Here is a 56,984-nt window from a genome sequence, read left to right on the forward strand (position 1 = left end):
CGGGGTGGGCGGTGCCGGGTTTGGGGCGCCCCTTCACGTTTTGGGGCGCCGGGTACCAGGATTTCCCGGTCGGACGCGCGGGGACGCGCCCCAAACCCAGGGGCGGTGCCGGGAACCTGGTCTGGCCCGGATCTGGGCTGCCCCGGGTGAGCGAGCCCCGGTTTGGGGCGTGCTGTCTCGTTTTGGGGCGCACGGTGCCGGGATTTCGTGGCGAGGGGCGCCCCAAAACGAAGGGGTGCGCCCCAAAACAGGGTGGGTGCCCGGAAGAGGGCCGGATCAGGCGTTCACCGTCACGCCGACGGTGTGCCAGCCGGTTGCGCCGTCCGGGGCCGGGGGAGCCGTCTGCTCCGTCTGCACCGTGCCGTCGGCGCCGATCGCCCGGCAGCGGACCACGCGCTGACCTGCGGCGGCGCTCCAGGGGAGCCGCCACTGCACCCAGGTGTCGGCGGAGATCGCCGGGGCGAGCTCGGCCCGCTGCCACGGGCCGTCGTCGACCTGCACCTCGACCCCGGAGATCCCTTCGTGCGGCTGCCAGGCCACTCCGGCGATCACGGTGTCGCCCGCAGAGATCGCGCGGTTCGGGCGCGGCACGTCGATGCGAGAGGAGAGCTTGATCGGACCGCGGGGGGACCAGCCCCGGTCCGTCCAGTACGCGGTCGCGCGGTCGAAGCGGGTGACCTCCAGATCCGTGACCCACTTCGTCGCGGAGACGTATCCGTACAGGCCTGGCACGACCATCCGCACCGGGAAGCCGTGCTCGAACGGGAGCGGCTGGCCGTTCATGCCGATCGCGAGCAGTGCGTTGCGGTCGTCGGTCAGCGTCTCGAGCGGCGTACCGGCGGTGAAGCCGTCGACCGAAGTGGAGAGCACCATGTCGGCGTCGGCGGAGGGCTGCGCCTTCGCCAGCAGCTCGCGGATCGGGTAGCCGAGCCACAGCGCGTTGCCGACGAGGTCGCCGCCGACATCGTTCGACACGCAGGACAGGGTCGCCGCCGACTCCACGAGCGGCAGGGCGAGCAGTTCTTCCCAGGTGAGCGTGACCTCGTGCGCGACGAGGCCGTGGATGCGCAGCTTCCACTGCGCCGGATCCACCTGGGGGACGATCAGCGCTGTGTCGATGCGATAGAAATCGGCGTTCGGGGTGAGCAGCGGGGTGATCCCGTCGACCTTCAGTGCCGCGCCCGCGGGGACCGGCGGGGCCGGTTTCGCAGGCTTCGGCAGGTGCAGCGCCGAGCGCACGGCGCCGACGGCGACGGATCCCGCCCGGCCCGCGGTCGCGGCGACGGCAGCGAGTATGCCGATCGCCGCGGTGCCGATGGTCCAGGCGAGGAAGCGGCGACGGGAGGTGCCGTCGCCGACCGCGGTCGCGGCGTGCTGCGCCGAGCCCGAGCCCGCCGCCGACCCCGAAACCGCACCCGCCTCCGCGTTCGGCACAGAAGCAGGCTCCGGCAACCGTCGAACGAGCATCCGCAGCACGATGGCCGCGACGATTCCGGCCAGCAGCGCGGGCAGCCACGACAGAGGCGCGGCGTCGGCGCGCATCGGCGCGATCACGGCGACGACGACGCCCAGCACGACGAACCCGGCGACTCCCACGCCGCGCCAGCGTCGTTCGCCGAGTCCGAGCGCTGCGGCTGCGGCGAGCAGCACGATCGCGATCCCGGTGAGCAGGGCCGCCTTGTCCCCGGTTCCGAACCACGCGATCGCCGTGTCCTTCGCCCAGGAGGGGGCCGCGTCGATGAGAACGCCTCCGACGACCGCGAAGGGGCTCGACGACGGCGCGAGCAGCGTCGCCACGAGCTCACCGGCGCCGATGCCGAGCAGGGCAGCCGCGACGCCGGCCGCGGCGGCCAGTGCCCTGTCGCGCGACGCGGATCCGGTCATGTTCTCAGCGTAGGAACCTGAGCGGCACCGGGCGCGTCGAGATCACGGATTCGTAAGAAGTTCCCGGCATCAGTCCCTGGGGCGGGTGACGCGTCCGGTCGCGGCGAGCAGCGTCAGCGCGGCAGCGAACGCGATCAGCATCGTCGCGCCCATCAGGGTCGCCGAGACTCCGGCGTGCGACAGCAGCGGCGGCAGGAGCGCACCCAGCAGGGCGGCCATGGTGCCCAGCACGGCGGAGGCGGATCCGGCTCCGCGCGTGATGCGGGACAGAGCGAGCGCAGTCAGGGTCGGGTTGTTCACACCGTGCAGGCCGACCAGCACGAACAGGGGCGCGAGCAGCCAGGGCAGTGGGCTGTGCAGCAGTGCGCTCAGCAGGACCGCCGCGGCTGCCGCGGTCCCGATCATGAGCGAGGTCAGCACGATGCGGCGTCCGTCGATGCGGCGCTCGCCGGTGCGGCGGGCGAGGCGGCGGCTGATCCACGCGCCGAGCACGATGCCTCCGGAGTTCAGCGCGAAGATCAGTGCGAAGCCCTGCGCGTCGACGCCGAACTGGTTCTGCAGCACGAACGACGACATCTGCAGGTAGGCGAAGAATCCGGCGGAGGCCAGGCCGAGGGCGAGGGCGAACACCATGAACGGCCCGTTGCCGAGGGCCGCCCCGATGCCGCGCAGGTCGTTGCCGAGCCCGCCCGTGGTCCGCTCGGCGTGGGGGTGCGTCTCCGGCACGTACAGCGCCGCCGTCAGCAGCAGCAGTGCGCCGATCACGCCCAGCGCGACGAACAGGCCGCGCCAGTCCGTGAAGGTCAGCAGCGCGCCGCCCAGGAGCGGCGCGAGCACCGGCGCCGCGCCCGAGATCGCGGTCAGCGTGGCGAACCCGGCGGTCGCCTCGGAGCCCTTGTACACGTCGTGCACCACGGCGCGGGCGATCGCCATCCCCGCCGCACCGCAGAGCCCCTGCAGCAGGCGCACCAGGATCAGCAGCTCGATCGACGGCGAGACCGCGCACACGAACGAGGCGACCGCGAACCCCGCCACGGCCCACAGCAGCGGGCGGCGGCGGCCGTAGCGGTCGCTGATCGGCCCCCACAGCAGCTGGCCGAGGGCGAGCCCGATGAGGCACGCGCTCATCGTGACCTGCGCGAGGGCCTCGGTGGTGTGCAGGTCGCGGCCCAGCTGCGGGAGCGCCGGGATGTACAGATCCATCGAGAGCGGCCCGAACGCCGAGAGCGCGCCGAGCGCGGGAAGCAGCGAACGGCGGGCGCGCGCGTCGCCGGCCGTGACGGCGCCGCTCACGCGCCGTCGCCCGATCCGTCGCGCTTCGTCGCGTCGGCGCGGCGGGTGTCGAGGTCGGCGTCACCGGATCCGGCGCGGTCGAAACCGGTCCCGTCGGATCCGGTCCCGTCGGATCCGGTCCCGTCGAGGCGCTCGGTCCCCGGCGCGGTGCCGGTGCGCGGCTCGACCCGGATCGGCGTGGTCGCGCTCGTGATCGGCGGGACGAAGGCGCGCTGCATCGCCTCGACCACCCGCACAGGGCGGGTCTCGTCGAGGGTGAGCAGGAAGCGGGCGTCCTCCCGGCGATGCAGCCGCCCGGAGTGGAGCATCCAGCCGGCGCCGATCGCGAAGGACACGAGACCCGCGGCGCCGCCCACCATGATCGCGGCGCGCGGTCCGAAGGCGTCCGCCACCCAGCCCGCGATCGGGGCGCCGATCGGGGTCGCGCCCATCACGACCGCCATGTAGAGCGCGAGCACCCGGCCGCGGAGGGCCGGATCCGTCGTCGTCTGCACGTAGCCGTTCGCCGTCGTGAGCATGGTCACCGTGGAGAACCCCACGAAGACGAGCGTGATCGCGTAGGACACGTAGGTCGGCATCTGCGCGGAGACGATCGATGCGACGCCGAACCCTCCGGCGGCGATCATGAGCACCCGCACCCTGGCGCGATCGCGTCGGGCTGCCAGCAGCGCCCCGGTGAGGGACCCGATCGCGAGCACCGAGCTGAGCACGCCGTAGCCGTCGGCCTGCTTGTGGAACTCGAGCGCCATGGTCGAGGCGAAGATCGGGAAGTTCATGCCGAACGCGCCGATGAGGAACACCATCGCGAACACGACCAGGAGATCCGGGCGGCTGCCGACGTACCGCATGCCCACCATGAGCCCGCCCGCGCGACGGTTCTTCGGGCGGGGCATGAGCTCGCGGGTGCGGATCATGAGCAGCGCCACGATCATCGCGAGGAACGTGGCCGCGTTCGCGACGAAGACCCAGCCGGAGCCGAGGGCGACGATCGAGAGGCCGCCGACGGCGGGGCCGATCAGGCGTGCCATGTTGAAGGACGCGGAGTTCAGCGCGACGGCGTTCGACGCATTCTCCATCGCCACCATGTCGGATACGAACGCCTGCCGGGCCGGAGCGTCGAACGCGTTCGCGATGCCGAAGCAGGCGGCGAACACGAGCATCAGGGGCAGCGTCATCACGTGCGTGAGCAGCAGTGCTGCGACGCCGAGGGCGAGGAGCATCAGCGTGGTCTGGGTGACGAGCAGGATCCGGCGCCGGTCGAAGCGGTCGGCGACCCGGCCGGTGAGACCGACCAGCACCAGGGGCGGCCCGAACTGCAGAGCCATCGTCGCGCCCATCGCGCTGGCGTCGTTGTGCGTGAGCTCGGTGAGCACGACCCAGTCCTGCGCGGTCGACTGCATCCAGCCGCCGATGTTCGAGATGATCGCGCCGAAGAACCAGACCCGGTAGTTGAACACTCCGAAGGAGCGGAACATCTGGCTCACAGCTCGGCCAGCTTCCGCATCAGGATGCTCGCCTCATGCAGGATCCGCAGCTCGTCCTCGGTCAGGTCCAGCTCGGCGATCTCGGTCATCAGCAGCTGCGTGCGCCGCTCGAACGTCTCCACCACGATGGATTCACCCGCCGGGGTGATGTCCACATGGACGCGGCGGCGATCCTGGTCGTCGGGGATCCGGATCGCGTAGCCCTGCTCCTCGAGACCCGTCACGAGCGCGCTCATGGTCGGGGCGGTCACGCGTTCGCGGTCGGCGAGCGCGGTGAGGGAGTGGCGGCCGTGCGCGCGGAGCGCGGCGAGCACGCCGAGCTGGGCGTCGCTCATCGCGGTGTTGCGGCTGTCCACGGCGCGGACGGAGCGCAGACGGCGGGCGAGCCGGAACGTGGCGAGGCGCAGTTCGGTGGCGGTCTCGTGCAGGTTCTCAGAAGTCATTGCTTAGATAGCCTAACTAAGTATTCGACCTCGTGGGCGCGATCCGCGTCGCTCGTCGGCGGATCGGGCCCTGGCGTGCGGCGATCCGGAACAGCGACGCCGGTTATGCAAGCGGCTGAACAAATAACCAGCGCGTCCGTTCCGCTCGAGACGCCGACCGGTGAGAATGGACGAATGCCGCTCGCGCTCGAAGTCGCCGTCCAGGATGCCGCCGGGGTGCGCATCGCCCGCGAGATCGGCGCACGCCGCGTCGAGCTGACGCAGGCCCTCGCGCTCGGCGGGCTTACGCCCTCGCCGGCGACGCTCGAGCTCGCGGTCGAGGCCGCGGGGACGGGCGCGGGCCCGGAGGTGCACGTCCTGGTGCGTCCGAGGGCGGGCAGTTTCCACTACGACGCGGCCGAGATCGCGACCGCGGTGCGCGACGTGCGGTGGATGCTCGCGCACGGCGCCACGGGCGTCGTGATCGGCGCGCAGACCGCCGGCGGCGAGCTCGATGCGGACTCCCTCGCGCGACTGCGGGATGCGGCCCGCGAGGCGCGCGCCGACGCCCAGGTGACGCTGCACCGCGCGATCGATGCGACGCCGGATCCGCGGGCGGGGCTCGACGTCGCCCTCGCGCTGGGGCTCACCCGCGTGCTGACCTCGGGCGGAGCATCGGCCGCGCGCGACGGGCTCGGCGTGCTGCGCGCCCTCGTCTCCGCCGCCGAGGGGCGGATCGAGGTGATGGCGGGCAGCGGGGTCACTGCGGCGAACGCGGCCGAGATCGCCGCGACCGGTGTGGACGCGCTGCACTTCTCCGCCAAGCGCACGGTCGCCGCAGCCGGATCCGTGCGGATGGGATCCGCCGCGGACGACGGCGGCGGCCACGAGGTCACCGACCTCGCCGAGGCCCTCGCCGTGCGCGCCGCGGTCGGGCTCTGATCGCGTCATCTGCGGACCCGATCCGCGCGCGCCGGTCCGGATCCGTAGACTCGGGGCATGGCTGAGCCCCGCACCGCCGAGTTCACCGACGCACACGGCATCGCGATCGTCTACGACGTCCACCCCGCCGCCGACGGCGTCGCCCCCCGCGGCGTGGTCCAGCTGCTGCACGGCGTCGGCGAGCATGCCGGCCGCTACGGCGCGCTGATCGCCGCGCTCACCGCCGCCGGCTTCGCGGTCTACGCCGACGACCATCGCGGCCACGGACGCACGGGCATGAAGCAGCACGGCGACGCGGCGAAGCTGGGCCGGCTCGGCCCCGGCGGCATGCGCGCCGTCGTCGCGGACGAGTGGCAGCTGACCGAGCTCATCCGCGGCGAGAACCCCGGGCTCCCGCTCGTGCTGCTCGGCCACTCCTGGGGATCCTTCCTCGCGCAGATGGTCCTGAACGCGCACCCGGACGGCTACGACGCCGTGATCCTGACCGGATCGGCCCACCGCACTCCGACCGACCTCAACTCGATGCCGCTGAACGCGCGGTGGAAGGGTCCGGACGCGCACGGCCTGGAGTGGCTCACGCGCGACCCCGCGGTGTGGGACGCGTTCCGTGCCGATCCGCTGACGACCGAGGTGCCGCTGCTCAAGCTGTTCGGGCCGATCGAGGCCGCGCGACTCTACGGGCGCCCGGGCAAGGACTTCCCGAACGACGTGCCGGTGCTGCTCATGGTCGGCCGGGACGACCCGGTCGGCGGACCGCGCAGCGTGCACCGCCTCGCCGACGACTACCGCAACCGTTCCGGCCTCAGCGACGTGACCACGCTCGTCTACCCCGACGCGCGCCACGAGATCTTCAACGAGCTGCAGCAGGACGAGGTGCGGGCGGATCTGCTCGCCTGGCTCGACAAGCACATCCCGCGCCGCGACTGAGCCGCGGATCCGCGCCCGCACGCCGCCGCGTAGGCTGGAGCGGTGCACGGTGAGTACAAGGTTCCTGGCGGCAAGCTGGTCGTCGTCGACTTCGAGGTGACGGACGGCGTGATCGCCGACTTCCGTCTGGCGGGCGACTTCTTCCTCGAACCGGACGACGCCCTCGACGACATCAACGCCGCGGTCACGGGGCTGCCCGTCGAGACGGACGCCTCCGCGATCGCCGCGGCCGTGCGCGCCGCGCTCCCCGAAGGCGCTCAGCTGCTCGGGCTCACGCCCGAGGCGGTCGGCACCGCGGTGCGCCGCGCGCTCGTGACGGCCCCGGGCTGGGGCGACTTCGACTGGGAGATCCTGCACGACAAGGCGGTCTCGCCGCGCATGAACCTCGCCCTCGACGAGGTGCTCACCACGCGCGTCGGCGAGGGCCGGCGCCGTCCGACGCTCCGGATCTGGGAGTGGGACGAGTCCGCGGTCGTGATCGGATCCTTCCAGTCCTATCGCAACGAGGTGGATCCGGAAGGGGCCGCGAAGCACGGCTTCGACGTCGTCCGCCGGATCTCCGGCGGCGGCGCGATGATGATGGCCGCGGGCCAGATCATCACCTATTCGCTGTACGTGCCGGCGTCGCTCGTGCAGGGCATGACGTTCGCCGACTCCTATGCGTTCCTCGACGACTGGGTGCTGCAGGCGCTGCGCTCGCTCGGCATCGACGCGATCTATCAGCCGCTCAACGACATCGCCGGCCCGAGCGGCAAGATCGGCGGCGCCGCGCAGAAGCGCCTCGCGAACGGCGGGGTGCTGCACCACGCGACGCTCTCGTACGACATCGACGGCCAGATGATGACCGAAGTGCTGCGCATCGGACGCGAGAAGCTCAGCGACAAGGGCACGGCGTCGGCGGCCAAGCGGGTGGATCCGCTGCGCAGCCAGACCGGCCTCAGCCGTGCCGAGATCATCGAGCGGTTCAAGGACACGTTCCGCAGCATCACCCGCGCCGAGGACGGCGCGATCGCCGCCGACGAGTATGAGGCCGCGGAGGAGCTCGTGCGCACGAAGTTCGCCACCGAGGCCTGGCTGCACCGGGTTCCGTGAGCCCTCAGGCGAAGGCGAAGGCGGACCCGGTCGCCGAGCCCGTCGGACCTCCCGCCGCACCCGAGGTCCGTGCCGGATCCGTCGAGATCGTGCACGGCGAGGCGCTCGATGTGGCGAGGACCCTGCCGGACGGATCCTTCACGCTCGTCTACCTGGATCCGCCGTTCAACACCGGGCGCACGCAGGAGCGGCACGCGGTCTCGACCCGCCGGGCCGATCGTCCGGCGTCTGGAACTCAGTCAGATCCGGACCCGCATGCGGATGGATCCGCGGAATTCCGAGGATCCGCTGACGTGCCTGCGCAGAATCGACTGAGTTCCGAACGCGGCATCGCCGAGACACGCGCCCGCGAGGTGAATCACGGCTTCCACGGCCACCGGTACGAACGGGTCCGCGAGCTGCTGCACGCCTACGACGACCGCTTCGACGACTACGGCGACTTCCTCATGCCGCGCCTCGAGGAGGCCTGGCGGCTGCTCGCCGACGACGGCACGCTCTACCTGCACCTCGACTACCGCGAGGCGCACTATGCCAAGGTCATGCTCGACGCGGTGTTCGGCCGCGACTGCTTCCTGAACGAGCTCATCTGGGCCTACGACTACGGCGCCAAGCCGCGCACCCGCTGGCCCACGAAGCACGACACGATCCTGGTCTACGTGAAGACCCCCGGCGGGCACGTTTTCAACGTCGACGACATCGAGCGCGAGCCGTACATGGCGCCGAGCCTGGTCAGTGCCGCCAAGCGAGAGCGCGGCAAGCTCCCCACCGATGTGTGGTGGCACACGATCGTGCCGACCACGGGGCGCGAGAAGACCGGCTACCCCACGCAGAAGCCGGAGGGGATCCTGCGCCGCATCGTGCAGGCGTCGAGCCGACCGGGCGACCGGGTGCTCGACCTCTTCGCCGGATCCGGCACCACGGGCGCCGTCGCCTCCGCGCTCGGCCGGGACGCCCTGCTCGTCGACGTGAGTCCGGAGGCCGTGCGGGTGATGCGCCAGCGGATCCCGCACGCGAGCGTGCGCTGACTCTTCCCCGGGGTCGTTGAGCGAGGTTCGACAGGCTCAGGGACCGGCCGAAGGCGACCGAGACGCCCTTCGTCTCGTCGCTGCGCTCCTCGCTCAGGGACCGGCTCATGGATCGGTCCCTGAGCGCGCGAAGCGAGACGAAGGGCGCTCACTGGCGTCGGGGCCGACGGTGCTGCGCGAACGCCTCCGCCAGGGCGGCCCGGACGGCGCCGATCGCCTCCGAGGCGCGGGCCGATTCGCGCACCGCGGTGAACACCTCGCGCACGGGGGATCCGGGCAGCTCCGACAGCGTGACGTGCGCGGGGGCGTCGCCCCAGATGAGATCGGGCAGCATCCCGACCGCGTGGCCGGACTCGATGAGCCGCACGTGCGCCGTCAGATCCGCCGCCTCGAAGCGCACGTCGGGTTCGAACCCTGCGGCGCGGCACTGCTGCACGGCCCACTGCCGCGCGGCGGATCCGATCGGCTCCATCACCCAGGCGCGCTCCCGCAGTCGGGGGAGCGAGACCGCGTCCTCGCCGGGAGGCAGGACGAGGCGGATCGGGTCCTCGCCGATCAGCTCGTGGACGTTGCCCGCGTGCCGCTCGCGGGTGTGGCCCGGATACTGCTCGGCGATCACGAGGTCGAAGCGGCGCGCGGTCAGCTCGAACAGCCCCTCCTCGGGCGGCGCCTCAGTCATCTCGACGCGCAGGTGCGGGTGCGACCCGGCGACGGCGGTGAGCGCTGCGGGGACGATGGTCTCGGCGGCGGTCGGCATCGCGCTGATCCGCACGGCCTCGGCGGGCGCCTGGCTCAGCTCCTGCCTGGCCTGCTCGTCGAGCTCGAGGGCACGGGCGGCGTGCGCGGCGAGCACCCGTCCCTCGGCCGTCAGCCGGATCCGCCGCCCGTCCGGTTCGAGCAGGGCGACGCCCGCCTCGCGCTCCAGCAGCGCCAGTTGCTGCGACACCGTGGACGGGCTGTACGCGAGGGAGTGCGCGACCTCCGCGATCGTCCCGCGCAGCGCGAACTCGTGCAGCAGCCGCAGTCTCCGCAACTCGAACATGCTCTCTCCTTGCCTCGTGCTGACCGCGAGACTCCAACTCCGCGACGAGACTGCACTCCGTGCGCGCAGTCTCGTCGCCCAGATGGAGTCTCGCGGTCAGAGAACGGGTCCACAAACCATCGGATATACCGAAGATTATCCGTCATGAATGATCGCTTTTCCTGCAGGGAGATCGGATCCATGCTGGGAGCATCCCCGCGCGCGTGCGCGATCCCAGCGCGCGTGTGCGAACCCAGCACACGGCACCGAACCCACGAGGAACCATGACCGCCAACGAAAGCCCTGTCGGCACCGCAGCCGGCATCGACGATCTCTCCGCCCTCGCCGACGACGCCGTCGCCCTCGTCAAGAAGTGGCTCGTGGAGAGCCGCGAGGTCCCCGTCGACGCCGCGGGCGAGCGTCTCGCCGGCGTGCTGCGCGACCCCCACGGCCTCGACTTCACGGTCGGCTTCGTGGACGGCGTCGTGCGCCCGGAGGACCTCAAGGTCGCCGCCGCCAAGCTCAAGGAGCTCGTGCCGCTCACCCCGGGGTTCCTCCCCGCCCCGATGCGCGCCGCGATCGGCCTCGGCGGCGCGACCGCGGGCATGGTCCCCGGCATCGTCGTGCCCGCGGCCCGCACCGTGCTGCGCCAGATGGTGCGCCACCTCATCGTGGACGCCCGCGACGAGAAGCTCGGCAAGTCGATCGCGCACATCCGCGAGACCCAGGGCGTGAAGCTCAACATCAACCTGCTCGGCGAGGCCATCCTCGGCCGCGAGGAGGCCGCGCGTCGCCTGGAGGGCACCCGCCGCCTGCTCGAGCGCGACGACGTCGACTACGTCTCGATCAAGGTCTCGTCGACGGTCGCCCCGCACAGCCCGTGGGCGTTCGACGCCGCCGTCGAGGACGCCGCGGAGGCGCTGCTGCCGCTCTACCGGATCGCTCTCAAGGGCATGCCGGACGGATCCGCGAAGTTCATCAACCTCGACATGGAGGAGTACAAGGACCTCGACCTGACGATCGCGGTCTTCACCTCGATCCTCGACCGGCCCGAGTTCAAGACCCTCGAGGCCGGCATCGTGCTGCAGGCCTACCTGCCCGACGCCCTCGGCGCCATGATCCGCCTGCAGGAGTGGGCCGCGAAGCGCGTGGCCGACGGCGGTGCGCCGATCAAGGTGCGCGTCGTGAAGGGCGCGAACCTGCCCATGGAGACCGTCGACGCCGAGTCGCACGGCTGGCCGCTCGCGACCTGGTCGACCAAGCAGCAGTCCGACGCGTCGTACAAGGCCGTGCTCGAGTACGCGCTGCGCCCCGAGCACGTGACCAACCTGCGGATCGGCGTCGCCGGTCACAACCTCTTCGACATCGCCATGGCGTGGCTGCTCGCCTCCAAGCGCGGCGTGACCGAGGGCATCGAGTTCGAGATGCTGCTCGGCATGGCCTCGGCCCAGGCGCAGGTCGTCAAGCGCACGGTCGGATCCCTGCTGCTCTACACGCCGGTGGTGCACCCGGACGAGTTCGACGTCGCGATCGCGTACCTCATCCGCCGACTCGAGGAGGGCGCGTCGCAGGAGAACTTCATGTCCGCGGTCTTCGACCTCGACGCGGACCCGAAGCTCTTCGAGCGCGAGAAGGAGCGCTTCCTCGCCTCCGTGCGCAGCATGCCCACCGAGGTGCCGGGCACCAACCGGGTGCAGGACCGCACCGCTCCCGTGGCCCCCGGTCTCACGGACGGCTTCTTGAACGCCCCCGACACCGACCCGTCGCTCGCGGCGAACCGCACCTGGGGCGACGCGATCCGCGCCCGCATGAAGGGCTCCGAACTCGGCAACGCGACCGTCGCGGCGAACACCCTCGCAACTCCCGAGCAGGTCGACGCCGCGATCTCGACCGCCGTCGCCGCGGGCGAGGCCTGGCGGGCGCTCGGCGCCGAGGGCCGCGCCGCGATCCTGCACAGGGCCGGCGACGTGCTCGAGGCGCGTCGCGCCGAGCTGCTCGAGGTCATGGGATCCGAGGCCGGCAAGGTCATCGAGCAGGGCGACCCCGAGGTCTCCGAGGCGATCGACTTCGCGCACTACTACGCGGAGAGCGCCAAGGACCTCGCCGACGTGGATGGCGCGATCATGCAGCCGGTGGGGCTGACGGTCGTCACCCCGCCGTGGAACTTCCCTGTCGCGATCCCGGCCGGATCCACCCTCTCGGCACTCGCGACCGGATCCCCGGTCATCATCAAGCCCGCCCGTCAGGCCCGTCGCTCCGGCGCGGTCATGGTCGAGGCGCTGTGGGAGGCCGGCGTGCCGCGCGAGGTGCTGCAGTACGTGCAGCTCGACGGCCGCGACCTGGGCACGAAGCTCGTGAGCGACCCGGCCGTGGGCCGTGTCATCCTCACCGGCGGTTACGAGACGGCCGAGCTGTTCCGCGGCTTCCGCCAGGATCTGCCGCTGCTCGCGGAGACGAGCGGCAAGAACGCGATCATCGTCACGCCGTCCGCCGACCTCGACCTCGCCGCGAAGGACGTCGCGTACGCCGCGTTCGGCCACGCCGGCCAGAAGTGCTCCGCGGCGTCGCTCGTCGTGCTCGTCGGATCCGCCGCGAAGTCCGAGCGGTTCCGTCGTCAGCTTGTCGACGCCGTCCGCGCCTACGACGTGGGCGAGCCCAGCAACGGCTCCAACCGCATCGGCCCGCTGATCGGCCCGGCCGAGGGGAAGCTGCTCGGCGCCCTCACCACCCTGCACGCGGGTGAGAGCTGGCTGCTGCAGCCGGAGAAGCTCGACGACGCAGGACAGCTGTGGCGTCCGGGCATCCGCGACGGCGTCAAGCGCGGATCCGAGTTCCACCGCGTCGAGTACTTCGGCCCGGTTCTCGGCATCATGACCGCCGACTCCCTGACCGAGGCGATCGACGTCGTCAACGACATCGACTACGGCCTCACCTCGGGTCTGCACTCGCTCGACGAGGACGAGATCCAGACGTGGCTGGCCGCCATCCAGGCGGGCAACGTCTACGTCAACCGCGGCACCACGGGCGCGATCGTGCAGCGTCAGCCGTTCGGCGGCTGGAAGAAGGCCGCCGTCGGCGCCGGATCCAAGGCGGGCGGCCCGAACTACCTCGTGGGCCTCTCCGAGTGGACCGATGCTCCCGTCTCCTCGACGCGCGAGCTCGACGCGCTCGCGACCGGCGCGGTGGGTGCGCTGGCCGCCGCGGGCGACGCGGACGCCGACATCGCCTGGCTGCGTTCCGCGCTCGCCACCGACATCGACGCGTGGGCCGACGAGTTCGGCGTCGTGCGCGACGCGACCGGCCTCACCACCGAGCAGAACGCGCTGCGCTACCAGGCCGTGCCGGTCACGGTGCGCTCCGAGGGCGCCCGCGTCGCCGAGCTCGTCCGCGTCGTTGCTGCCGGTCGCCGCGCCCGTGCGCGGGTCACGGTCAGCACGGCGACCGCGCTGCCGGCCGCCGTCGCGACCTGGCTCGGAACGCAGGACGTCACGGTCGCGACCGAGGACGCCGCCGCCTGGGCCGCGCACGCGCAGCGCCTCGCGGCGCGCGATGGACGGGTGCGTCTCATCGGCGCCGCCGCGGCCGAGACGGCCGCTGCCGTGAACGGCTCGCCGAGCCTCGCGCTGTACGCGAACCCGGTGGTCGCCGCCGGCCGCGTGGAGATCCTGACGTTCCTGCGCGAGCAGGCGGTCTCGGTCACCGCGCACCGCTTCGGCACTCCGCACCGCTACGAGATCCCGCTGCTCGATCCGATCGCCTGATCGGATCCGGGGCACAGGCCCCGCATCGACCCGAACCCGCCGTCCCGCTCCCTGGGGCGGCGGGTTCGTCCTGTCTTCCCGGGGTCGTTGAGCGAGCACGGCCGAAGGCCGAGTGAGACGAAACGCGGCGCGCTCGCGAGATGCGCCGTTTCGTCTCGGTCGCCTGCGGCGTCCTCGGTCAACGAACGAGGCAGGCCTATGCCAGGGGCAGTGCTCCGTCGTAGGCGGTCGCCGACAGGGCGGGCTCGGCGGGGCCGGCGCCGAAGACGCGGGAGAGGCCCGGATCCGTGCGCCACTGCGGCCAGCCGGGATCGCCGTCCTCGACGAACCGGACGGCGGTGGTGTGCATTTCCGTCGCGAGGTGCTGCGGCGGGGTGGGCCCGGCCAGGCCCTCCACGAACGGATCGTCGAGCACGTCGAACCAGAACGGCACGTCGAGGCAGTGGCAGGACCAGCCCTTCGCCGGGGAGACCCAGGCGAAGCGATAGGCCCAGGTGGGCGCGTCACCCCGCGCCTGCGCGGCGCGCACCACGAGTGCGCGGAAGACCCGGTCCGTCACGAATCGTCCGAGCATAGCCGGGGTGCCGAGGCGGCGCTGCGGCCCGTTCGCGGCGAGGTAGGCGCGACGCGCGCCCCGATCCCGGCAGAGCAGGGTCAGCGCCAGTGCGGCGGGGATGAACCGCAGCACGCCGGGAGCCTGGTCCATGGTCATGGTGAACTCGTCGTCGGTCGCGCCGAGCAGAAGCGGCTTTTCGGCCCCGATCCCCGCCTGCAGCGCCGTGACGGCCGGGCGCGGTACGACCTCGCCGTCGACGACGGGTCCCCAGGGCAGCCCGTCCGCGAGCGGGGCGAGCAGTGCCTTCAACCGCGTCGCGCCGAGCAGTGCGGCCTTCGGCTGCGCGCGCTGCAGGGTGCGCTCCGGCACCGTGCGGAAGCCCGCGGCATCGGGCGCGCAGCCGAGCAGCACTCCGAGAGCTCGCGTGCGGCGCGCTGCCAGTGCCGGGTCGATGTCGGCCAGAGCCGGAGAGAAGGCCATCGCCGCGTGGAACAGGTGCTGCGCGCGCTCGAGGCCCAGCAGCGTCAGCACCGCGCCTGCCCCGGCGGACTGCCCCGCGATCGTCACGCGCGACGGATCCCCGCCGAACGCCGCGATGTTCCGCTGCACCCACTCGAGTCCCGCGATCCAGTCCAGCACCCCGCGGTTCGCGGGGGCGCCGGGCATCAGGCCGAAGCCGTCGAAACCGAGCCGGTACGACACGGTCACGGTCACCACGTCGTCGCGGTTGAACGCGGCGCCGTCGTACCAGGGGCTCGCGGGCGAGCCGTCGACGTAGCCGCCGCCGTGGATCCACACCATCACGGGACGGGATCCCCCGAGTGCCGGGCTGAAGACGTTCACGTTCAGCGTCGCGGCGCCGGGGATGCTGGGCTCGGGGATGAGCGTCTCGCCCTTGTCGCCGCGCTGCGCGGTGGGACCGAACGCGGTCGCATCGCGCACCTCCGTCCACGGCTCGGGCGGCTCCGGAGCGGCGAAGCGCCGTTCGCCCACGGGCGCCGCGGCGAACGGGATCCCGAGGAACGCTGCGGAGGCGTCCGGCGTGCCGGGCTCGCCCCGCCAGAATCCCCGGACGGGGCCGGAGTCGGTCCGGGCGAGAGGGGCGTCGACGGTCACCCGATCAGAGTATCGGCGGTCTCCTGTGTCGAACTCAGTCGAAACCGGTGCGTTCGGCGGGATTCTCGACGCGAGCGGCCGAGATCGACTGAGTTCGGAACGGACTGCGCGGCCGACTCGGCCCGACCTGCCTCTCTCAGGGCTTGAGCAGCACGAAGAACCGGTCGATGTCGGCGGCCATGTCGATGGTCGGATCCAGGATCCAGGCGTTCTGCAGGCCGTCGGCGAGGGCGTGGCCGGCGCGGATGATCCACTCGACGTCGAGATCGGCGCGGATGCGGCCTTCCCGCTGGTCCGCGAGGAGCGCCTCGCGGGCGACCGCGTGCACGGCCGAGGTGCGGTCGAGGAAGAATCCGCGGGCCGGGTGCTCGGGGTCTGCGGCCTCGGCGGCGAGGCGCGTGTAGAGCTCGACGAGTCCCGGCACGTCGGCGTTGTGCCGCACCACCTCGAGGAAAGACTCCGTGAACTCGAGGTCGTCGAACCGCTCGGTGTCGTGGGCGTCGCGGGCGCGGAGGATCTCGACGAAGAGCTCCTCCTTGGTGCCGAAGTAGTGCAGGAGACCTGCGGGGCTGAGGCCCACGGCGTCGGCGATCTCGCGCACCGAGGCGTTGCGGTAGCCGCGCCGGCCGACGATCTCGAGCGCCGCTTCGAGGATCTCCTCGCGCTTGACGACGCCCTTCGCGTACGCACCCCGTTTGGCCATGGGCCCAGAATATCCGGCCGTCACGAAACATGAACAATCTGTGGCTTTCGAGTCTCAAAAGCCTTGCACCGTTCGTGTTTCAGTGCGACAATCGTCCCGGATACAGAAACCAAACAAGATTTGGTATTCATGTCCGCACCCGACCTGCTCGATGAGGAGCCCTCATGACCATCACCCCTCCCGATCCCGCCGCCGGGATCGCGCCGACCGGACTCATCCGCGCCGAGGCCCCTGTCGCGGGAGATCCCGCAGCGAGCCCGCCCGCCACGAAGCGGCTGCTGCCCGGCCTGCTGGCTGCTTCGCTGACGCTGTTCGCGACCTATGGCGGACTCATCGCGATCCTGCTGCCGTCGCAGATCGCGGTCCTGGATCCCGCGCACAAGGTGCAGAACCTGGCGATCGTCACGACGACGTCGTTCGTCTTCACGCTCTTCGCGCAGCCTCTCGCCGGCGCGTTCAGCGACCGCACCCGGTCGCGGTTCGGCCGCCGTGCGCCGTGGATGGTCATGGGCGCGCTGGTCGGCGGCATCCTGCTGTTCGGCATGGGATCCCTCCAGGACGTCTTCTGGATCACGGTGTTCTGGGTGGCAATCCAGGTGGCCCTGAACTTCCTGCAGGCGCCGCTCACCACGATCACGGCCGACCGCTTCCCGCGCGCCAAGCGCGGCGGTGCGAGCGCCATGATCGGTCTCGGCACCCAGCTCGGCATGACCGTCGGCGTCATGATCGCCGCCGCGCTCGGCGCGCAGATCGGCATCGGCTACTCCGTCTTCGGCATCGCCGTGATCGTGGTCACCGTGCTCTTCGTCGTGCTCAACAAGGACTGGTCCTCGAAGAACGCCGCAGTCGCGCCGTTCCGCTGGGGCGCGTTCTTCCGCGGATTCTGGATCAACCCCCGCAAGCACCCCGACTTCGCCTGGGCGTTCGCGGCCCGCTTCCTGCTGATCCTCGGCTACTTCGCCGTCACCGCCTACCAGCTGTACCTGCTGACCGACTACATCGGGATGTCACTGGCCGAGGCTCAGGGCGCCACCCTCACCCTGACCTTGATCCCCCTGGTCCCTACGATGGCGGCGATCGCCCTCTCCGGCTGGTGGAGCGACAAGGTGGGACGCCGAAAGGTGTTCATCTACGCGGCGACCGTCGTGATGGTCATCGGGCTGTCGTTCCCGCTGATGATGCCGAACATGACCGGCATGATCATCATGAGCGTCGTGAACGGCATCGGCTTCGGCCTGTACATGTCGGTGGATGCGGCCCTCATGACCGAGGTGCTTCCCAGCGAGGGCACCGACGCCGGCAAGGACCTCGGCATCCTCAACGTCGCCACCAACATCCCGCAGGCGCTCAGCGCTCCGATCGCCGCCGTGATCATCGGATCCTTCGGCGGATACCCCATGCTGTTCGTGTTCGCGATGGTGTTCGCCGTGCTCGCGGCGATCGTCACCGCCCCGATCAGGAGCGTCAAGTAGCACCCGCCCCGGCGGGCGTGATCAGCCCCGCCCCGGCGCCACCCTCCACGAAAGGACTCCCAATGGAGAACACCCAGACCACCGCCGACGCGGGCGCCGCCGAGGCCGCTGCCGCGGATCACCCCGAGGTGCAGACCAGTGCGGGCCGCGTGCGCGGACGCTGGCGCGACACCACAGCCCCCGCATCGGGCCCGCGCGGGAACCTCCGTTCCGCGGCGTTCCTCGGCATCCCGTTCGCCGAGGCGCCGGTGGGCGAGCTGCGCTTCGCGGCGCCCGTGCCGAAGGCCCCGTGGCAGGGCGTGTTCGACGCCGCCGCGTTCGGTCCCACCGCGCAGCGGGGCGATCCCGGCGTGACGCTCATCCCCGAGCCGAGCGTGCCGGGGGAGTCGACGCTCAACGTGAACGTCTACACGCCGAGCCCTGAGTCGGCGACCGGTGCCGGACTGCCCGTGCTCGTGTATATCCACGGCGGCGGGTACTTCGCCGGGTCTCCGGCGAGCCCCTGGTACGACGGGCGCAACTTCACCCGCGACGGCGTGGTGACCGTGACGCTCTCGTACCGGCTCGGATTCGACGGCTTCGGATGGATCCAGGACGCACCGTCGAACCGCGGCGTGCGCGACTGGCTGCTGGCCCTGGAATGGGTGCAGCAGAACATCGCGGCTTTCGGCGGGGATCCGGCCAGGGTCACGATCTCCGGGCAGTCGGCCGGCGGTGGAGCGGTCATGACCCTGCTCGGCATGGAGAAGGCGCAGCATCTGTTCCACGGCGTCTACGCGATCTCCGGCGCCCTGGCCGACGTCTCGGCGGCCCGCTCGGAGGAGTTCGGCCGCCGCCTCGCCGCCGAGCTCGGCGTCGCGCCGACGCGTGCGGGTCTGGGCGCGCTGAGCGAGGAGCGCATCCTCGAGGTCCAGAAGAAGCTCACCGCCTTCGACGGCGGCGACATGGGCGACATCGTCGAGAACGGGCTACCGCTCGGTCCGTCCGTCGATGGCGATCTCATCCTGCGGCCCACGCCGGAGTCGTTCCGCGAGGGCGTCGGATCCGACAAGCCGCTCGTGCTCGGCGCCACCGACGACGAGTTCACGATGGCCACGGCCGATGCCGGCAAGGCCATGGCGCTCGTGCCGAAGGGGATGCTGCTCGGCAAGCTCGGCGTGCCGAAGGAGGCGCGCGCTCCCTACCTCGCGGCCAATGCCGATGTGGTGGCGAAGGGCAAGGCGCGCTTGGCGGGCCGCGTGCTGACCGACCGGATGTTCCGCGTCGCGATCCTGCGGATCGTCGCGGATCGGGGCGCTGCCCCCACCTGGGTGTACCGGTTCTCCTGGCCGTCGGGGCACTTCGGCTTCGCCGAGCACTGCCTCGACGTGCCGTTCTTCTTCGACTGCCTGGACGGCCCCGCGATGGAGCCGCTCGCCGGCCCGAACCCGCCGCAGACCCTCGCCGATGAGGTGCACGCCGCCGCCGTCGCGTTCATCGTGGACGGCGATCCCGGCTGGGCGCGGTACGGCGCGGCGAAGATCGCGCGCGTGTACGACACCCCGTCCCGGGAGGAGGCGGATGCGTACGCCTCGGTGCGCCCGCTGCTCTAGCCCCGGTCGTTGAATGCGCCTTCGTCTCGCTGCGCTCGCTCAGGAACCGTTCTTCGAACCGGTCCCTGAGCGCCCTTCGTCTCGCTGCGCTCGCTCAGGGACCGATCCGCTGGCCGGGTTGGCGGTCAGCGCCGATCGGGCGACCGCATGAGGTTGAACAGTGTCTCGATGAGCACGACCATGTCGAGCTCAGGCTCGACGAGCAGCTGCATCTGGGCGCCGTCGGACACGGCCTGCAGGAGCCTCGCGGCGAGCATCGGGTCGATGTCGTCGCGGATTTTGCCCTCGCCCTGCGCGTCGGCGATGGTCCCCGCCCAGCGCTCGCGGAGGCCGGCGCTGCGCTCGGCGAAGAACGCGCGGGACGGGTGCTCGGGGTTCGCGGCGTCGGCCGCGAGGCGGGTGAACAGTTCGACGAGCCCCGGCACGCGCGCGTTGTGCCGCACGATGTCGAGATAGCCGTCGCGCATCTCCTCGAGCGTCGCGGCATCCACGGCGCCGGAGTGACCCGCCATGTCGACCTCGTCGCGCGTGCGCAGGATCTCGACGAACAGCTCGTCCTTGCTGTCGAAGTAGTGCAGCAGGCCCGCCTGGCTGAGTCCGACCTCGTCGGCGAGCTCCTTCACGGAGGCGCCGTGATAGCCCTCGCGGGCGACCACCGCAAGAGCTGCGCGCAGGATCTCCTCGCGCTTCGCGATCCCCTTCGCGTACGAACCTCGTCGTGCCATGACCCGAGACTATCCCGGCGTTGTGCCCTTTCCTCCAAAAACCGAGTAACGCTTGCTTTCTGTTCCAGAACCTGATCGACTGGCCCTGCCCGTCACCCGTGAGTCGTCCACGAAGGAGTCGACAATGACATCGCCCCGCGATCACCTGCCCGAGCTCAGCACCGAGGAGAAGGCCTCGCTCACGAGCGGCGCCGACTTCTGGACCCTGAAGTCCATCGACCGCATCGGCGTGCCGTCGATCATGGTCACCGATGGCCCGCACGGCCTGCGCAAGCAGGCCGCGGACAGCGATCACCTCGGCCTCAGCGAGAGCGTTCCGGCCACCTGCTTCCCGCCGGCATCCGGGCTCGGAGCCGCCTTCGATCCCGAGCTCGCCGAGCGGGTCGGCGTCGCGCTCGGCGTCGAGTCCGCGATCGAGGACGTCGCCGTCATCCTCGGCCCCGGCATCAACATCAAGCGCTCGCCGCTCTGCGGGCGCAACTTCGAGTACGTGTCGGAGGATCCGATCGTCTCCGGCGTCATCGGCGCGGGGCTCGTGAAGGGCATCCAGTCGCAGGGCGTGGGCTCGTCGCTCAAGCACTTCGCGGCCAACAACCAGGAGTTCGAGCGGATGACCGCGTCGAGCGACGTCGACCCGCGGCCGCTGCGCGAGATCTACCTGCGCGGGTTCGAGCGCGTCGTCAAGGACGCGCAGCCGTGGACCGTGATGTGCTCGTACAACAAGATCAACGGCGTCTACGCCTCGCAGGATCCCTGGCTGCTCACGCAGGTGCTGCGCGACGAGTGGGGCTTCGAAGGACTCGTCGTCTCCGACTGGGGTGCGGTGAACGACCGCGTCGCGGCGCTCGTCGCGGGTCTCGACCTGGAGATGCCCGGCAGCGACGGCGGTCCGGACCGCGCCGTGGCCACGGCCGCGGGATCCGACCCTGCCGTCGCTGCTGCGCTGGACGCCTCGGCCGGCCGCGTGCTCGACCTCGTCGGCCGCGCTCAGGCCCGCCCTGCCGTCGCCGGCCCGCTCGACGTCGATGCGCACCACGCCCTGGCCCGTGAGGTCGCAGGACGCTCGATCGTGCTGCTCAAGAACGATGCGGTCGACGGTGCGCCGCTGCTCCCGCTCGCCGACGGCGCTTCGATCGCGCTGATCGGCGAGTTCGCCCGCACCCCGCGCTTCCAGGGCGGCGGCTCCTCGCACATCAACCCGACCCGCGTGGACTCTGCGCTCGACGCCCTGACGGAGGCCGCCGGAGACCGGGTCGCGTTCGCGCCCGGCTTCGCGTTCGACGCCGCGGCCGAGGGGCAGGACGCCCTCCGCGACGAGGCCGTGGCGCTCGCCGCCGCGCGCGACGTCGCCGTGGTCTTCCTCGGACTCACCGATGCCGAGGAGTCCGAGGGCTTCGACCGCGACCACATCGACCTCGCTGCGCACCAGCTCGCCCTGCTCGACGCGGTCGTCTCGGCGAACCCGCGCACGGTCGTCGTGCTGTCGAACGGCTCGGTCGTGGCACTGCCCTTCGCCGACCGGGTGCCCGCGATCCTCGAGGCGTGGCTGCTCGGTCAGGCCGGCGGATCCGCGACCGTCGACGTGCTGCTCGGCGCGGTGAACCCGTCGGGCCGCCTCGCCGAGACGATCCCGCAGCGCATCGAGGACACCCCGGCGTTCGGCAACTTCCCCGGCTCGAACGGGCACGTGCGCTACGGCGAGGGCATCTTCGTGGGCTACCGCTGGTACGACGCCCGCGACATGGCGGTGACCTACCCGTTCGGACACGGCCTGTCGTACACGTCCTTCGCGTACGGCGCGGTCTCCGCCGAGGTCACGCCCTCGGGCGACATCACGGTGACCGTCCCCGTGACTAACACCGGATCCCGCGACGGCCGCGAGGTCGTGCAGGTCTACGTCGCGCCCGTCGCCTCCGTCGTGGAGCGCGCCCCCCGCGAGCTCAAGGCGTTCGCGTCGGTCGAGATCGCCGCGGGAGCCACGGCCGACGTGGTGCTGACCGTGCGCCGCGAGGATCTCGCGTACTGGGACATCCGGGTCGACCGCTTCGTCGTCGAGGGAGGCGCCTACCGCGTCGAGGCCGCGGCGTCGAGCCGCGACCTGCGCGGATCCGCCACGGTCGAGGTCGCGGGCGACGCGGTCCTGGTGCCCCTCACCCCCGAGTCCACGCTGGCCGCAGTGTTCGCGCACCCGGTCGCCGGTCCGATGGTCGCCGGCGCGTTCGCCGCGCTCCAGGAGCAGTTCGGCGGCGAGGGCGACGGCATCATGTCGGGCGAGGCCATGGCGAAGATGATGGGCTCGTTCCCGATCGGACGCCTCCCCGCGTTCGGCTGGGGCCTCGACCGCGACGGCGTGGACCAGCTCCTCACCGCCGCGAACGCCCCGCAAGGATAGTCCGCGCTTCTGCAGTACGGAACGCGGTCTCTCTTCGGGGAGGCCGCGTTTCGTGTGGGGGCGGTGATTGCGGGTGGGGGTGCGGGATCCTGCCGACGCGATCCGCCAGTGCACGGGATCCTGTCGAGTGCACGGGGTCTTGGCGCGAAGGAGCGGTGCACTCGGTAGCGAGCCGTGCACTCGGCGAACAGCTCATGCGCGATGCCGCCGGGTGCACCGGATCCTGCCCAGTGCACCGGATCCTGCCGAGTGCGCGGGATCCTGCCGACGCGATCCGCCAGTGCATGGGAACCTGCCGAGCGCACGGGCTCTTGACGTGACGGAGCCGTGCACTCGGCAGCAAGTCGTGCACTCGGCGAGCGGCGTCGGCAGCAAGCCGTGCCCTCGGCGAGGAGCGTCCGGGGCTCAGCCGGCGTTGCGGCGGGCCTCCCAGCCCGAGCGCACCATCTCGTCGACCGTGTGGCGCATCCGCCAGTCCAGGTCGCGCGCGGCGAGCTCGCCGGTCGCGACGATGCGGTCGGGGTCGCCGGGGCGGCGCGGGCCGATCTCGGGCGTGAAGGCGATGCCGGTCACGCGCGCCATCGCGTCCATGATCTGGCGCACCGAGAGCCCGTCGCCGGAACCCAGGTTGTAGGCCGCCTCGATCGGCTGCCCCGCGATCATGCGCTGGGCCGCGGCGACGTGGGCGAGCGCGATGTCGTCGACGTGCACGTAGTCGCGCACGTTCGTGCCGTCCTCGGTGGCGTAGTCGCCGCCGTTGATCCGCGGAGTCTCGCCGGCGAGCAGCTTCTCGAACACGATCGGGAAGAGGTTGTGCGGGCTCGCGTCGTAGACGGACGGATCCGCGGATCCGACCACGTTGAAGTAACGCAGCGAGGTGTGGACGAGCGGGTTCTCGGATCCGGCCGTCGCGACGGCCTCGTCGCGCAGTAGCCATTCGCCGATGAGCTTGGACTCGCCGTACGGGCTCGCCGGACGCTTCTCCGTGTCCTCCACGACGAGGGGCACGTCGGGCGTGCCGAACACCGCCGCGCTCGAGGAGAACACGATGTTCGCGACGCCGGCGGCTGCCATCGCCTCGAGGATCACGCGCGTGCCCTCGACGTTCTGCGCGTAGGTGTGCAGCGGCCGCTGCACCGAGACCCCGGCGTACTTGTAGCCGGCGACGTGGATCACGCCCTGCACCTCGTGCTCGCGAAGCGTGTTCTCGACCAGCTCCCGGTCCAGGATGCTGCCTCGCACGAAGGCCACGCCCTCGGGCACGAACGAGGCGACTCCGCTGGACAGATCGTCCAGGACGACCGGCGTCAGACCGGCCTCCGAGAGAGCGCGGACGACGTGCGATCCGATGTAGCCGGCGCCGCCGGTGACAAGCCAGGACATGGGTCTCCTTCCGCCGCGCGGATGCGCGGGGTCTCATTCTTCCGGGGCTTCGCTGGGGGATCCCCGGGCGGATCCGGATCCACGCTCCCATCGCAGAGGATGTCGGAACCCACTGCTCCCGTCGCGAAAGCTGTCGCTATCAGGCGTGCAGAGCGGCAGTTCTTGCGACGGGAACGGCGAGGAACCCGGATCCGGCTCGGGGGTGGATCCCGCGGGCTCAGACGTCGCGGCGCGGGCCGGCCGACGGCGTCACCGTGAACAGGTGCGGCGCGGCGAAGCCGGCTGCGGCGAAGGCGGCGCGCACGGCTGCCGACACCTCGGGCACAGCATCGCGCTCGACGAGTGCGATCGCGGCGCCGCCGAAGCCGCCGCCCGTCATGCGCGCGCCGATCGCGCCGTGCGCGAGGGCGACGTCGACCGCGGTGTCGAGCTCGGGGATCGAGATCTCGAAGTCATCCCGCATGGAGGCGTGCGACGCGACGAGCAGGTCGCCGATCGCGCGCGGACCGTGCGCGGCGAGCGCGGCGACCGTGTCGAGCACGCGCTGGTCCTCGGTCACGACGTGCCGCACTCGGCGGAAGTCGACGTCGTCGAGCAGCTCCGCGGCACGCGGCAGATCCGCTGCGGTCACGTCGCGCAGCGCCGCCACCCCGAGCGCGGAGGCCCCGCGTTCGCAGGATTCGCGGCGCTCGCGGTAGCCGCCCGTGGAGTGCGCGTGCTTCACGCCCGTGTCGATCACGAGCACCTCGAGCCCCGCCTCGGCGAACCCGAGCGGGATCGAGCGGGTCTCGAGCGAGCGGCAGTCCAGGAACACCGCGGCGTCGGGCCGCCCGAGCATCGACGCCATCTGATCCATGATCCCGGTGGGGGCGCCGACGGCCTCGTTCTCGGCGCGGCGGCCCGCCTGCGCGAGCGCCACCGGATCCAGACCGAGACCCCAGAGCTCGTTCAGCACGGCGCTCGTCGCGCCCTCGATCGCCGCCGACGACGAGAGCCCCGCCCCGACCGGCACGTCGGAGGCGATCGCGATGTCGACGCCCGCGAAGGTGCCGGCGGCCCACGCGGGCACCAGCGCGCGCAGCGCCCAGGCGACGCCGAGGGGGTACGCCGCCCATTCGGGCACGGCGGATGCCTGTTCCTCGACGGCGCCGGTGGCCGCCGCGCCGGTGGCCGCGCTGCGGGTGCGGTCGGCCGGGAAGAGCGCCTCGAGGTCGTCGAGCGCGACCTCGACCGGTTCCGTCGCGAACGTGGACGCGACGCGGATCCGCCCGTCGGTGCGCAGCCGTGCGGCGGCCGCCGTGCGGTGCTGGATCGCGAAGGGCAGCACGAATCCGTCGTTGTAGTCGGTGTGCTCGCCGATGAGGTTCGCGCGCCCCGGCGCCGACCAGACGCCCGCGGGCTCGGATCCGGTCAGTTCGCGGAACAGGGCCCCCGCGGCGGTGACGGCGGAGGGGGCGACGACGGCGGAGGGGGTGCCCCCGCTGGCCGCGCTTGCGGCGTCGGAGGGGGCGGCGGTGCGGGCAAGGGTCATCGGGTCTCCTCGGGAGGGTCGGTCTGCCGACCGTGTCCCACTTCTGGGTCAGGCGGTCGGGGTCGGGACGGACGCGATCGCATCCCTCAGGCGCGCGGCGGCGTCCTCTGGGAGGATCTCTGCGGTCCACGCGGACATCGCGGATTCGGATCCGGCCAGGAACTTCAGCTTGTCGGCGGCGCGGCGCGGGCTGGTGAGCTCGAGGCGCATCCGGATCTCGTCGCGTCCGACGTGCACGGGCGCCTGATGCCACGCCGCGATGTACGCGGTGGGGGTCTCGTAGAGCGCATCCACCCCGCGCAGCAGGCGGAGGTAGAGCGGGGCGAGCTCGTCGCGCTCGGCGTCGTCCAGCGCGGAGAAGTCGGGCACGTGGCGGTGCGGCATCAGCTGCACCTCGAGCGGCCAGCGCGCGGCGAACGGCACGAACGCGGTCCAGTGCTCGCCCTGCAGGACGACGCGCTCGGAGCGCTGCTCGGCGTCCAGGATCCGCTCGAACAGGTCGGCGCCGGTGCGGGCGATGCTCTCGCGCAGCCGCTGTGTGCGCGGCGTGACGTAGGGGTAGGCGTAGATCTGCCCGTGCGGGTGGGGGAGCGTCACGCCGATCGCCTCGCCGCGATTCTCGAACGGGAACACCTGCTCGATGCCGGGCAGGGCGCTCAGTGCCGCGGTGCGGTCGGCCCAGGCCTCGATCACGGTGCGCGCGCGGGTGACGGACTGGGTGCCGAAGGATCCGGCGTGCTCTGGACTGAAGCAGACGACCTCGCATCGGCCCACGCTGGTGCGAGTGCGCTCGAGCCCGATCGCCTCGAGGTCGTCCAGGCCGCGCGGCGGATCGAGCGCCTCCGGAGCGGTGCCCACGGCCTCGGCGAGGGCGGGACCGAACGACGGCGAACGGTTCTCGAACACCGCGACGTCATAGCGCGACGGCACCTCGGAGGGATTCGTCGAGGACTGCGGCGCGAGCGGATCCGCGTCAGCGCTCGGCATCATGACCCGGGTCTGGCGCTTCGTCGCGAACGTGATCCAGTCGCCGGTGAGCACATCCTGTCGCATCGTCGCGGTATCCGGGCGCGGGTCCAGCGTGCGGGCGTCGATCGAGCGCTTGGCGGGGAGGGTGGATCCGGCGTCGTCGTAGTAGATGAGGTCACGGCCGTCGGCGAGGTGCGTGGCGCGCTTGACCACGCCGGCGGAGAGCGCGGTGGTCTCGGCTTCGACGAACTCGGGAGCGATTTCCATGTTCACGTAAACACGATAGGGCACGCGGCGTGATAGCGTCAACAATCCTGAGGTCGGTACACGCGGGACCGGCGGGTGAGAGGCGGGCCGATGCCGAAGCGCGACGACGAGCTCGAGGAGCTGCGGCGAGTCGAGAGCGGGACGCCGTCCGCCCCCGTGCGTCGCGGACCGAAGCCGACCGGGCGCGTGTCCATGGCGATGGTCGCCGCGCGCGCCGGAGTGTCGGGGCAGACGGTCTCGCGAGTCGTGAACGACAGCCCGCGAGTGGATCCGGCCACCCGCGAGCGGGTCGAGGAGGCCATGGCCGAACTCGGCTACCGCCCGCACCGCGCTGCGCGGGCCCTCCGCACCGGCCGCTCCGAGACCCTCGGCGTGGTCGCGCAGACCCTCGCCACGGTCGGCAATTCCGCGCTGCTCCAGGCCGTCGCCGAGGCGGCGGAGGCGCGCGGGTACGCGCTCGCGGTGGTGACGCTCGGCTCGGCGGGGCGGATCGCGGAGGCCTTCGACCGGCTGCACGACCAGGGCGTGGATGGGGCGATCGTGCTGAACGAGGCCTCGGCGCTGGCTCGCGACGCGGATCCGGCCGGGCTCGCGCTCGTCGTCGTGGACGCCCCCGCCGATCCGCGATTCGCCGTCATCGGCACGGACCACGCGGCGGGCGCCCGGGCGGCGACCGCGCACCTGCTCGACCGGGGCGCGACGACCGTGCATCACCTCGCCGGGCCCGAGGGTTCGTTCGCCGCCGCGGAGCGCGAGCGCGGCTGGCGGGAGGAGCTCGCGGCGCGGGGACTCCGGATCCCGGATCCGCTGCGCGGGGACTGGAGCGCGGGATCGGGCCACGATCGCGGCCGAGTGCTCGCCGCCGATCCCACGGTCACCGCGGTCTTCGCCGCGAACGATCAGATGGCGCTCGGCCTGCTGCGCGCTCTCGCCGATGCCGGCCGCGGGGTTCCCGAGGACGTCGCCGTCCTGGGCTTCGACGACATCGCCGACGCCGCCGAGTTCCGTCCGCCGCTCAGCACGATCCGGCAGGACTTCGCCGCGCTCGGCGAGCTGGCGGTGCGCCTCGTCGTCGACCGCGTCGAGGGCCGCGGTGCTTCGGATCCCGCGCTGCTCACCCCTGCCCTGCTCGCCCCTGCGCTGATCCGCCGAGCGAGCGCCTAGCCTTCCGGCTCCTCCCTCTCCCCACTTTCGAGTCGTCCCCGTGAGCGGAGCCTCCGGCGTGCGCTGATGGGGACGACTCGAAAGTGGGGCTGGTCCCGCCGTGCCCCGGGTGCCCCCACCTCCGAGTCGTCCCCATGAGCGGACCCTATGGCGTGCGCTGACGGGGACGACCCCGAATGTGGGGCGGTCCCGCCGTGCCCTGCGTGCTCCCACCTCCGAGTCGTCCCTCTGAGCGGACCCTATGGCGTGCGCTGACGGGGACGACTCGGAAGTGGGGCGGCACCTAGCCTGTGCGGGACGCCCCTTGCGGCGGGTGGATTCTCGTGTCACCATGGTCTGGAAAGCGCTTACCGAAGCGAGCGATGCAACGGCGAGCCAGCAACGTCACAGCCGCAGCAACACAGCAACATCGCACGCACACGCAACCGGCGAGGCCACGAGGGCCGCCGAGGCAAGGAGAGGGGACACCGTGTCCGAGACGACCACCCGCGAGATCGGCATCATCATGAACGGCGTCTCCGGGCGCATGGGCTACCGCCAGCACCTGGTGCGCTCGATCCTCGCGATCCGCGAGCAGGGCGGCATCGAGCTGCCCGACGGCAGCCGCGTCACGGTGAAGCCGATCCTCGTCGGCCGCAGCGCGCAGAAGCTCGCCGAGCTCGCCGCCAAGCACGGCATCGAGGACTGGACGACCGACCTCGACGCCGCGCTCGCGGATCCGCAGTGGGAGATCTACGCCGACTTCCTCGTCACCAAGGCGCGCGCGACCGCGATCCGCAAGGCCATCGCCGCGGGCAAGGCGATCTACACCGAGAAGCCGACCGCGGAGTCCGTCGCGGAGGCGCTCGAACTGGCCCGCCTCGCCCGGACCGCCGGCGTCAAGACGGGCGTCGTGCACGACAAGCTCTACCTTCCCGGTCTGCAGAAGCTCAAGCGCCTCATCGACTCCGGCTTCTTCGGGCGGATCCTCTCCGTCCGCGGGGAGTTCGGCTACTGGGTGTTCGAGGGCGACTGGCAGCCCGCGCAGCGCCCCAGCTGGAACTACCGCACCGAGGACGGCGGTGGCATCATCAGCGACATGTTCCCGCACTGGAACTACGTGATGGAGAACCTGTTCGGCGAGGTCAAGAGCGTCTATGCGCAGGCAGCGGTGCACATCGCGGACCGCTGGGACGAGAACGGCGAGCCCTACACCGCCACCGCCGAAGACGCCGCGTACGGCATCTTCGAGCTCGAGGGCGGCATCGTCGCCGAGATCAACTCCAGCTGGACCGTGCGCGTGAACCGCGACGAGCTGGTCGAGTTCCAGGTCGACGGCACGCACGGATCCGCCGTCGTGGGCCTGTTCGGCGCCAAGATCCAGCACCGCAACGCCACCCCGAAGCCGGTGTGGAACCCCGACCTCGCCGACGCGCACGACTACGACGCGGACTGGGCCGAGGTGCCCGTGAACGACGTGTTCCTCAACGGCTTCCGCCAGCAGTGGGAGGAGTACCTCGCGTCCTACGTGCTCGGCACCGACTACGCGTTCGACCTGCTCGCGGGTGCCAGGGGCGTGCAGCTCGCAGAGGCGGGGCTGCAGTCCTCCGCCGAGGGCCGCAAGGTCGCGCTGCCCGCGCTGAGCCTGGACTGAGGCCGGCCATGACGACGATCCGCCTTCTCGCGGCGACGGGGGAGACCTCAGACGCCGCCCTGAACGACTCCGGGGCGTACGCCCGTCCCGCCTCGCCGCTGCAGAGCCGCGTCGCCTACGCCGCGGCGCACGTCGTACCCAAAGCGCATGCCGACAACACCCCGGGGCAGCCGGCCGACATCGACTGGGACGCCACGCTCGCGTTCCGCCGCAACGTGTACTCGTGGGGCCTCGGCGTCGCCGACGCCATGGACACCGCGCAGCGAAACATGGGGCTCGACGCGGCGGCCACCCGCGAGCTCATCGCGCGCAGCGCCGAGGTCGCGCGGGAGGAGGGCGGATCCGTCGTCGTCGGCGTCAACACCGACCACGTCGACGAGGAGCGCATTCCGCTGCAGCAGGTGATCGACGCCTACGTCGAGCAGCTGCACTTCACCGAGGAGCAGGGCGCGGGTCCCGTGCTGATGGCCTCGCGCCACCTCGCCCGGGTCGCGGAGTCGCGCACCGACTATCTGCGCGTCTACGCCGCCGTGCTGCAGCAGGCGACCACCCCGGTCGTGCTGCACTGGCTCGGCACCGCGTTCGACCCGCAGCTCGAGGGGTACTTCGGATCCGGTGACTGGCGCGACGCGTCCGGCACGCTGCTGCGGATCATCGCCGAGAACCCGGGCAAGGTCGCGGGCGTCAAGATGAGCCTGCTGAACGCCGAGTCCGAGATCGCGGTGCGCGCGCAGCTTCCGGACGGCGTGCGGATGTTCACCGGCGACGACTTCAACTACGTGGGGCTGATCGGCGGGGACAGCCTGAACTCGGTTCCTGAGCGAGCGAAGCGAGACGAAGGACACTCCGACGCGCTGCTCGGCGCGTTCGCGGCGATCACCCCGGTCGCCTCGGCGGCGATCCAGGCGCTCGACGCGGGGGATCCGGCCCGCTACCTCGAGATCCTGGGTCCGACCGAGGAGCTCAGCCGGCAGGTCTTCGCGGCGCCCACGTTCTACTACAAGACCGGGGTCGCGTTCCTGGCCTGGCTGAACGGGCACCAGCCCGCGTTCCAGATGGTGGGCGGGCTGCACTCCGCGCGCAGCCTGCCGCACCTCAGCCGCATCGTCGAGCTCGCCAATGCGTCTCTCGCCCTCGAGGATCCGGAGCTCGCGCGGGAACGCTGGCACGGGATGCTGCGCCTGAACGGAGTGGACGCATGACCCTTCGGCAGGCTCAGGGACCGGATGTTCGCCTCTCGATCAACCAAGCCACGATCAAGTACTCCGATCTTGCCACCGCGCTCAGGGTGACCGCCGAGGCGGGCGTGCAGGGGATCGGCCTGTGGCGCGAGCCCGTGAACGAGGTCGGCCTCGACGTCGCCGCGCGGATGCTCGCCGACTCCGGGTTGCGCTTCACCACGCACTGCCGCGGCGGGTTCTTCACGCTGCCGGACGGGGCGGAGCGACGCGCGGCGCTCGACGACAACCGGCGCGCGATCGAGGAGACCGCGGCGCTCGCCGCCGCGGGGGCCGAGGGATCGACCGCCGTGCTCGTGCTCGTCGCCGGAGGGCTGCCCGAGGGATCACGCGACCTGATCGGCGCGCGGGAGCGGGTGCGCGACGCGATCGGCGAGCTGTCGGCCGACGCGGCCGCCGCGGGCGTGACCCTCGCGATCGAGCCGCTGCACCCGATGTTCGGATCCGACCGCTGCGTCGTCGCCACGCTCGGGCAGGCGCTCGACATCGCGGCCGACTTCGACCCGGCCGTGGTCGGGGCGGCGGTCGACACCTTCCACATCTGGTGGGATCCGCAGGTGCTCGACCAGATCGCCCGTGCCGGTCGCGAGGGGCGCATCGCGACCTACCAGGTGTGCGACTGGAAGACGCCGCTGCCCGCCGATGTGCTGCTCAGCCGGCACTACCCGGGCGATGGCGTCATCGACTTCGCCTCGCTCACGCAGGCCGTGGTCGCGACCGGCTACGACCGCGACATCGAGGTGGAGATCTTCAACGCCGACATCTGGGCGCAGGATCCTGCCGAGGTCGTGCGCCGGACGGCGGAGTCCTTCGCCGCCGCGGTCTCCCCGCACCTGGTCTGACTCTTCGTCCCCGCCCCGCCCGTCTCATGCCCGTCCCTTGACCGCGAGACTCCAACTCCGCGACGAGACTGCGCTCCACAGCCGCAGTCTCGTCGCCCAGTTGGAGTCTCGCGGACAGGGAGAGCGTCCCCACATGAAAGGCTGACCGCATGAACATCCGACCGGGGCTGTGCTCAGTGACCTTCCGGCAGCTGGATCCGGCCGCGATCGCGGCGCTCGCCGCGGACGCGGGACTGCTGGTCATCGAGTGGGGCGGGGACGTGCACGTGCCCCCGGGCGATGCCGCGCGCGCGGCCGAGGTCGCCCGCATCACGGCCGACGCGGGACTCGCGGTCTGCTCGTACGGCTCCTACTTCCGTGCGCAGGCGGGGGAGGACATCGCCCCGGTCCTGGACTCGGCAGAGGCGCTCGGCGCCGACCGGATCCGCGTGTGGGCGGGGGGCATCGGATCCGCGGACGCCACCGCTGCCCAGCGGACCGACGTCATCGACGCGCTCGCGGACGCGGCGGAGCACGCAGGCCGCCGCGGGATCTCGCTCGCTCTGGAGTTCCACGGGCGCACGCTCGCCGACGACGCCGAGCAGACGCTGCGCGTGCTGGCCGAGGTCGCCAGTCCGCACCTGTCCACGTACTGGCAGCCCACCGTGTCGGCGCCCGACGATGTCGCCGTGGCCGAGTACGAGCGTCTCGCCGACCGGGTCTCCGCCGTGCACGTGTTCTCGTGGTGGCCCGTGGCCGAGCGGCTCCCGCTCACCGCCCGGGCGAGCCTGTGGCAGGCGTTCGCGGCCGCAGCCGCTGCGATGCCGGCGCCCCCGCGCGATGCGCTGCTCGAGTTCGTGCCGGGCGACGATCCCGCCGCGCTCGCCGCAGAAGCCGCGGCTCTGCGCGGGTACCTCGCGGGGGGAGCCGCGCGCACTAGGCTCGGGGCATGAATCCGGGAAGCCCTTCCCCGCGCGCCGCCTCCGCGGTTCCCCACGCGGCGACGCTGCAGGATGTCGCACGGGAGGCCGGGGTCTCCCTGGCCACCGCTTCGCGCGTGCTCAACGGCTCGGAGCGCAAGGTCGCCGGGGCCTTCCGCGAGCGCGTGGAGCGCGCGGCAGAGACGCTCGGCTACACCCCGAACGTGTCGGCGCAGGCGACCGCCCGCGGTCATTCCCCGGTCATCGCGCTCCTCGTCGCCGACATCGCCGACCCCTATTTCGGTCAGATCGCCGCGGGCGTCGCCCGCGGCGCCGATGAGCAGGGCCTCGTCGTGACGATCTCGATCACCGAGCGCGACCCGGAGCGGGAGAACCGGATCCTGCGGGCCCTGCGCGGTCAGCGTCCGCAGGGGCTGATCCTCGCGGCGTCGCGGGCGGACGACGCGGAAGGCGGATCCGCATCCGCCGAGTTGGAGGCGTTCGAACGCTACGGCGGGCGGGTCGTCGCATTCGGAGACCTGCCGGGTGAGGGCGGCGGTCGTACCGTCGTGATCGACAACGCCGGCGGGGCCGAGGAGCTCGGCCGCCGCATGGCCGCGTTGGGCTACCGCTCCGCGATCGGCATCGGCGCCGCGGAGGGCGTCCGCACCTCGGACGATCGCCTGCACGGCTTCGCCCGGGGCTTCGCATCCGGCGGCGGGGTGGTGGACCGGATCCATCGTGGCGACTTCCGACGCGAGTCGGGGGCCGAGGCCATGGCCGCGGCGCTGGAGGAGGGCGTCGAGGCGGGCACCCTGGTTTTCGGGATGAGCGATGTCGTCGCGCTGGGCGCCATGTCCGCGATCCGCGCGGCCGGCCGTGCGGTCGGGGCGGACATCGCCGTGTGCGGCTTCGACGACGTCTCCGCGAGCGGCGACGTGACGCCCGCGCTCACCACGGTGAGGGTGCCCCTGAACGAGGCGGGGTACCAGGCGTTCCGTGCGATCGTCGACGACGGCTGGATCCAGGCCCCGCTCCCCGTCGAGGTCGTCGTGCGGGGGAGCACTCCGGGGCTCGCCTGACGACCGTGTCCGCTTTCGGCTCAAGAATCGGGTGATTCTGCGCCGAAACCGGGACATGGCAGGCCAGAACGGGGACACCGCCGCGCCGAAACCGGGGCGCCGCCGCGCCGAAACCGGGACACGGCAGGCCACAACCGAGCCGGATCAGCCCCCGAGCGCGGCGCTCACGACCGCCCTGGCCTCCTCCTGCACACGGGCGAGGTGCTCGGGGCCGAGCAGCGACTCGGCGTAGAGCTTGTAGACGTCCTCCGTGCCGGACGGGCGTGCGGCGAACCAGGCGTGCTCGGTCTGCACCTTGAGTCCGCCGATCGCCGCGCCGTTGCCCGGTGCGTGCGAGAGCTTGGCCGTGATCGGCTCACCGGCGAGCTCGGTCGCGGTGACCGACTCCGGCGACAGCCTGCCGAGCGTGGCCTTCTGCTCGGGCGTCGCGGGGGCGTCCACGCGCTGATACGCGGAGGCGCCGAAAGCCTCCTCGAGCTCGCGATAGCGCTCCGACGGCGTCTTGCCGGTCACGGCGATGATCTCCGCGGCGAGCAGGCAGAGCAGGATCCCGTCCTTGTCGGTCGACCACACGGATCCGTCCTTGCGCAGGAACGACGCCCCTGCCGACTCCTCGCCGCCGAACGCGACGGATCCGTCGAGCAGCCCTGGCACGAACCACTTGAACCCGACGGGGACTTCGAGCAGGCGCCGTCCGAGCGACTCCGCGACGCGGTCGATGATCATGGACGAGACCAGGGTCTTGCCGATCGCGGCGTCGCGGCCCCAGCCCTCGCGGTGCGAGAACAGGTAGTCGATCGCGACCGCGAGGTAGTGGTTCGGGTTCATCAGACCCGCATCCGGGGTCACGATGCCGTGCCGGTCGGCGTCGGCGTCGTTGCCCGTGAGCACGTCGTAGTCGCCCTTCTTCGCGACCAGCGACGCCATCGCGGAGGGGGAGGACGGATCCATCCGGATCTTCTCGTCCCAGTCCAGCGTCATGAAGCGCCAGGTCGGGTCGACCTCGGGGTTCACCACCGTGAGGTCGAGGCCGTGCATCTCGCGGATGAGGGCCCAGTACTCGACCGAGGCGCCGCCGAGCGGATCCGCCCCGATCCTGACGCCCGCGCGCTTGATCGCCTCGATGTCGATGATCGAGGGCAGGTCGCGCACGTAGCCGTCGCGGAAGTCGTAGGTGCCGAGGCCGTCGGCGTCGATGTCGGCGAAGCGGGTGCGCTTCACGCCCTCGAGGCCGGACTCGATGAGCTCGTTCGCGCGGTTCGCGATCCAGCCGGTCGCGTCGGTGTCGGCGGGGCCGCCGTGCGGCGGGTTGTACTTGAAGCCGCCGTCGCGCGGCGGGTTGTGCGACGGCGTGACCACGATGCCGTCGGCGCGGCCGGGCTCGTCGTCGGAGCGGTCGCGGTTGTAGGTGAGGATCGCGTGGCTGAGCGCGGGGGTCGGCACCCAGGCGTCCCGCGAGTCGACGAGCACGTCGACGTCGTTCGCGACGAGCACCTCGATCGCGCTGCGCTCCGCCGGGCGGCTGAGCGCATGCGTGTCGCGGCCGAGGAAGAGCGGGCCGGTGATGCCCTGCGCGGTGCGGTAGTCGACGATCGCCTGGGTCGTGGCGAGGATGTGCTGCTCATTGAAGCTGCCGCTCAAGGACGACCCGCGATGTCCGCTCGTGCCGAACACGACTCTCTCCGTGGAGATCTTCGGATCCGGGATCCGGTCGTAGTAGGCGGCGATCAGCTCGTCGACGTCGATCAGGTCGCTTTCCTCCGCGGGGAGGCCGGCTCGGCTCGTCATGCAGCTAGTCTGCCCCGGCGGGCCCAGGATCGCATCATCGTTTCGGCGCGGAACGTCGGGTGGCGGAGCGCTGCCGCCGCGGTCGACCCGATCCGGGGTGACGCCTGCACGATCCGCGCACGGCTGCACGACCGGATCCCGCCCGGCGTCGTGCATCCGTGGCAGGATCGTGCAGCCGTCCGCGTCATCGACCGGAGCCGGGGCCGCGCCCCGGACTAGGCTGAACGCCGTGACCGATGCCGCCCCCGCCCGCCGTACCTACAGCTATCTCGGCCCCGCGGGGACGTTCACCGAGGCGGCGCTGGAGCAGGTGCCCGAGGCGCGGGGACACGAGTGGCGTCCCGTGCACAACGTGGGCGAGGCACTCGCGGACGTGCTCGACGGGCGCAGCGACGCCGCGATGATCGCGATCGAGAACTCGGTCGAGGGCGGGGTCACCACGACCCTGGATGCCCTCGCGACGCTGCCCGGCCTGCGGATCGTCGGCGAGTACCTGGTGAAGGTCGACTTCGTGCTGGTCGCGGCGCCCGGCACCAGGATCGAGGACGTCACGGTCGTCGCCGCGCACCCTGTCGCCTACGCCCAGTGCTACGGCTGGCTCGGCGAGCACATCACGGCCCATCAGCACGTGCCCGCGGCGAGCAACGTCGCCTCGGCCCTCGGGATCCTGGACGGATCGCTGCCCGCGGACGCCGCGATCGCGGCGCCCGGCATCGTGCAGCACCACGAGCTCGAACTCCTCGCCGACGGCATCGGCGACAACGAGAACGCCGTCACCCGGTTCGTGCTGGTCGCGCGCACCGTGGCCCCGGCCCCGCCCACCGGCGCCGACAAGACCTCGCTCATCGTGGAGCTGCCGGAGGACCACGCGGGCGCCCTGCTCGAGCTGCTGGAGCAGTTCTCCACGCGCGGCATCAACCTTTCGCTGCTGCAGTCCCGCCCCATCGGCGACGAGCTGGGCCGGTACCGGTTCGTGCTCGACGCCGACGGCCACGTCCAGGACGAGCGGATGGCCGATGCGCTGCTCGGCATCCGCCGGTTCAGCCCGCGGGTCGTCTACCTCGGCTCGTACCCCCGCGCCGACCGGCGCATCGTGCAGTACCCCGAGCGCTACGCGGACGACGTGTTCGTCGAGGCGCGCGACTGGCTGCGCGGCCTCATCGCGGGCGAGCCCGAGGCGTAGGGCGGATCCTCGCTGCCCCTACGGTGGAGTCATGATCTCGAGTGGGCTGATGATCGCCGTGCTGGTCGTCGTCGCAGTCGCCGTCGTGGTGACCGTGATCCTGGTGCGGGTGCTGCTGCTGCGGCGGCGCGCCGGCGACGACCGCGGCATCGGAGTGACGCTGCCGTCCGGCGCAGTGCTGAACCCGTCGTCCGCGGATCCGCAGGCTGCCTATCGGCAGAGCGCTGCACCGGCCCATGCCGTTCCGACGCCGACCGTGCCCGCGTCGGATGTGCCGGATGCGTCGCCGAGCGGCGCTCGCCCGATCCCCGATGACGTGGTGCGACTGGTCTCGGAGGGGCGCACGGCCGAAGCGGTGACGGCGCTCATGACCGCCACGGGACGGCAGGACCCGGCATGGGCGCAGCGCGCCGTCGACTCCTTGTCGACCATGGACCTCGCGGCGTATTTCGCCGACGGCCGGGCCCCCGGTGGGGCGACGTCGTCGAGCTCGTCCTCGACGACGACCTCGACCTCGATCAGCTGGTCGAGCTCGGCCAGCCGGCGCGGATCCGCGGATCCTCAGTCCCCTGGCACCACGGCATCGTCGTTCTCGGCGAAGCTTCCCGACGAGATCATCGCCCTGGTGCGGCAGGGGCGCACGGCCGAGGCCGAGGCCCGGATCCGCTCCCAGCTCGGGATCGGTGCGGACCAGGCCCGGCACGTCGTGGAGACGATCGCCAAACTCCCGCTCTGAGCGGTGCAGGGCTTCAGCCTGCGAGCAGCTCCAGCGTCTGCGTGCGACCGGGCGTGCGCTCCGGATCCTCGGCGGCGAAGGATCCGGCGACCGGGGAGATCATGATCTCCCCGACGCCGTGCCTCGCCGCGAAGGCTTCGAGCTCGCCGCGGACGGTCGCGCCGTCCCCGACGAACCAGTTCGCGAGCGCGGCCGCGTGGATCTGCTCCTCCTGCGGATCGGGGCTCGCGGCGAGGGCCGCTCTGGCCTGCTCCACGGTCTCGAGCGCGGTCAGCGGTCGGTTCAGCCGCAGCCGCGCCATCATCCGCAGCTGCGGGATCGCGCGCTCCGAGGCCTCTTCGGCGGTCGGCGCCGCGACCACGTTCGCGGTGAGGAACGTGCGCGGTTCCGGGTGCGCCTCGGAGGGCCGGAAGCCCTCGCGGTAGAGCGAGAGGGCGCGGTCGAGGCCCTGGCCGGAGAAGTGGTTCGCGAACACATACGGCAGACCGAGCGAGGCCGCGAGCTGCGCCGAATAGTCGCTGGATCCGAGCAGCCACACCTCGGGGGCGCCTGTCGCGGCGGGCGTGGAGCGCACCGCGTACTCGCCGCCCGAGGTGAACTGCACGGTCGCGCCGTCGGGCTGCAGCATGAGCGCGATGTCCTGCACGTGATCGGGGAAGCGCTCGACGTCGCCGGCGGTGCCCGCGGCGCGCAGCAGCTGCGTGATGACGGGGTCGCTGCCCGGGGCGCGGCCGAGGCCGAGGTCGATCCGGCCGGGCGCGATCGCCTCGAGCGCGGCGAACTGCTCCGCGACGATGAGCGGCGCGTGGTTCGGCAGCATGACCCCGCCGGATCCGACCCGGATGCGCTGCGTGCGCGCGGCGGCCGCGGCGATCAGCACGGGCGGGGCGGTCGAGGCGACGGCCGGCATGTTGTGGTGCTCGGCGAACCAGTACCGCCGATAGCCGAGTTCGTCGGCGCGCGCGGCGAGCGCGAGCGACGACGACACCGCCTGGGCGCTGGTCTGCCCGGTGCGCACCGGGACGAGGTCGAGGACGGAGAGCGCGAGAGAAGACATCCTTGGCGACAACGCGAGCGGACCAGGGAGCATTCCGGATCCGTCGCCTGGATCCGTGAGAGCACCCCGTGTCGTCTCACTCCGGCTGCGCCGGGGTTCGCTCGACCAGCCGAGGGAGCCGCGTCGGCGACCCCGTTGTGGCCCGCCCTTGACCGCGCCCCCGCATCGGCGTAGTCCGGAGCCATGCACGGGTTCGCGGATCGCGCCGACGCCGGGCGGCGGCTCGCGGCGCTGCTGGAGACGGATCCGCCTTCGGACGCGATCGTGCTCGGTCTGCCCCGGGGCGGCGTTCCGGTGGCGGCCGAGGTGGCGCGGGCGCTCGGCGCGCCGCTGGATGTGCTCGTCGTGCGCAAGGTCGGGGTGCCGTGGCAGCCCGAGCTCGCGATGGGCGCCGTCGGCGAGGAGGGCGCGGCCGTGCGCAATCCCGACGTCGTGCGTGCCGCCGGGGCCGACGGGCGGACCCTGCGCGCGGCCGAGCGCCGTGAGCGCGCCGAGGTGGAGCGCAGGGCGGGGCTGTTCCGTGGCGGGCGTGCGCCCGAGCCGCTCACCGGGCGCACCGCGCTCATCGTGGACGACGGCATCGCCACGGGCGCGACCGTGCGCGCGGCCTGTGCGATCGCGCGTGCCAGGGGTGCCGCGCGAGTGGTCGTCGCCGTGCCGGTGGCACCGCCGGAGGTGCTCGAGGAGCTGCGGGGCGGAGCGGATCCGGACGCCGACGAGGTCGTCTGCCTCGAGGCGCCCGAGGACTTCATGGCGGTGGGCATGCACTACGTCGACTTCCGGCAGACGCCCGACGAGGAGGTCGTGCGCCTGCTCGACGATCCCTGACCGGGTCCGGATCGCCCGGACCGGTCCGGATCCGCGGCCGGATCCTCAGTCCACCTCGCTCCGGTCGCAAGAACGGCCGCTCTGAGCGTCAGATATCGGCATCAATTGGGACGGGAGCAGACCGAACGACATCCATCGCGACGGGAGCACGAGCCAAAGCACCAAGGGACGACCGGATTCGGATCCGCTTCGCAGGTCGACGGGCAGCACAGCGCGGACCGCGGGTACGCCCTCGACAGTGTCCCGACAGAGGCGCGACAGCGGTGCCCCGCTAGCCTGGCGACATGGATCCCGAGATCTTCTACGTGCTGGTCGGATCGGTGGTCGTCGCGGCGATCGCGCGCTGGAGGGGCTGGCCTGCGCCACTGCTCGTGACGGTCGTCGCGCTCGCCGTGTCCTTCATCCCCGCCGTGCCCAACCTGCGCATCGACGGGCACGTGCTGCTGAACCTCGTGCTGCCTCCGCTGCTGTACTCCGCGTCACTGGACGTCTCGTTCGTGAGCTTCCGCCGCAGCATGCCGCAGATCCGCCGGCTCGGCATCGGCCTGGTCGTCGTGACCGCGGCCGTCGTGGGGCTGATCGCGTGGCTCATCATGCCGTCCCTGACCCTGCCCGGCGCACTGCTGCTCGGTGCGATCGTCGCACCGCCCGATGCCGTCTCCGCCGCGGCGATCGGCCGCAGGCTCGGACTGCCGCGCCGCGTGATGACGGTGCTGTCGGGGGAGAGCCTGATCAACGACGCGACCTCGCTGACGCTGTACCGCGTGTTCGCGGCGATCCTGGCCGGCGCGACGATCAGCCTCGGCGGGGGCGTCTGGCAGTTCGTCGTGGCAGTCGTGGTCGGCGTCGCGATCGGCGTGGTCGCGGGCCTCGGCATGCACCAGCTGCGCATGCGCATCTCGGATCCGGTCGTCATCGGCACTTTCGGCCTGCTCGCGCCGTTCGGCGTGTACGCGATCACGGAGCACCTGGGCGGATCCGGCGTGCTCGGCGTCGTCGCGATGGGCCTCGTGGTCGGCTACAACGCGCCGCGCACGAGCTACGCCACGCGCATGCAGGAGGCGCCGATCTGGCTCTCGGCCGACTTCCTGCTGGAGGCGTTCGTCTTCGCGTACATCGGTCTGCAGCTGCCGCCGGTGATCGCCGAGCTGGGCGCGACCCAGGTCGCCGGCGTGCTGTGGCTCTCGGCCGCGGTGTTCGTGGCCGTGCTCGTCGTGCGACCGCTGTTCGTGTATCCGGCGTCGGCGTGGGGAGCATTCTGGTCGAAGCTGCGACTGCGCCAGTTCGAGCGCACGCTGGAGTCGGGGCAGCTCGAGCAGCGGATGCAGGCGGTCGAGGAGAAACGGGCGCGGAGGGGCTGGTCCAGCCGCCGGCGACCCAGCGAGGAGCAGCTGCGCGAGCGCTTCCGCGAGTCGCAGCTGAGCTGGCGGGACAACGCCGTGATCTCCTGGGCCGGCATGCGCGGCGTGGTCACCCTGGCGACCGCGCTCGCCGCGGCGGATCTGGCCGGACTCGACACGGACGCTGCGCACGCGATCGTCGTCGTCGCGTTCGTGGTGACGGTCGGCACCCTGCTGCTGCAGGGGCTCACGCTGCCACTGCTGATCAACGGACTCGGGGTCGCCGATGTGAGCGACGAGGAGGATGAGGACCGGCGTCAGCTCGCGCAGGTCCGTGCTCGCACGCGTGAGGCGGGCAAGGTCTTCCTCGACGCCAAGCGCAAGGCGTGGGAGGCGAAGCATGGGCACGAGGCGCTCGCCGGATTCGATCGCTTCGCGCAGCGGTTCACCCGCGTCGAGCGCGACACCGAGAAGGGGCAGCGGGAGGAGGACCGGATGCCGCGTCCGAGCCGCGACGAGCTCGTCGGGCTGTCCAAGGGGTGGCTGCAGGTGCGCCGCGACGTCCTCATCGCCGAGCGCGACGCGGGAGAGCTCAACGAGGAAGTCATGCGCGAGCTCATCACCGCGATGGACGCCGAGGAGCTCGCCCTCGACACCCGCCTCGCCAGCCCCACGGCGGAGCGCTGACATCGGATCCTCGCCCTCAGGGATGCATCCCACTCTGGGATTCACAGGGGTAAGGTGATGGCATGAGCACCCAGATCGCCGTGCGCCTGCCGGATCCTGTCGTGGAGTTCCTCGATCGCGAGGTCTCCGCCGGGCGAGCGAGCAGCCGCGCGGCGATCGTGGCATCCGCTCTCGAACGCGAGATGCGTCGGCTCCTCGCCGATCGCGACGTCGAGATCCTGCAGCGCGAGGGGGCGGCGGACGACCTCGATGGACTCGTCGACTGGACGACCGGACGCGTGGAGCTCGACGACTGATGCGCGAGATCTGCCTCGCACGGCTCGACAAGACCCGTCCCGTGCTGGTGCTGACGCGCGAGGTGGCGCGGGCGGCGATGACCAAGGTCACGGTCGCACCCATCACCACGACCGTGAAGGGGCTCAGCAGCGAGGTGCTCCTCGGGGCGCAGAACGGGCTCGACCATGCCTGTGCGGCATCGATCGACAACGTCCTGACGATCCCCGTTGCGAGCCTCGGGCGCACGATCGGGTTCCTGTCCGAAGAGCAGGAGCGCCGGCTGGCTCATGCGATCGTGCTCGCCTTCGATCTCGAATTGCCGCTGATGGAGTCGTGAATCACGCATGACGAAGGACGCACGCGAAAAGGCCCTCGGATCCGAAAGGGGATCCGAGGGCCTTCTCATGCAGGTGGCAGATCAGCGCACCGAAGCGGTCTCCTCAGCGTCAGCGGATCCCGCCGCCGCAGCGGCGTCCTCCGGCGAGCCGGCGTCGGCGGTCGAAGCCGAAGCCGAAGCGGCGTCCTCGTCGTCGATGTCCTCGGCGAACGGCAGGCCGTTGCGCGGGGCGTTGTAGAGGTCGAGGTCGAGGATGCCCTCGCGCTTGGCGACGATCGTCGGGACCAGTGCCTGGCCTGCGACGTTCACCGCGGTGCGGCCCATGTCGAGGATCGGGTCGATCGCGAGCAGCAGGCCGACGCCCTCGAGCGGCAGACCCAGAGTCGACAGGGTGAGCGTCAGCATCACGATCGCGCCCGTGGTGCCGGCGGTCGCGGCGGATCCGACCACCGAGACGATCACGATCAGGATGTACTGCATGATGTTCAGGTCGATGTGGAAGAACTGGGCGACGAAGATCGCGGCGAGGGCCGGGTAGATCGCGGCGCAGCCGTCCATCTTCGTGGTGGCGCCGAGCGGCACGGCGAAGGACGCGTAGCCGCGGGGCACGCCGAGGTTGCGTTCGGTCACGCGCTCGGTGAGCGGCAGCGTGCCGATCGAGCTGCGGCTCACGAAACCCAGCTGCACGGCGGGCCACACGCCCGTGAAGTACTGCTTGACCGAGAGGCCGTGCGTCTTCACGAGGATCGGGTAGACCACGAACAGCACGAGCGCGAGGCCGAGGTAGATCGCGCCGGCGAACCAGGCGAGCGAGGTCAGCTTGTCCCAGCCGTAGTTGATGACGGCGGATCCGATGAGGCCGAAGGTGCCGATCGGGGCGATGCGGATGATCCACCACAGCACGCGCTGGATGACCTTGAGCAGCGACTCCGTGAAGGCCAGGAACGGCTCGGCCTTGCGGCCCGCCTTGAGCGCGGCGATGCCGACGGCCACGGCGACCACGATGACCTGCAGGATGTTGAAGTTCACGCCGGAGACGAACGTGCCGTCCGTGGTGCCGGGGGTCGTGTTGACGGCGAGGCCGAGGAAGTTCTGCGGGATCAGGCCGAGGAGGAAGTTCCACCAGGTGCCCTGGGTCGCGACGGCGCCCTTCACCAGGTCGGTGCCGGCGTGCGCGCCGGGCTGGATCGTGATGCCGAGCACGATCCCGATCGAGACCGCGATGAACGCGGTGATCGCGAACCAGAGGATGGTCTGGCCGGCGAGGCGGGCCGCGTTCTGCACCCGGCGCAGGTTGGAGATGCTCGCGACGATCGCGGTGAAGATGAGAGGGACCACGGCCGCGCGCAGCAGCGTGACGTAGGAGCCGCCGATCTTGTCGAGCGTGTCGGACAGCACCGTGTGGGTGTCGTGCGTCGCTCCCAGCTGGCGGCCGATGAGGCCGGCCGCGATGCCGAGCACGAGCGCGGCGAGGATCTGGAAGCCGAACGAGGTCAGCAGCTTGCGGACGGGACCGCGCGTGTCCGGCGCCTTCGGGCGTCGTGCGGTCGGAGTAGAGGTGCTCATGGAGACTCCAAGTCGGAGCGCGGGGATGCGCGGGAGACGGGGCGGCGCGTGGACGGCGCCGGATGTCTGCAACGCTATGCGTCCGCTGATATTCCGGACCCGGGTGTGACGAACGATGACACGGCCGCCCCGCCCCGGGGTCGTTGAGCGAGCGAAGCGAGACGAAACGCGGTGCCCTCGCGGGCCCGCCTGGATCCGGTCCCTGAGCGAGCGCAGCGAGACGAAGGGCGTCCCGCACCACCTCCGGGGTCGTTGAGCGGGCACAGCGAGACGGAACGCGGCGCCCTCGCGGGCTCACCCGGATCCGGTCCCTGGGCTCGTCGAAGGGCCCGGATCCGAGCAGCCGGCCCGCGCTCACCCCGCGCTGACGCTGCTCTCCGCACCGAGCCAGCTGTAGCCGTCGGGGTCGGTGAAAGTCCCGTCCGCGACGACCGCGAGGCGGTGCGCCCCGGTGCCGCTCGGATCGATGCCGACCTGCTTGGCGAGCGAGGCGCGCTTGTAGAGGGCGAGCTTCACGTCGCCGGAGTCGAACTCGACGTAGGAGGGGAAGCTCTTCGCGACGGCCAGGCCCTGCTCCTGGTAGAAGCGCTTGCTGGCCTTGACGCTGTCGACGCCGAGCAGCAGCACGAGGCGCTCGACCTCGCCGGTGGCGGGCGCGGTCGCGGTCTTGTTCGCGCTCGCGATCTGCCATGCCGTGCCGTCGGGGGCGAGGAACGAGCCGCCGTAGCCCCAGAGGCTCTTCGCGACCGGCTTGATGACCTTCGCTCCGGCGGCCAGGGCCCGCTCGACGGCCGCGTCGACGTCGCCCGGCTGGACGAAGATCAGCGAGGGCGCGAAGCCGCGGAATCCGGTGCTCGGCGCGGAGCTGGCGCGCACGCCGACGCGGTCCGCGAGGCCCAGGGCGTCCCGATAGAAGGCCTCGGCCGCCGGCACGGCGTCGGGGGCGGTCTCGATGGTGATGCGGTGAATGTTCATGCTTCGAGTCTCGGATCCGGGCCCGTGGGAGCGCTTCTTGATTCCTGCTCGATGCGCGAACGCAGCGTCCTCGTGATCCGATGGCGCGTTTCGTCTCGCTTCGCTCGCTCAACGACCGGCGAGGGCGGCGAAGGCAGGGTAGGCGAGCACGACCAGGCCTGCGACCACGACGGCGGCCGCGACACCGGTGGCGACCTTGGCTGCGCGGCTCACGAGGATCACCGTAGTGCGGCCGGGCGTGTCGACGCCATAGGATGCTGCGTGCGCCGGAACCCCGACGGCTGCAGCCCGCCGTCGAAGTGAAGGACTCCGATGACCGACGCCCCCGCCCCCTCTTCCCGCAGCACCCTCTCCCGCCGCACGGTGCTCCGTACCGCGGCGTGGAGCGCTCCCGTCGTGGTCGCGGCGGTCGCGATCCCGTTCAGCGCGGCGAGCGTCGCCGCGATCGATGCCACCGGCGTCGCGCTCACGTTCACGGGACCGCAGTGGAGCTCGGAGTTCCGTCTGAGCGGCCTGCTGCAGCTGCCGCAGACGGCGCCCACGGCGACGACCGTGTCGGCGACCGTCACGTGGCAGGGCACGGGATCCAACGACGCCGCCCAGGGCCTCTACCTCTACAAGGGCAACATCCCGGGCGGAGACGCCGGCATCGTGGGCTGGACCACGGTGACGGGTGCGCCCGACGACCAGCTCCACCAGACGTTCGTGTTCGAGACGATCGTCCCTGCCGGCGCGTCACAGGCGCCGGTCGTCTCCAGCTACGACGGATCCACTGCGAACGGCTTCATGTACGGCGCGGAGACGCCGGACAACGGCTCCGCGTTCTGGGACGGCGTGATCACGATCCGCTTCTCGGCTCCGGGCTTCGCGGACGCGGTGCTGACCGTGCCCTACGTCCAGTAGGCGCCGCGGTCAGTACCCGCAGGGTCGTCAGTTCACGCAGGGCACGTTGCCCGACTGCAGGGGCGACGACGAGTCCGTGTACACGGGGTGCGGCGCGGGAGTCGAGCCGGATCCGGAGGACCCCGAGGATCCCGAGGACCCGGATCCGGAGGACGACGACTTCGGGGACGTAGAGGGTGCAGCGGTCGGCGTCGGCTGGTTCAGCAGGTCGTGCACCTGCGCCCGGATCGCGTCGACGTCGACCATGTTCACGCTCTGCCCGTCGACCGTGTCGAAGTGGTCGATCGGCAGGGTCACGAACGAGATGTTCCCGCCGGCCAGGCTCTGCGCCTGCTGGGCGAACGACAGCAGATCCAGCTTGTCGTCCATCGCCACGTCCTTCTTCGCCACGTCGATGAGCTTCTGCAGCTTGCCGAAGTCCGTGAACGTCGACGCCTGCTTGAGCTTGACGGCCAGCGACACCATGAACGCCTGCTGGCGCCGGGTGCGGTCGAGATCCGTCATGTCGAAGTCGCTCGAGGTAGTGTCGCGGCGCTGACGCACGAACGCCATCGACTGCGCGGCGTTCAGCTCCTGCACGCCCGCGGGGAAGTCCGCGCCCGAGAACGTGTCGGCGGTCGCGTGGTTCAGGCACACCGTGATCGGCTGCACAGCCTGCGCCACCTCGTAGAACGCGGCCATCGTCACCTCGACGAAGTGGTCGATCCGCACGCCGCCGAGGAACGCCGACACGGTCTTGATCGTGCTCTGCCGTGCTGCCGTCCTGGACTGCTGATAGGCGTCGGCCTCAGCGACGCCCTTGTTGGTGAGCTTCGTCATCGAGGCGTCCATGGCATCGCCGTAGGCCTCCTTGATCTTGCCCTTGTCCACGCCGTCAGGGGAGTCGGGGAAGTCCACGTAGTCGTCGCGCGGGATCGAGATCCCCACAGCCTTGCCGCCGTTCGCGGGGATGTGGATCAGCATGAGCACGTTGGTGTTGTACCCGCCGACGGACGCGTCCTCCGCATGGATCTGGTCGTAGATCGCCTGCGGGAACGGCTTGCCGTTCTCGTCCACGCGGCTGTCCAGCCCCATGATCAGGATGTTCGACTCGCCCGTGTTCTGCTCCGGTCCGGTCAGCCCCGCGATCGAGGAGCGATGGATCCCGTTGTTCGCGTCGGCATACGTGATCACGACGAACGCGGCGGCCGCGATCAGTGCGAGCACGACCACGGCGATGATGCCCACGGTCCACCGGCGCCGACGGTACATGCGGCGCCGGGCGGCGTGCTGGGGGCTCATCGTCATCGTGCGGATCCGTTCCTGGGGGGATTGGCTGTGGACGGGGCGGTGGGGTCCGTTCGGGAGCTGTTCGGACGCGCCGAGGGCCCCGTCGATCCTCCGTCGGACACCTGTGCGGACTCCGGGAATGACGTGGGAAAGGGCACGAATCAGGGTGTTTCCGGTGGGTCGATCATCCTCCACAGCCTGGCGTCAAACAGAGTTATCCCCTGTTTGGAAATCTGGGTTGATCTGGGGTTCGAATGTCGGTGGCCCCGAGGAGGATGGGGGTATGAAGACGTTGGATGCGATCGCGGCGCTGATCCCGACCCTGGCCGGGCGGATCAGTGCGGGTGCGGGCGCGTCGGACGTGCAGGCGGTCGTCGAGAGGCTCGCGGATGACGCGGCGGTGGCCGCGCTCGAGGAGATCTCCGAGAACGTCCGGCTGCTGGATCAGCTGCGATTGATCGTGACGGGGGTGATCGCGGGCCGCTCGACACGCGAGGCCGGTCACGGCGGGCTGGCGCAGTCGCGCGGATATCCCTCGGCGGTCTCGCTCGTGCAACAGGTCACCGGCGTCACGAAGACCGAGGCCGCCCGGCAGGTGCGGGTGGGGGAGGCGCTGCTCGATGACGCCCCGGTGGATGATGTCGAGGCTGGTGGGCTGCCCGCAGAACAAGCGGCCTCCGTGGCCTGGCGACAGGTGCTGCGGGACGGGCTGCGGTCCGGAGCTGTCACGTCGGCGCAGTTCGATGCGATCCGTCGCGGGCTCGGCGACCCGCCTGAGGGCGCCGAGGAGGCGTGGGTGCAGGCCGCTGGGCAGTTGATCGAGGAGGCGGGGCGGCGGACGGTGGAGGAACTGGCCGCGGCGGCCCGGACGGTGCGGGACTTGCTCGACCCGGACGGCGCAGAGGCTCGGTTCCTGGCGCGGTATGAGAAGCGTGCGTTTCGGACCTGGTTCGATCAGGACGGGATGCGACGCGCATCGATCGCGTTCGATGACGAAGGCGGCGCCTACCTCGACACCATCTTCACCGCCGCGCTACGGCCGCGCCGGGGCGGACCCCGATTCGTCGACCCCACCGAGAAGACATCCGCCGCAGAGTTGGTCGCGGACCCACGCACCAACGACCAACTGTCCTACGACCTGCTCCTCGACCTCATCCGCACCGGGGCGCTCGCCGACCCGACCGCGGTGTTCGGCACCCGCCAAGCCGGACTCCGGCTCGTCCAGCAGATCGCCGACGGCGCTCCTAACCGGGTCGCGGTCACCGAGGACGGCCTGCACACGGTGCCTGCCGCGGTCGCGGAGCGACGGATCTGCGACACCGGAACCATCCCCGTCACCGTGGACGCGTGCGGGAACCCGCTCGACGTGGGCCGGGAATCACGCCTGTTCACCCCGAAACAACGCATCGGACTCGCTGTCAGGGACGGCGGATGTCGATGGAACGGCTGTGACCGCCCCGCGTCCTACTGCGAAGCACACCACATCGACGAATGGGCCCGCGACGACGGCCGCACCGACATCGACCGCGGCACCCTGCTCTGCCGGTTCCACCACATGCAACTCCACCACGGCCGATGGCAGATCACCCGCGACGGAAAGGACGACTTCGTCCTGCACCACCCCGACAGGGAACGATCCGTCCTGCACCCGCGGCTTCCGCTCCGATACGCGTGGGGCGACATCGACCCACCACCCAAACGATTCCACCCCGCCGCCTGAGCTCCCGGGGAGAGGGGAGGCACTGTGCAGGGTGGCCACACTGACGGCCTCAGATCAAGATGCCGAGACAGGTGCGCAGACTCGTTCGTCGTGCGACGATGAGCGCATGTTCATGGTGACGACGAACGACGTTCCCGGCTATCGCGTGACCCAGGTGCTCGGCGAGGTCATGGGGCTCACGGTGCGCTCCACGAACTTCGGGCAGGGCTTCACCGCCGGCTTTCGAGCCCTCGGTGGAGGCGAGATCCCCGAGTTCACGCAGCTCATGTACGAGAGCCGGTACGAGGTCATGAACCGGATGTGGTCCGAGGCGGTGCAGCGCGGAGCCAACGCCGTGATCGCGATGCGCTTCGACTCCGGCTCCCTCGGCAGCTTCAGCGAGATGTGCGCCTACGGCACCGCCGTCGTGATCCAGCCCGTGGACGGCGCTATGCCCGCCCCGGCACAGCCCGCTGCGGCTGCCCCGGCACAGCCTGCTGCACCGCCTGCGCCGCCCGTGGCCTGATCCCGGTGGCGCAGGGGCACGGAGCCGGCGCGTTCCCCGCGAGCGGCGCGTCCGTCGGCAGCGGCGCATTCTCAGAGGGCGGCGCGACTCCCGCGGCGGCATCGTCCATCGATGTCGGCCTCAGCGCCGCGACACCGGCGACGACAGCCGAGCGCATCGTGGGCGAACAGGTCGCCCCGTCGTGGCTGCCTGCGGGAAGTCGCGTCCAGTGGATCGTCGGCGCTGCGCCGCCGGCGCCCATGGGGCTGGTGCGGTTGCTGATCCGTGACGGCGATCGCGTCTTCTGCGTCCCGCGTGAGCGCACCGGTGCGCTCGACCTCCCGACGCGGCGAGTGGGCGAGGCGGATCCTGCGGGCCTGAAGGCGATCCTCGCGCTCGGCATCGAGGTCACTGGCTCGACCGAACCTCCGCGCTGGGTGGGGGTCGTGCGGAACATCGTGCCCGCCCCTTCCGGAGACTACGGATGGCCGGCCCCGGTCGCGCACTTCGGGGTGTGGCAGATGGAGAACATGCCGCGCATCGACGGTCAGTGGCTGGACGCGGGGGAGGAGACCTCGTCGCTGAAGGAACGGCACTGGTTCCCGCTGCTCGCCCTCGACCGGCTGCCGTAGCGGGATCCCCCGGCCGTTCCGAACCCGGCTCAGCCCCGTGGCGCGAGGACGAGCAGCTCTCCGACCTCGCACTGCAGTGCGTCGCAGATCGCACGCAGAGTCGAATAGCGGATCGCGCGCGCCCGGTCGTTCTTGAGCACCGACAGGTTCACGATGCTCACGCCCACCCGCTCGCTCAGCTGCGTCAACGTCATCCCGCGGGCGGCGAGCAGCTCATCGAGACGACAATGGATCCCGGAGTCCTCCTCGTCCTGCGCCGCCGGAGTCACACCAGCCCCTCCGCGTCCTTCTGCAGGCGGGTGCCGAGCTGGAACGCAGTCGCGACGAGCGCGAGCGCGAAGCCCCACCCGACCGGGGCGAGGTCGAACTGCGCGAGGAAGGCCCAGAGCACATCGTGCACGCGCGGATCCGCCTCGGCGAGGTGACCGACGGCGATCGCGCGCCCGAAGGCGCCGGCCAACTGGCCGAGCACGCCTCCCGCGAGGACGAGGCAGGCGGCGACGCCGATCGCGACCGACATCGAGCGACGGAACGGACGCGACCGGATCAACGAGACCCCGAGCCACCACGCGACGGCGCAGACGCCGACGGTCGCGAGCGCCGGCAGCGCCCCCTCGAGCAGGAACAGCCAGCGCGCCCCCGCCGGGAGACCGTCGATCGTCACGATCGCGGCCGAGTAGCTCGAGGACAGCACTGCGGGCGCGTCCTTCAGCACCCCGACCATGCCCCCGTCGTGGAGGGGGAGCGGAACGGCGACCGCATCGCCGAACAGGTCGATGCCGCGCAGCACGATCGCGACGATGGCGGCGATCGCGACGCTCACGGCGCCGGTCGCGATCAGTCCGAGGACGAACCCCTCGCCGAGGCGGGACCCCGCCCGTCCGTGGCGTTTTCCCGGCGCACCCTGTCCCGACGCGCCTTCTGACGTTCCCTTTCCCGACGTGCTCATACCAGGCCCTCCGTCTCCTTCTGCAGGCGCACACCGCGGCGGAACGCCGTGGTGATCAGGCCGAGCGCCACGCCGACGGCGAAGACCGGCAGCCAGGACCAGGTGTCGGGCGTGTCGTAGACGGGACCGCGATCCGGGTCCAGCGCCGCCACGATGCTGTTGCGTCCGAACCCGTCGAGAAGATGCACGGCGCCGGCGCCGATCGCGAGCGCCCAGCTGATCATCGCGAGGGCGCGCACCGTTCCCGGTGCGAAGAATCGCCCGCGCAGGAAGGACCAGGCGATGAAGAGGGAGGAGCCGATGACGAGCACGGCGGCCGCCGCCCACATCACGTGCGAGAGCACGATCGCGCCGGTGCCCACGGGACTCAGTCCCGGGACGATCACCAGAGCCTGCGTGGCATAGCCGTGCACAGCGGAACTGCCCGATCCCACCGTCGCGTCGATCGGCTGCTGGTCGATGGGCAGGACCCAGGCGATGCCGTCCGGGCGGAAGGTCTGCGCGGCGCGCAGCACCACGACCGCGACGGCGGCGGCGAGAACAAGCGTGCCGACGATCAGCACGGCGGTCGCGTCCGCGCGTTCGGAACGGGTCGTCGGTCCTTGTCTTCCGGATCGTGTGGCCGCGGTCATGGTTCCCCCTCTGTCGATGGGATGTTATCGATGGTCGTTAACATAACGACAATCGATAAGCGGGTCAAGAGTGGGATCTCCCATCAGCTGCGAGGGCGGGCGACTCCGCAGGAGGATGGCAACTCGGCAGGACGGATCCGGCCCGGATCGCCTTCAGAGTCGCGAACGTCCTCGGTTCTCAGGCGGGCCCTGCGCCCCGATGGGGCGCGGGGCTGCCGCGTCATGCTTCGTCGCACGGGTCAGCCGACGGCGAACAACGGCTTGCACCCCTCGCCCGGTCGTTACTCTCGATGTATCCGGCACGAACTGTGCCACCGCCCCCACCGGGCAACGAACAAGGAGTGACATGTTCGAGAGATTCACCGACCGAGCCCGTCGTGTCGTCGTCCTCGCCCAAGAAGAGGCGAAGATGCTCAACCACAACTACATCGGCACCGAGCACATCCTCCTCGGCCTCATCCACGAGGGCGAGGGAGCTGCGGCGAAGGCGCTGGAGTCGCTCGGCATCTCCCTCGAGTCCGTGCGCGAACAGGTGCAGGACATCATCGGCCAGGGTCAGCAGCAGCCGACCGGCCACATCCCCTTCACGCCGCGCGCGAAGAAGGTGCTCGAGCTGAGCCTGCGCGAAGCGCTGCAGCTCGGCCACAACTACATCGGCACCGAGCACATCCTCCTCGGCCTCATCCGCGAGGGCGAGGGCGTCGCCGCCCAGGTGCTCGTCAAGCTCGGCGCCGACCTGAACAAGGTCCGCCAGCAGGTCATCCAGATGCTCTCCGGATCCCCGGGGCGTGAGCCCGCCGCCGTCTCCGGCGCCGCGCACGACACCCAGCAGCAGGCCCAGGGCGGATCCCAGGTGCTCGACCAGTTCGGGCGCAACCTGACGCAGGCCGCGCGCGACAACAAGCTCGACCCGGTCATCGGGCGCGAGAAGGAGATCGAGCGGGTCATGCAGATCCTCTCCCGCCGCTCCAAGAACAACCCCGTGCTGATCGGCGAGCCCGGCGTCGGCAAGACCGCCGTCGTCGAGGGCCTGGCCCAGGCGATCGTGAAGGGCGACGTCCCCGAGACACTCAAGGACAAGCAGCTCTACTCGCTCGACCTCGGATCCCTCATCGCCGGATCCCGCTACCGCGGCGACTTCGAGGAGCGCCTGAAGAAGGTCACCAAGGAGATCCGCACGCGCGGCGACATCATCGTCTTCATCGACGAGATCCACACCCTCGTGGGTGCGGGCGCCGCCGAGGGCGCGATCGATGCGGCGAGCATCCTGAAGCCGCTGCTCGCCCGTGGCGAGCTGCAGACCATCGGCGCCACGACGCTCGACGAGTACCGCAAGCACTTCGAGAAGGATGCCGCGCTCGAGCGCCGGTTCCAGCCGATCCAGGTCAACGAGCCGAACCTGCCGCACACGATCAACATCCTCAAGGGCCTGCGCGACCGCTACGAGGCGCACCACAAGGTGCAGATCACCGATGGCGCGCTCGTCGCCGCGGCGAACCTCGCCGACCGCTACGTGGCCGACCGGTTCCTGCCCGACAAGGCGATCGACCTGATCGACGAGGCCGGCGCCCGCCTGCGCCTGTCGATCCTGTCCTCCCCGCCGGAGCTGCGCGAGTTCGACGACAAGATCGCCAAGGTCCGCGAGGAGAAGGAGCTGGCCTCCGAGGAGCAGGACTTCGAGAAGGCGGCGTCCCTGCGCGACCAGGAGAAGGAGCTGCTCGCGGAGCGGCTGCGCCTGGAGAAGCAGTGGCGCTCCGGCGACGTCGCGACCAACGCGGTCGTCGACGAGGGCCTGATCGCCGAGGTGCTGGCCCAGGCCACAGGCATCCCGGTGTTCAAGCTCACCGAGGAGGAGTCCAGCCGCCTCGTCTTCATGGAGAAGGCCCTGCACCAGCGCGTCATCGGCCAGGAGGAGGCGATCGCGGCCCTGTCCAAGACGATCCGCCGTCAGCGTGCGGGTCTGAAGGACCCGAAGCGTCCCTCGGGCTCGTTCATCTTCGCCGGCCCCACGGGCGTCGGAAAGACCGAGCTCGCCAAGGCGCTCGCCGAGTTCCTGTTCGACGACGAAGGCGCCCTGATCTCGCTCGACATGAGCGAGTTCGGCGAGAAGCACACCGTCTCTCGACTGTTCGGCGCCCCTCCTGGGTTCGTCGGCTTCGAAGAGGGCGGCCAGCTCACCGAGAAGGTGCGCCGCAAGCCGTTCTCCGTGGTGCTGTTCGACGAGATCGAGAAGGCCCACCCCGACATCTTCAACTCGCTGCTGCAGATCCTCGAGGAGGGTCGCCTCACCGACGGCCAGGGTCGCGTCATCGACTTCAAGAACACGGTGATCATCATGACGACGAACCTCGGTTCGTCGGCGATCGCCGGTGGCCCGGTCGGCTTCCAGATCGAGGGCAACTCGCAGACGACCTACGAGCGGATGAAGGGGAAGGTCGACGAGGAGCTCAAGCGCAACTTCAAGCCCGAGTTCCTGAACCGCCTCGACGACGTCATCGTGTTCCCGCAGCTCAACAAGGACGAGCTGCGTCAGATCGTCGGCCTGTTCGTGAAGCGCCTGAGCGACCGCCTGCTCGACCGCGACATGACGGTGGAGCTGACGGACGCCGCCAAGGACCAGCTCATCGAGATCGGGTTCGACCCGACGCTCGGCGCCCGCCCGCTGCGTCGTGCGATGCAGCGCGAGGTCGAGGACCAGCTGTCCGAGAGGATCCTGCACGGCGAGCTCACCCCCGGCGACCACGTGCACGTGGATGCGCAGGACGGGAAGTTCGTCTTCACGACGGGTCCGCGCGGCGAGAAGGTCTCTGTCGGCGTGAACACGCCCGGCACGATCCCGACCACACCGGACATCGCGGCCGGCGCGGCCTGATCGGATCCGGTTCCCGTACGACGAAGGGGGACGAGCACTTCGGTGCTCGTCCCCCTTTTCGTGCGTTCGACGGGGTCGTCGAGCGCCCTTCGTCTCGCTGCGCTCGCTCAGGGACCGTTCTTGGGATCGGTTCCTGAGCGAGGAGTCCTCGGGAGAGGGGTGCTGCTCAGCGGCTCCGCGCGGTGGAAGGGCGGCGCCGACTGCGGGCGGAGCGACGCGGGCGGTGCGCTGACGCGGAGGCGGGCGCACCGAAGGACTCCAGCGCGCTGCGGGCGGCGGAGAGGGACGGGTAGCTGCCGAGGCGGCGGCTGTGTCGATCGTGCAGGACGTGGGACGCGCCGTCGACGGCCACGAAACCGGCGTACTCGCCGTCTCGGGTCGCCACGTACACGTCGTGGTCGGCCTGTTTCCAGGTGATGTTCATGATGATGCTCAGATGTTCGAGGGCGGTGTCGACCGCCGGAAGGATCTCGCCGGGCGCGCGGACGCGCGTCGATGCGGTTCGCGGGCATATGCTCCGGCCGAGGGGGTTCGCGCGGTGCCGAAGAGACGTCGGCAGTCCAGGCGCGGAATCTCCGAGCGTAGCAGATCCTGCGCTCTCGTGCATACCCCAGCGCTCGCGCACCGGTACCGCGCCCCACGACACGGTGTCTGAGGCGAGCGCCCCGCCTTGAGCCGCCGCGACGGGGAGAGCGGACGCGGACGTCGAATAGCATCGCCCTGGCAGCACTCGACGAGGAGGACGGAGACGGCGATGGCACGGTGGGACATCGAGGACATCGACGGGCTGATCTTCTCGGACGGATGGCGCGAGGGGGCCGGCGGCGTCCAGCCGATCGTGTCGCCCGGCGACGGCCGCGTCGTGGCGCAGGCAGGACTCGCGGACGAGTCCGACGTCGCGCGCGCGGGCGCGAGCGCCGTCGCGGCGCAGAGCGCATGGGGCCGCACGTCGTACCGCACCAGATCCGACGTGCTCATGGGCGCGGCCGCCGCGCTGCGCGAGATCCGCGAGGACGTCGAGCATGTCCTGATCCGGGAGAGCGGATCCCTGCCCGGCAAGGCGCGCCACGAGGTCGACAAGGCGATCGACGAGCTCGTGGCCGCGGCGGGCCTCGTGACGATGTCCCAGGGCGACCTCCTGCCCGTCGAGGATCCGGGGACCATCGGGATGGCGCGGCGGATCCCCGTCGGCGTGGTCGGCGTGATCTCGCCCTGGAACGCCCCGCTCATGCTCGCGATCCGCTCGGTCGCTCCGGCGATCGCGCTCGGCAACGCCGTGCTGCTCAAGCCCGACGTCAAGACGGCGTTCTCCGGCGGCGCCGCGATCGCCGAGGTGTTCCGCCGAGCCGGGCTCCCGGACGGCGTCCTGCACGTGCTCCCCGGCGGCCCCGCGACGGGCGAGGCCGTGGTGCGCTCGCCGCACACGACCGTGATCTCCTTCACCGGCTCCTCGGCCGCGGGCCGCAGGGTGGGCGAGGTCGCGGGCGGCCTGCTCAAGCGCGTGGTGCTCGAGCTCGGCGGCAACAACGCCTTCGTCGTGATGGCCGACGCGGATCTGGATCAGGCGGTCGCCGCGGGCGTCGCCGGATCCTTCCGGCATCAGGGACAGATCTGCATGGCCACGGGACGCCATCTCGTGCACGAGAGCATCGCCGACGAGTACGTCGAGCGCCTGCGCGCCGCCGCCGCGGCGCTGGTGCCGGGAGATCCGCTCGCCCCGGGCACGACGCTCGGGCCCCTCATCACGGCCGCGCAGACCGAGCGCGTGCACGACATCGTGCAGGCCGCGGTCGCGGACGGTGCGCGCGTCGTGCACGGCGGCGCGCACGACGGACTGTTCTACGAGCCGACCGTGCTGGACGGCGTCGACGAGGGCAATGCCGCATTCCGCTCGGAGATCTTCGGCCCCGTCGCCCCGGTCACCCGGTTCCGCACCGAGGAGGAGGCGCTCGCACTGGCGAACGCCAGCGACTACGGCCTCACGGCCGCGATCCACACGCGCGACGTGGCCCGAGCGCTCGGCTTCGCCGCACGGCTCAGGGCCGGCATGGTGGCCGTCAACGGGCAGACGATCTACGACGCCGCGCACATCCCGATGGGCGGCATCGGCGCATCCGGCAACGGAGGCCGCCACGGCGGCCACTGGAATCTGGACGAGTTCACCTACTGGCAGTGGGTGACCGTCCCTACGATCTCGGGCTGAGATCCGGCCCGCGGGCGGAAGAGGACGTGCTGCTCCGAGGGGGACGGTACGTCCTCCTTCGTCGTCTCCGCGCGCGTCGACGGGATGCGACATCGTGTCGGAATCGGCGGCCGACTTTCGCGCTCACGGCACGTATCGTCGCGTTCCGGCGTCTCCCTAGCCTGGGATCTCCGCATTCGAGGAGGAATCCGTGACCGCATCTGTGAAGAGCCCCCGCGCCGCCCTGCCGCCGCTCGGCGAGGACGAGTGGCCCGAGGCCGTCGAGGTCGTCATCATGGGCGGCGGGCCGGTCGGCATGAGCTGCGCGATCCTGCTCGCCCAGCGCGGGATCGACGTGCTGCTCCTCGAGCGCCGCGACTTCCTGTTCCGGTTCCCCCGTGCGCACCTGCTCAACCCGCGCACCATGGAGGCGTTCCACGACATGGGCGTCGCGGAGGACATCTACGCGGCGACCCCGACCCACGATCGCTGGCGCAAGGCGGTCTGGTACACGACCGCGACGGGGCCGGGCCGCTTCGACGGCCTCAAGATCGGCGAGGTCCCGGCGTGGGGCGGCGGACCCGACGCCGAGCGGTACCGCGCCTCGAGCCCCCGCGCGTTCGCGAACATGCCGCAGCTGCGGCTCGACCCGCTCATCCACCGGCACGCGGTCGCCGCCGCACCGGGCCGGATCCGCGCGAAGCAGGAGGTCGTCGACATCCGGCAGGACGCGGATTCCGCGACCGTCGTGATCCGCGACGCCGTCACGGACGATGTCCGCGAGGTGCGTGCGCGCTACGTGATCGCCGCCGACGGCGGGCGCGACAGCGCGGCCCTGCTCGGCGTCGAGCTGGAGGGGCCCCGGGATATGCGCGAGGTCGTGAACTACCACGTCAGCCTCGACCTGTCCGCCTGGTCGGAGCCGGACGCGCTCCTCGGCCACTTCCTGCACCCCGCGGGCGGGGCGCGGCGGCGCGGCACGATCCAGGCGCTCGGCCCCACGCACTACGACCGCGACTCCGAGGAGTGGCTGGTGTCGGTCGCCGGCTGGATGGTCGAGGGCGATCCGGATGACGAGGCGGCGCTGTTCGACTCGATCCGGCGAATGCTGGGCCTCAGCGAGGACCACGCGATCACCATGCACTCGATGACC

At 71.3% G+C, this 56,984-nt stretch carries 47 protein-coding genes (1 of these 47 running past the window's edge); 27 read left to right on the top strand and 20 right to left on the bottom strand.

Translation table 11 applies throughout. The features are described from left to right. Positions 1-276: 276 nt before the first annotated feature. From CQ044_RS14235 to CQ044_RS14250, 4 genes are all read right to left on the bottom strand, one after another. Positions 277-1,884, bottom strand: coding sequence for a molybdopterin-dependent oxidoreductase (locus CQ044_RS14235; RefSeq protein ID WP_105689073.1), 1,608 nt, complete (start codon positions 1,882-1,884; stop codon positions 277-279). Between the two features lie 69 nt (positions 1,885-1,953). After that, positions 1,954-3,177 carry a multidrug effflux MFS transporter gene (locus tag CQ044_RS14240; protein WP_105689074.1) on the bottom strand — a complete coding sequence of 408 codons (1,224 nt, stop codon included), beginning with the start codon at positions 3,175-3,177 and terminating at the stop codon, positions 1,954-1,956. Further along, positions 3,174-4,652, bottom strand: coding sequence for an MFS transporter (locus CQ044_RS14245; RefSeq protein ID WP_181158334.1), 1,479 nt, complete (start codon positions 4,650-4,652; stop codon positions 3,174-3,176). Before CQ044_RS14245 ends, CQ044_RS14240 begins: the two co-directional genes overlap by 4 nt. Before the next feature lie 5 nt (positions 4,653-4,657). Then, on the bottom strand, positions 4,658-5,104 hold the full coding sequence (locus CQ044_RS14250; protein WP_105689075.1) for a MarR family winged helix-turn-helix transcriptional regulator: 447 nt from the start codon (positions 5,102-5,104) through the stop codon (positions 4,658-4,660). A 174-nt stretch (positions 5,105-5,278) separates the two neighbouring features. On the opposite strand from CQ044_RS14250, the gene CQ044_RS14255 reads away from it, so the two are divergent. Genes CQ044_RS14255 through CQ044_RS14270 form a run of 4 tightly spaced genes read left to right on the top strand, consistent with a single transcriptional unit; the run spans position 5,279 to position 9,069 of the window. Beyond that, positions 5,279-6,025, top strand: a complete 747-nt coding sequence (locus CQ044_RS14255; protein WP_105689076.1) for a copper homeostasis protein CutC — start codon at positions 5,279-5,281, stop codon at positions 6,023-6,025. A gap of 57 nt (positions 6,026-6,082) precedes the next feature. Then, a complete protein-coding gene (locus CQ044_RS14260) occupies positions 6,083-6,952 on the top strand; it encodes an alpha/beta fold hydrolase (RefSeq protein ID WP_045270353.1) in 870 nt (289 codons plus the stop codon). A gap of 42 nt (positions 6,953-6,994) precedes the next feature. After that, positions 6,995-8,044, top strand: a complete 1,050-nt coding sequence (locus CQ044_RS14265) for a lipoate--protein ligase family protein (protein WP_105689077.1) — start codon at positions 6,995-6,997, stop codon at positions 8,042-8,044. Continuing rightward, the gene (locus CQ044_RS14270) at positions 8,041-9,069 is read left to right on the top strand and encodes a DNA-methyltransferase (protein WP_374954865.1); all 1,029 of its coding nucleotides are present in this window, start codon (positions 8,041-8,043) and stop codon (positions 9,067-9,069) included. Before CQ044_RS14265 ends, CQ044_RS14270 begins: the two co-directional genes overlap by 4 nt. Positions 9,070-9,217: 148 nt before the next feature. On the opposite strand, the gene CQ044_RS14275 is transcribed toward CQ044_RS14270, so the two are convergent. Next, positions 9,218-10,111, bottom strand: a complete 894-nt coding sequence (locus CQ044_RS14275; protein ID WP_105689079.1) for a LysR family transcriptional regulator — start codon at positions 10,109-10,111, stop codon at positions 9,218-9,220. Positions 10,112-10,374: 263 nt separating this feature from the next. Here CQ044_RS14275 and CQ044_RS14280 point away from each other — a divergent pair, with 263 nt between their 5' ends. Then, positions 10,375-13,851: a bifunctional proline dehydrogenase/L-glutamate gamma-semialdehyde dehydrogenase gene (locus CQ044_RS14280; protein ID WP_105689080.1), complete on the top strand. Its 3,477-nt coding sequence runs from the start codon at positions 10,375-10,377 to the stop codon at positions 13,849-13,851. Between the two features lie 196 nt (positions 13,852-14,047). Here CQ044_RS14280 and CQ044_RS14285 read toward each other — a convergent pair whose 3' ends face one another. Both CQ044_RS14285 and CQ044_RS14290 read right to left on the bottom strand, forming a co-directional pair. Continuing rightward, positions 14,048-15,523: a carboxylesterase/lipase family protein gene (locus tag CQ044_RS14285; protein WP_105689081.1), complete on the bottom strand. Its 1,476-nt coding sequence runs from the start codon at positions 15,521-15,523 to the stop codon at positions 14,048-14,050. 136 nt (positions 15,524-15,659) lie between these two features. Beyond that, entirely contained in the window at positions 15,660-16,226 is a 567-nt protein-coding gene (locus tag CQ044_RS14290; RefSeq protein WP_105689082.1) for a TetR/AcrR family transcriptional regulator, read from the bottom strand. Positions 16,227-16,390: 164 nt separating this feature from the next. On the opposite strand from CQ044_RS14290, the gene CQ044_RS14295 reads away from it, so the two are divergent. Beyond that, positions 16,391-17,698 carry an MFS transporter gene (locus CQ044_RS14295; protein ID WP_105689083.1) on the top strand — a complete coding sequence of 436 codons (1,308 nt, stop codon included), beginning with the start codon at positions 16,391-16,393 and terminating at the stop codon, positions 17,696-17,698. Positions 17,699-17,760: 62 nt separating this feature from the next. Then, positions 17,761-19,290, top strand: a complete 1,530-nt coding sequence (locus CQ044_RS14300; protein WP_105689084.1) for a carboxylesterase/lipase family protein — start codon at positions 17,761-17,763, stop codon at positions 19,288-19,290. A 125-nt stretch (positions 19,291-19,415) separates the two neighbouring features. Here CQ044_RS14300 and CQ044_RS14305 read toward each other — a convergent pair whose 3' ends face one another. Beyond that, the gene (locus CQ044_RS14305; protein WP_105689085.1) at positions 19,416-20,015 is read right to left on the bottom strand and encodes a TetR/AcrR family transcriptional regulator; all 600 of its coding nucleotides are present in this window, start codon (positions 20,013-20,015) and stop codon (positions 19,416-19,418) included. A 124-nt stretch (positions 20,016-20,139) separates the two neighbouring features. Here CQ044_RS14305 and CQ044_RS14310 point away from each other — a divergent pair, with 124 nt between their 5' ends. Beyond that, entirely contained in the window at positions 20,140-22,407 is a 2,268-nt protein-coding gene (locus CQ044_RS14310; protein ID WP_105689086.1) for a glycoside hydrolase family 3 C-terminal domain-containing protein, read from the top strand. Between the two features lie 405 nt (positions 22,408-22,812). On the opposite strand, the gene galE is transcribed toward CQ044_RS14310, so the two are convergent. The 3 genes from galE to galT all read right to left on the bottom strand — a co-directional run bounded on the left by galE (position 22,813) and on the right by galT (position 26,557). Then, entirely contained in the window at positions 22,813-23,790 is a 978-nt protein-coding gene (galE, locus tag CQ044_RS14315; protein WP_105689087.1) for a UDP-glucose 4-epimerase GalE, read from the bottom strand. Positions 23,791-24,007: 217 nt separating this feature from the next. Continuing rightward, positions 24,008-25,321: a galactokinase gene (gene galK / locus CQ044_RS14320; RefSeq protein ID WP_105689088.1), complete on the bottom strand. Its 1,314-nt coding sequence runs from the start codon at positions 25,319-25,321 to the stop codon at positions 24,008-24,010. 48 nt (positions 25,322-25,369) lie between these two features. Beyond that, positions 25,370-26,557, bottom strand: a complete 1,188-nt coding sequence (gene galT / locus CQ044_RS14325; protein ID WP_105689130.1) for a galactose-1-phosphate uridylyltransferase — start codon at positions 26,555-26,557, stop codon at positions 25,370-25,372. A 192-nt stretch (positions 26,558-26,749) separates the two neighbouring features. Between galT and CQ044_RS14330 the strand changes: the two genes are divergently transcribed. From CQ044_RS14330 to CQ044_RS14355, 6 genes are all read left to right on the top strand, one after another. Further along, positions 26,750-27,721 carry a LacI family DNA-binding transcriptional regulator gene (locus CQ044_RS14330; RefSeq protein ID WP_105689131.1) on the top strand — a complete coding sequence of 324 codons (972 nt, stop codon included), beginning with the start codon at positions 26,750-26,752 and terminating at the stop codon, positions 27,719-27,721. Positions 27,722-28,226: 505 nt separating this feature from the next. Beyond that, on the top strand, positions 28,227-29,354 hold the full coding sequence (locus CQ044_RS14335; protein WP_105689132.1) for a Gfo/Idh/MocA family protein: 1,128 nt from the start codon (positions 28,227-28,229) through the stop codon (positions 29,352-29,354). A gap of 8 nt (positions 29,355-29,362) precedes the next feature. Beyond that, a complete protein-coding gene (locus tag CQ044_RS14340; RefSeq protein WP_105689089.1) occupies positions 29,363-30,556 on the top strand; it encodes a dihydrodipicolinate synthase family protein in 1,194 nt (397 codons plus the stop codon). Continuing rightward, positions 30,553-31,434: a sugar phosphate isomerase/epimerase gene (locus CQ044_RS14345; protein WP_105689090.1), complete on the top strand. Its 882-nt coding sequence runs from the start codon at positions 30,553-30,555 to the stop codon at positions 31,432-31,434. The genes CQ044_RS14340 and CQ044_RS14345 overlap by 4 nt, the downstream gene beginning before the upstream one ends. Positions 31,435-31,583: 149 nt before the next feature. Continuing rightward, complete coding sequence (locus CQ044_RS14350) at positions 31,584-32,366, top strand: sugar phosphate isomerase/epimerase (protein ID WP_105689091.1); 783 nt, start codon at positions 31,584-31,586, stop codon at positions 32,364-32,366. Continuing rightward, a complete protein-coding gene (locus CQ044_RS14355; protein ID WP_105689092.1) occupies positions 32,363-33,415 on the top strand; it encodes a LacI family DNA-binding transcriptional regulator in 1,053 nt (350 codons plus the stop codon). The genes CQ044_RS14350 and CQ044_RS14355 overlap by 4 nt, the downstream gene beginning before the upstream one ends. Positions 33,416-33,559: 144 nt before the next feature. Here the strand turns inward: CQ044_RS14355 and pgm are convergent, their stop codons facing one another. Further along, positions 33,560-35,203: a phosphoglucomutase (alpha-D-glucose-1,6-bisphosphate-dependent) gene (gene pgm, locus CQ044_RS14360; protein ID WP_105689093.1), complete on the bottom strand. Its 1,644-nt coding sequence runs from the start codon at positions 35,201-35,203 to the stop codon at positions 33,560-33,562. Between the two features lie 220 nt (positions 35,204-35,423). Between pgm and pheA the strand changes: the two genes are divergently transcribed. Beyond that, a complete protein-coding gene (pheA, locus tag CQ044_RS14365) occupies positions 35,424-36,386 on the top strand; it encodes a prephenate dehydratase (protein WP_105689133.1) in 963 nt (320 codons plus the stop codon). 31 nt (positions 36,387-36,417) lie between these two features. Continuing rightward, entirely contained in the window at positions 36,418-37,122 is a 705-nt protein-coding gene (locus CQ044_RS14370; RefSeq protein WP_105689094.1) for a hypothetical protein, read from the top strand. A 13-nt stretch (positions 37,123-37,135) separates the two neighbouring features. Here the strand turns inward: CQ044_RS14370 and CQ044_RS14375 are convergent, their stop codons facing one another. Beyond that, positions 37,136-38,179 (bottom strand): LLM class flavin-dependent oxidoreductase, encoded by a 1,044-nt coding sequence (locus CQ044_RS14375; protein WP_105689095.1) that lies wholly within the window; start codon positions 38,177-38,179, stop codon positions 37,136-37,138. Between the two features lie 183 nt (positions 38,180-38,362). Between CQ044_RS14375 and CQ044_RS14380 the strand changes: the two genes are divergently transcribed. The 4 genes from CQ044_RS14380 to CQ044_RS14395 all read left to right on the top strand — a co-directional run bounded on the left by CQ044_RS14380 (position 38,363) and on the right by CQ044_RS14395 (position 41,647). After that, positions 38,363-39,007, top strand: coding sequence for a phosphoribosyltransferase (locus tag CQ044_RS14380; RefSeq protein WP_105689096.1), 645 nt, complete (start codon positions 38,363-38,365; stop codon positions 39,005-39,007). A gap of 284 nt (positions 39,008-39,291) precedes the next feature. Beyond that, positions 39,292-41,034: a sodium:proton antiporter gene (locus CQ044_RS14385; protein WP_105689097.1), complete on the top strand. Its 1,743-nt coding sequence runs from the start codon at positions 39,292-39,294 to the stop codon at positions 41,032-41,034. A gap of 62 nt (positions 41,035-41,096) precedes the next feature. Further along, a complete protein-coding gene (locus tag CQ044_RS14390; protein ID WP_105689098.1) occupies positions 41,097-41,330 on the top strand; it encodes a hypothetical protein in 234 nt (77 codons plus the stop codon). Further along, complete coding sequence (locus CQ044_RS14395) at positions 41,330-41,647, top strand: type II toxin-antitoxin system PemK/MazF family toxin (RefSeq protein ID WP_105689099.1); 318 nt, start codon at positions 41,330-41,332, stop codon at positions 41,645-41,647. Before CQ044_RS14390 ends, CQ044_RS14395 begins: the two co-directional genes overlap by 1 nt. An 81-nt stretch (positions 41,648-41,728) precedes the next feature. Here the strand turns inward: CQ044_RS14395 and CQ044_RS14400 are convergent, their stop codons facing one another. Together CQ044_RS14400 and CQ044_RS14405 are read right to left on the bottom strand one after the other, a co-directional pair. After that, positions 41,729-43,213, bottom strand: a complete 1,485-nt coding sequence (locus CQ044_RS14400; protein ID WP_105689100.1) for a dicarboxylate/amino acid:cation symporter — start codon at positions 43,211-43,213, stop codon at positions 41,729-41,731. Positions 43,214-43,567: 354 nt separating this feature from the next. Next, positions 43,568-44,188 carry a VOC family protein gene (locus tag CQ044_RS14405; RefSeq protein ID WP_105689101.1) on the bottom strand — a complete coding sequence of 207 codons (621 nt, stop codon included), beginning with the start codon at positions 44,186-44,188 and terminating at the stop codon, positions 43,568-43,570. 312 nt (positions 44,189-44,500) lie between these two features. Here CQ044_RS14405 and CQ044_RS14410 point away from each other — a divergent pair, with 312 nt between their 5' ends. Next, on the top strand, positions 44,501-45,091 hold the full coding sequence (locus CQ044_RS14410; RefSeq protein WP_105689102.1) for a hypothetical protein: 591 nt from the start codon (positions 44,501-44,503) through the stop codon (positions 45,089-45,091). 27 nt (positions 45,092-45,118) lie between these two features. Here the strand turns inward: CQ044_RS14410 and CQ044_RS14415 are convergent, their stop codons facing one another. Further along, positions 45,119-46,378, bottom strand: coding sequence for an LCP family protein (locus tag CQ044_RS14415; RefSeq protein WP_258133323.1), 1,260 nt, complete (start codon positions 46,376-46,378; stop codon positions 45,119-45,121). A 265-nt stretch (positions 46,379-46,643) separates the two neighbouring features. Here CQ044_RS14415 and CQ044_RS14420 point away from each other — a divergent pair, with 265 nt between their 5' ends. The 3 genes from CQ044_RS14420 to CQ044_RS14430 all read left to right on the top strand — a co-directional run bounded on the left by CQ044_RS14420 (position 46,644) and on the right by CQ044_RS14430 (position 49,196). Beyond that, positions 46,644-48,080: an HNH endonuclease signature motif containing protein gene (locus CQ044_RS14420; RefSeq protein WP_105689103.1), complete on the top strand. Its 1,437-nt coding sequence runs from the start codon at positions 46,644-46,646 to the stop codon at positions 48,078-48,080. 106 nt (positions 48,081-48,186) lie between these two features. After that, positions 48,187-48,585 carry a YbjQ family protein gene (locus tag CQ044_RS14425; RefSeq protein WP_105689104.1) on the top strand — a complete coding sequence of 133 codons (399 nt, stop codon included), beginning with the start codon at positions 48,187-48,189 and terminating at the stop codon, positions 48,583-48,585. A gap of 5 nt (positions 48,586-48,590) precedes the next feature. Then, positions 48,591-49,196: a hypothetical protein gene (locus CQ044_RS14430; protein WP_258133324.1), complete on the top strand. Its 606-nt coding sequence runs from the start codon at positions 48,591-48,593 to the stop codon at positions 49,194-49,196. 29 nt (positions 49,197-49,225) lie between these two features. On the opposite strand, the gene CQ044_RS14435 is transcribed toward CQ044_RS14430, so the two are convergent. Genes CQ044_RS14435 through CQ044_RS14445 form a run of 3 tightly spaced genes read right to left on the bottom strand, consistent with a single transcriptional unit; the run spans position 49,226 to position 50,777 of the window. Continuing rightward, positions 49,226-49,465: a helix-turn-helix transcriptional regulator gene (locus CQ044_RS14435; protein WP_105689105.1), complete on the bottom strand. Its 240-nt coding sequence runs from the start codon at positions 49,463-49,465 to the stop codon at positions 49,226-49,228. Continuing rightward, on the bottom strand, positions 49,462-50,145 hold the full coding sequence (locus CQ044_RS14440) for a hypothetical protein (protein ID WP_146116795.1): 684 nt from the start codon (positions 50,143-50,145) through the stop codon (positions 49,462-49,464). The genes CQ044_RS14435 and CQ044_RS14440 overlap by 4 nt, the downstream gene beginning before the upstream one ends. Further along, the gene (locus CQ044_RS14445; RefSeq protein WP_105689106.1) at positions 50,142-50,777 is read right to left on the bottom strand and encodes a hypothetical protein; all 636 of its coding nucleotides are present in this window, start codon (positions 50,775-50,777) and stop codon (positions 50,142-50,144) included. Before CQ044_RS14445 ends, CQ044_RS14440 begins: the two co-directional genes overlap by 4 nt. A gap of 346 nt (positions 50,778-51,123) precedes the next feature. Here CQ044_RS14445 and CQ044_RS14450 point away from each other — a divergent pair, with 346 nt between their 5' ends. Next, on the top strand, positions 51,124-53,649 hold the full coding sequence (locus CQ044_RS14450; RefSeq protein WP_105689107.1) for an ATP-dependent Clp protease ATP-binding subunit: 2,526 nt from the start codon (positions 51,124-51,126) through the stop codon (positions 53,647-53,649). A 166-nt stretch (positions 53,650-53,815) separates the two neighbouring features. Here CQ044_RS14450 and CQ044_RS14455 read toward each other — a convergent pair whose 3' ends face one another. Then, positions 53,816-54,073, bottom strand: coding sequence for a hypothetical protein (locus CQ044_RS14455; RefSeq protein ID WP_045270758.1), 258 nt, complete (start codon positions 54,071-54,073; stop codon positions 53,816-53,818). Between the two features lie 330 nt (positions 54,074-54,403). On the opposite strand from CQ044_RS14455, the gene CQ044_RS14460 reads away from it, so the two are divergent. Together CQ044_RS14460 and CQ044_RS14465 are read left to right on the top strand one after the other, a co-directional pair. Continuing rightward, the gene (locus tag CQ044_RS14460) at positions 54,404-55,852 is read left to right on the top strand and encodes an aldehyde dehydrogenase family protein (protein ID WP_105689108.1); all 1,449 of its coding nucleotides are present in this window, start codon (positions 54,404-54,406) and stop codon (positions 55,850-55,852) included. A 190-nt stretch (positions 55,853-56,042) separates the two neighbouring features. Beyond that, positions 56,043-56,984, top strand: the 5' portion of a protein-coding gene (locus CQ044_RS14465; RefSeq protein WP_105689109.1) for an FAD-dependent monooxygenase. Its footprint extends 939 nt past the window's final position; 942 of the gene's 1,881 nt are visible here — the first part of the coding sequence; its start codon is at positions 56,043-56,045; its stop codon lies beyond the right edge, outside the window.

This window comes from Microbacterium sp. MYb64 (assembly GCF_002979495.1).
Classification (GTDB): domain Bacteria; phylum Actinomycetota; class Actinomycetes; order Actinomycetales; family Microbacteriaceae; genus Microbacterium; species Microbacterium azadirachtae_A.

What these genes read in the sequence shown, in the direction of transcription:
- CQ044_RS14420 (WP_105689103.1), top strand. Translation starts at nt 46,644, where the DNA reads ATGAAGACGTTGGATGCGATCGCGGCGCTGATCCCGACCCTGGCCGGG.
- CQ044_RS14445 (WP_105689106.1), bottom strand. Translation starts at nt 50,777, where the DNA reads ATGACCGCGGCCACACGATCCGGAAGACAAGGACCGACGACCCGTTCC.
- CQ044_RS14335 (WP_105689132.1), top strand. Translation starts at nt 28,227, where the DNA reads ATGAACGGCGTCTCCGGGCGCATGGGCTACCGCCAGCACCTGGTGCGC.
- CQ044_RS14440 (WP_146116795.1), bottom strand. Translation starts at nt 50,145, where the DNA reads ATGAGCACGTCGGGAAAGGGAACGTCAGAAGGCGCGTCGGGACAGGGT.
- galK (WP_105689088.1), bottom strand. Translation starts at nt 25,321, where the DNA reads ATGACCCTTGCCCGCACCGCCGCCCCCTCCGACGCCGCAAGCGCGGCC.
- CQ044_RS14340 (WP_105689089.1), top strand. Translation starts at nt 29,363, where the DNA reads ATGACGACGATCCGCCTTCTCGCGGCGACGGGGGAGACCTCAGACGCC.
- CQ044_RS14350 (WP_105689091.1), top strand. Translation starts at nt 31,584, where the DNA reads ATGAACATCCGACCGGGGCTGTGCTCAGTGACCTTCCGGCAGCTGGAT.
- CQ044_RS14355 (WP_105689092.1), top strand. Translation starts at nt 32,363, where the DNA reads ATGAATCCGGGAAGCCCTTCCCCGCGCGCCGCCTCCGCGGTTCCCCAC.
- CQ044_RS14375 (WP_105689095.1), bottom strand. Translation starts at nt 38,179, where the DNA reads ATGTCTTCTCTCGCGCTCTCCGTCCTCGACCTCGTCCCGGTGCGCACC.
- CQ044_RS14425 (WP_105689104.1), top strand. Translation starts at nt 48,187, where the DNA reads ATGTTCATGGTGACGACGAACGACGTTCCCGGCTATCGCGTGACCCAG.
- CQ044_RS14410 (WP_105689102.1), top strand. Translation starts at nt 44,501, where the DNA reads ATGACCGACGCCCCCGCCCCCTCTTCCCGCAGCACCCTCTCCCGCCGC.
- CQ044_RS14310 (WP_105689086.1), top strand. Translation starts at nt 20,140, where the DNA reads ATGACATCGCCCCGCGATCACCTGCCCGAGCTCAGCACCGAGGAGAAG.
- CQ044_RS14380 (WP_105689096.1), top strand. Translation starts at nt 38,363, where the DNA reads ATGCACGGGTTCGCGGATCGCGCCGACGCCGGGCGGCGGCTCGCGGCG.
- CQ044_RS14460 (WP_105689108.1), top strand. Translation starts at nt 54,404, where the DNA reads ATGGCACGGTGGGACATCGAGGACATCGACGGGCTGATCTTCTCGGAC.
- CQ044_RS14400 (WP_105689100.1), bottom strand. Translation starts at nt 43,213, where the DNA reads ATGAGCACCTCTACTCCGACCGCACGACGCCCGAAGGCGCCGGACACG.
- CQ044_RS14250 (WP_105689075.1), bottom strand. Translation starts at nt 5,104, where the DNA reads ATGACTTCTGAGAACCTGCACGAGACCGCCACCGAACTGCGCCTCGCC.
- CQ044_RS14450 (WP_105689107.1), top strand. Translation starts at nt 51,124, where the DNA reads ATGTTCGAGAGATTCACCGACCGAGCCCGTCGTGTCGTCGTCCTCGCC.
- CQ044_RS14290 (WP_105689082.1), bottom strand. Translation starts at nt 16,226, where the DNA reads ATGGCCAAACGGGGTGCGTACGCGAAGGGCGTCGTCAAGCGCGAGGAG.
- galT (WP_105689130.1), bottom strand. Translation starts at nt 26,557, where the DNA reads ATGGAAATCGCTCCCGAGTTCGTCGAAGCCGAGACCACCGCGCTCTCC.
- CQ044_RS14415 (WP_258133323.1), bottom strand. Translation starts at nt 46,378, where the DNA reads ATGACGATGAGCCCCCAGCACGCCGCCCGGCGCCGCATGTACCGTCGG.
- CQ044_RS14455 (WP_045270758.1), bottom strand. Translation starts at nt 54,073, where the DNA reads ATGAACATCACCTGGAAACAGGCCGACCACGACGTGTACGTGGCGACC.
- CQ044_RS14235 (WP_105689073.1), bottom strand. Translation starts at nt 1,884, where the DNA reads ATGACCGGATCCGCGTCGCGCGACAGGGCACTGGCCGCCGCGGCCGGC.
- CQ044_RS14370 (WP_105689094.1), top strand. Translation starts at nt 36,418, where the DNA reads ATGATCTCGAGTGGGCTGATGATCGCCGTGCTGGTCGTCGTCGCAGTC.
- CQ044_RS14390 (WP_105689098.1), top strand. Translation starts at nt 41,097, where the DNA reads ATGAGCACCCAGATCGCCGTGCGCCTGCCGGATCCTGTCGTGGAGTTC.
- CQ044_RS14295 (WP_105689083.1), top strand. Translation starts at nt 16,391, where the DNA reads ATGACCATCACCCCTCCCGATCCCGCCGCCGGGATCGCGCCGACCGGA.
- galE (WP_105689087.1), bottom strand. Translation starts at nt 23,790, where the DNA reads ATGTCCTGGCTTGTCACCGGCGGCGCCGGCTACATCGGATCGCACGTC.
- CQ044_RS14255 (WP_105689076.1), top strand. Translation starts at nt 5,279, where the DNA reads ATGCCGCTCGCGCTCGAAGTCGCCGTCCAGGATGCCGCCGGGGTGCGC.
- CQ044_RS14395 (WP_105689099.1), top strand. Translation starts at nt 41,330, where the DNA reads ATGCGCGAGATCTGCCTCGCACGGCTCGACAAGACCCGTCCCGTGCTG.
- CQ044_RS14280 (WP_105689080.1), top strand. Translation starts at nt 10,375, where the DNA reads ATGACCGCCAACGAAAGCCCTGTCGGCACCGCAGCCGGCATCGACGAT.
- CQ044_RS14385 (WP_105689097.1), top strand. Translation starts at nt 39,292, where the DNA reads ATGGATCCCGAGATCTTCTACGTGCTGGTCGGATCGGTGGTCGTCGCG.
- CQ044_RS14245 (WP_181158334.1), bottom strand. Translation starts at nt 4,652, where the DNA reads ATGTTCCGCTCCTTCGGAGTGTTCAACTACCGGGTCTGGTTCTTCGGC.
- CQ044_RS14305 (WP_105689085.1), bottom strand. Translation starts at nt 20,015, where the DNA reads ATGGCACGACGAGGTTCGTACGCGAAGGGGATCGCGAAGCGCGAGGAG.
- CQ044_RS14260 (WP_045270353.1), top strand. Translation starts at nt 6,083, where the DNA reads ATGGCTGAGCCCCGCACCGCCGAGTTCACCGACGCACACGGCATCGCG.
- CQ044_RS14330 (WP_105689131.1), top strand. Translation starts at nt 26,750, where the DNA reads ATGGCGATGGTCGCCGCGCGCGCCGGAGTGTCGGGGCAGACGGTCTCG.
- CQ044_RS14345 (WP_105689090.1), top strand. Translation starts at nt 30,553, where the DNA reads ATGACCCTTCGGCAGGCTCAGGGACCGGATGTTCGCCTCTCGATCAAC.
- CQ044_RS14275 (WP_105689079.1), bottom strand. Translation starts at nt 10,111, where the DNA reads ATGTTCGAGTTGCGGAGACTGCGGCTGCTGCACGAGTTCGCGCTGCGC.
- CQ044_RS14300 (WP_105689084.1), top strand. Translation starts at nt 17,761, where the DNA reads ATGGAGAACACCCAGACCACCGCCGACGCGGGCGCCGCCGAGGCCGCT.
- CQ044_RS14405 (WP_105689101.1), bottom strand. Translation starts at nt 44,188, where the DNA reads ATGAACATTCACCGCATCACCATCGAGACCGCCCCCGACGCCGTGCCG.
- pgm (WP_105689093.1), bottom strand. Translation starts at nt 35,203, where the DNA reads ATGACGAGCCGAGCCGGCCTCCCCGCGGAGGAAAGCGACCTGATCGAC.